Below are 56,170 nucleotides of genomic sequence, written 5' to 3' on the forward strand. Positions count from 1 at the left end.
GGGGGGGGGGGGGGGGGGGGGGGAGAGGGGGGGGGGGGGGGAGGGGGGCGGCGCGAGAGGGCGACGGTCTCCAGCGCGTGGGGGTCTTTGGGTGGGTGTTCTTGTGACGCCGCGCCCCTCCCCGCCCCCCCGCCGCCGATCACCACCAGTCGTTCCCGTGCAGCGCTCATGTTCATGTGAACACGCTACGGGGGCAGGGCATTTCAGTCCTCGTCGCCGCCCTTGCGCGTGCCGCCGCCGGGAACGGGAGGAGCCGCCGGCAGCGGGCCGAGCGCGCTCGTCGCGGGCGCGTGGGCCGGGCGGCGCGGCAGCCGGGGCCGGACCAGCCGCAGCCAGGCCAGCACGATCAGGGCGGCCACCGCGGCGAACGGCAGCACCGCGCCGATCACCACCGCCAGCCAGCGCAGCATGGTCACGAACGCGTCCCAGCCGCCCGCGAGCGCGTCCACGAACCCGGGGCTCTCGTCCTCGGCGGCCGTCTTCACCGGGGTCTCCGACAGGGAGAGGGTGATCGTGGCCAGGCTCGTGCGGTCCTTCAGCGACGCCTGCTGGGCGAGCAGCGCCTCCAGGTCGGCCTCCCGGCTGCTCAACTCGCCCTCCAGCTCCACCACGTCGCTGAGCTTGGTGGCCTGGTCCATCAGCTCACGGACCCGGACCACGCTCGCGCGCTGCGACCTGATGCGGCTGTCTACGTCGACGACCTGGTCCGTGACGTCCTCGGCCTTCGCGGTGCGGTCGAGCAGCTTGCCCGCGCCCTGGAGGTCGGCGAGGACCTCGTCGTACTTCTCGACCGGCACGCGCAGCACGACCCGGGTGCGCTCGCGGCCCTTCTCGTCCCGCGTGGTCGTCTCGTCGCCGACGTAGCCGCCCGCGTTCTCGGTGGTGGTGCGGGCCTCGTCGAGGGCCTTCGGCACGTCCTTGACCTGCACGGTCAGTGAGGCGGTGCGGATGATGCTGCTGGTGAGCCGGGGCGCCCGGGCCTGCTGGGCGCCGCCCGCGCCCTTCTCACCGCCCGGCGCGGAGCCCTTGGCGTCGCTCTGCGCGGCGGGTTTGTCGCCCGCCGCCTTGCTGGAGGAGTCGCTGCCGCCCGCGCTGCATCCGGTCAGCGCGAGCGTCGCGGCGAGCAGGACTGCGGCCAGGGCCGGTACGGGTCGTACGGGATGCGGTGAGCGCATGTGCTGAACCCCCGAGGGTGGTGACGTCTGACGCTTCTTCGACGCCCGAAGGGGTCGGGACGTTGGACCCGCACGGTCCCGATGCGGTCACGGTCGGGACTCGTCCCGGACACCGGGCCGCCGACGGTCTGTCAGCGGGGTCTGAGAGGCTGGTGACATGCGCGAACAGGAGAGCCGCACGGGTGCGGGGCAGGTCGTCGTCATCGGGGCCGGGATCGCCGGGCTGGCCGCGGCGCACCGGCTGCTCGGGCGCGGTGCGCGGGTGACCGTGCTGGAGGCGTCGGACCGGGTCGGCGGCAAGCTGCTGCCGGGCGAGATCGCCGGCACGCGCGTGGACCTCGGCGCCGAGTCCCTGCTGGCCCGCAGGCCGGAGGCGGTGGCCCTCGCGCGCGAGGTGGGCCTCGACGAGCGCCTCCGGCCGCCGGCCACCGCCACCGCCTCCATCTGGACGCGCGGTGCCCTGCGCCCCATGCCCAAGGGCCATGTCATGGGCGTCCCCGGGACCGCCGCCGCCCTGGCCGGCGTGCTGTCCGACGAGGGCCTCGCCCGCATCGAGCGCGACGCCGACCTGCCCCGCACGGAGGTCGGCGACGACGTGGCGGTCGGGGAGTACGTGGCGGCGCGGCTCGGCCGGGAGGTCGTCGACCGCCTGGTGGAACCCCTGCTCGGCGGTGTCTACGCGGGCGACGCGTACCGCATCTCGATGCGCTCGGCGGTCCCGCAGCTCTACCAGGCCGCGCTGACGCACGACTCGCTCACCGAGGCGGTCCGCGAGATCCAGGCCAGGGCCGCCGCGGCGCAGCAGACCGGCCCCGTGTTCATGGGCATCGAGGGCGGCGTGGGCAGCCTGCCGCTCGCGGTGGCCGCGTCGGTGCGGGCCCGGGGCGGCGAGATCGTCACCGGGGCCGCGGTCACCGAGCTGCGCCGTGAGGGCGGCGGGACCTGGCGCGTCGTCGCCGGTGACCGCGTGCTGCGCGCGGACGCCGTGATCGTCGCCGTGCCCGCCCCGGCCGCCGCCGCACTGCTGCGGGCCGAGGCGCCGGCCGCCGCGACCGAACTCGCCGCCGTGGAGTACGCGTCCATGGCCCTGATCACCCTCGCCTACCGCCGGGAGGAGGCGGCCCTGCCCGAGGGCAGCGGCTTCCTCGTGCCGCCGGTCGACGGGCGCACCATCAAGGCGTCGACGTTCGCCTCCCGGAAGTGGGGCTGGATCGCGGACGACAACCCCGAGCTGCTGGTCCTGCGCACCTCGGTCGGGCGGTACGGCGAGACGGAGATCCTCGGGCGCGAGGACGCCGACCTGGTGGACCTCTCCCGCCACGACCTGCGCGAGGCCACCGGCCTCGACGCCGAGCCGGTCGAGACGCGTGTCACCCGCTGGACCGACGGCCTGCCGCAGTACCCCGTCGGCCACCACGCGCGCGTGGCCCGTGTCCGCGAGCACGTCGCCAAGCTGCCGGGTCTCGCCCTGTGCGGCGCGCAGTTCGACGGGGTCGGCATCCCGGCGTGCATCGCGAGCGCGTACGCGGCGGTGGACCAGCTGGAAGGCGACCTGAGGGGTGTGCAGGAGCTCACCGCCAACCCGGTGCAGAGTCTGCACGGCGGAGCGGGAGAATAGGGGACATGAGCGACGACGCCCCCACCACCGAGCCCGGCAGGATCCCCAACAAGGGCAAGCTGGCCAAGGACCTCAACGAGGTCATCCGCTACACGCTGTGGTCCGTCTTCAAGCTGAAGGACGTGCTGCCCGCCGAGCGGGCGGGTTACGCCGACGAGGTCCAGGAGCTGTTCGACCAGCTCGCCGCGAAGGACGTGACGATCCGCGGCACGTACGACCTCTCGGGCCTGCGCGCCGACGCCGACCTCATGATCTGGTGGCACGCGGAGACCGCGGACCAGCTGCAGGAGGCGTACAACCTCTTCCGCCGCACGAGGCTCGGCCGCGCGCTCGAGCCGGTCTGGTCGAACATGGCGCTGCACCGCCCCGCCGAGTTCAACCGCTCGCACATCCCCGCGTTCCTCGCCGACGAGACGCCGCGCAACTACGTCAGCGTGTACCCCTTCGTGCGCTCCTACGACTGGTACCTGCTGCCCGACGAGGACCGCCGCCGCATGCTCGCCGACCACGGCAAGATGGCGCGGGGCTTCCCGGACGTGCGCGCCAACACGGTCGCCTCGTTCTCCCTCGGCGACTACGAGTGGATCCTGGCCTTCGAGGCCGACGAACTGCACCGCATCGTCGACCTCATGCGCCACCTGCGCGGCTCCGAGGCCCGCCGCCACGTCCGCGAGGAAATCCCGTTCTACACGGGCCGCCGCAAGGACATCGCGGAACTGATCGCGGACCTGGCCTGAGCGGAAGCCGCCGGTGGTGGCCCGCGGGCCGGCGTCAGCCTCTGGCGGTCTTGCCCTTCAGGGTGTCCTTGAGGGGGGTCTGGTGGGCTCGGGCGGTGGTTGAGGGCTTGGGCTCGGTGTGCGGGGCGCAGGAGGCGCGCCGGTCCGGCGTGCGGCCGTCCAGCAGGTAGGCGTCGAGGTAGCCGTTGACGCACTTGTTGGGGCCGCCGGCGATGCCGTGCGTGCCCGCGTCCCGCTCGGTCACCAGGACCGAGCCGGACAGCCGCCGCTGCATCTCCAGGGCGCCGTCGTACGGTGTCGCAGCGTCCCGCTCCGCGGCCAGGATCAGCGTCGTCGGCAGCTCACCGGGCCCGGTCCGCACGTCCAGCGGCTGCTGCCGGGGCGCCGGCCAGTAGGCGCACGGCAGGTTCATCCACGCGTTGTCCCAGGTCTCGAACGGCGCCACGCGCGCGAGCCGCGTGTTGTCGCGGTCCCAGACCTTGAAGTCGGTCGGCCAGGCGGAGTCGTTGCACTCGACGGCCGTGTAGACCGCGTTGGAGTTCTCCGCCTCGGCCGCCGCCTCCGTGGCCGGCCCCGCCTGCTCGACGAGCGGCTTCGGGTCGCCCTTCAGATACGCCGACAGCGCCTGGGCGCGCCGCGGCCAGTAGTCGTCGTAGTAGCCGGCCGACAGGAACGCGGCCTGGAGTTCCGCGGGACCCACCTTGCCCCCGGCCGGCTGGGCGGCCAGCTGCGCGCTCGCCTTGGCGTAGTTGTGCTGGACGGTCGCCACGGTCGTGCCCAGCCCGTACACGTCGTCGTGCCGGGCGATCCACTGCCGGAAGTCCGTCCAGCGGCTCTCGAACGCGGCCGACTGGTCGAGGTTGTTGCGGTACCAGATCTGCTCGGGCGCCGGGTTCACCGCCGAGTCGAACACCATCCGCCGCACGTGCGAGGGGAACAGCGTCGCGTACAGGGCCCCGAAGTAGGTGCCGTACGACGCCCCCATGAACGTCAGCTTCTGCTCGCCCAGCGCCGCCCTCAGCACGTCCAGGTCACGCGCGTTGTTGAGGGAGTTGAAGTGCCGCAGCCCGCTGCCCGACCGCTTGGCGCAGCCCTGCGCGTAGGCCTTCGCCTGCGCGATGCGCTCTTTCTTGTACGACTCCGACGGGTGCGTGGGCGCCTGCGACGGCGCCTTGTAGAACCGCCCCGGGTCCTCGCAGGACAGCGGCGCGGACAGGCCGACGCCGCGCGGGGAGTAGCCGACCAGGTCGTAGGCGGAGGCGATGCGCTTCCACTCCGGGAGCAGGCCGACGAGCGGGAAGTACCGGCCGTCGCCGCCCGGGCCGCCGGGGTTGTAGACCAGCGCGCCCTGCCGCCGCACCCGCACCTTGCTGTTGTGCGGGTCCTTGTGCGTGGCGGCCACCCGCGTGACGGTCAGCTTGATCTGCTTGCCGGCGGGGTGGGCGTAGTCGAGAGGGACGGACACCGTGCCGCACTGCATGGCGCCGGGCATGTCCTTGACGTCGGAGCACTTCCCGAAGGCGATGCCGGCCGCCCGGGCCCGCGCGGCCGCCACTGCCGTGCCCCGCAGCTCGGCCGCGCCGGGGGCAGCCGCCGCACCCGCCGCACCCGGCGCGGCCGGTGCGCTCCCGGCCGGGGCCAGCGCCAGGGCGGTCAGGAGCAAGGATCCGGCGGCCGAGTAGAGGGCGGCAGCTCTCATGACGTATCCCTTCGGTGCATGGCAGCGACAAAAGGGATGTTTCGTTCGGTGTATGGAGAAGGCAAGCACCAAGAGGAGGTGTCGGCGCCAATGCCCCCTATGCGCCCCCGATGTGCGGTTCGCGCCAGGGCTGGTCGCGGTGTGCGAAGGCCGCGCGCAGGTCCGGTTCGCCGATCGCGCGGACGCCTCGTACGGCCACGGTGGTGAGGTACGTACGGTCGTCGCCGCTCGTGGCGCGCCGGGTCAGGGCGCCCAGCAGCCGCTGCCCGGCGGGAGAGGCCCAGCGCGAGTACGGGTGGACCTCGACCCGCGCTATGGCCAGGCAGCTCAGGGTCAGCGCGAGCGGCAGCGCGAACCAGAGGGCGACCAGGGCGCGCGGCATGTCCGGCTGGGCGGGCACCAGCAGCGCGGTCGCACCCAGGGCGAGCACCGCGAGCGCGGCGAGCCGCACCTGGCGCACGCCGGCCGCGACGGTGGTGCGGGCGCCTGCGGGCACGGCCAGTCCCGCGTCGACGAGCCGGTCGGCGAGACCGGCGACGGCGTCCGCGGAGGCTGCGGCCGCCCGTACGGGGGCGATGCGGCTCTGCCCCTCGGGCCCGATGGCCCCGATGACCGACCGCTCCATGTCGTCCCGGCCGCGCGGGTCGACCACCGTGGCCCAGCCGGTGTGGGCGAGCAGCAGCCGCCGCTGTCTGGCCATCGAGATCATGGTCAGGTCGGCGACCCGGCCGGGCCCGCCGGACAGGAAGGCGGCCTCGTAGAGGGTCAGCTCATGACGCCTGGCGTCTCCTCGGACGTCCGCGTCGCCGGCCGCCGCGCGTACGGCGGCCAGGCACAGGCGTGTGCACGCGGTGCCGGCCGCGGCCCAGGCCAGCAGCAGGAGAAGGACCCAGAACATGCCGCGTTTCTATGCCAGATGCTCTGGGGAACGCCATGCCCTGTTCACAATACGGACAAGGCGTCGCCGGTATGTGACGTTCCGTTTGGTCCGCCCGTCACGGCGGCGGGCTGGAGGCGGGCGGCGGGAGCGGGTAGGTCGGGGACGGCGACGCCGTGACGGGCGTGGCCGGGCTCGGGTCCGCCGCCGGGCCGGGCGGGGCCGGGGAGCCGGTGAGCGGGGGTGTGCTCGCCGAGGCCATGTCCTGGGCGAGCGCGTTCCAGTCCACGTACCCCGTGGCCTCCAGGACCTTGATGTGGTCCAGCACGGTCGTGTTGGCGTCGTCGGCGAGCGAGCGCACCTGCGCGTTGCGGGTGGTCGCGCGGACCTGGGCGACGAGGGAGAACACCTTGCCGTGCGCCAGCCGCGCGATGTTCACGAACTGGCGGTCGTAGTCCGTGCCCTGGGCCGCGTTCAGGGTGGCGAGCCACTGCCGCTGCTGGGCGTTGGGCTCGTTGGGCAGCCGGAGCCCGAGCTTGGCGGCCACGTCCCGCACCCGCTGGTCGAGGAAGGTGTGCCCCTCCACCAGGTGCTGCCCCGCCGTGCGTACGGCCTCGGTGGTGCCCTTCTGCTCGGCCTCCTGCCCGGCGGGCAGCTCCCACAGCCCGGCCAGCCGGACCCGGGTGACGAAGTCGCGGTCGAGGTCGGACAGCGGACCGTACCGGGTCGGCACGGTGTGGGCGCTCAGCGTGCCGGCCGCGGTGCCCGTGCCGGTGCCCGATCGGTCGGCGTAGGACCAGATCGGGAAGATCAGCGCGAGCAGGGTGGCCATCAGGCCGATGACGATGACGCCGGTGCCGCTGACTATGCCTCGGCCCTTGAGGGGTGGTCGGGGTCGCATGGTGCCTCCTGTACGGCACCGCATATTACTGCGGGGTTCGAGCGCCCCCTCAGCGGTGCAGCAGCACCCGCCGGGCCACCCGCGCCACCCGCTGCGACCTCGGTCGGGGACCCGACCGCTCCAGCCACCACGCCCTGAGCTCCCGCCGGACGCGGCCCTCCTCGAGGTGTCCGTCGAGCAGCAGATGCCCGGCGAAGTCCAGGGCGTCCCTGCGGTAGCCGCCCGTCATCGGGTGCCCGTGGGCGTAGGCGAGGAAGGCGGTCCGGTACGTCCCGCCGAGGATCTCCGGCAGTTCGGGCGCCACCTTGGCCACGACGTCCGCCCGCTTCCCGGCGAGTGCCCGCGCCTGCATCCCCAGCCGCACCCGGTCGAACCCCTCCGGCACGGGAGTCCCGGCGACGAGCGCGGACAGCAGCGCGGTCTGGGCGAGCGCGAGGCGCTGGCGGGCGGCGTGGGTGGCGGAGGAGGGGGCGGCCCGGGCGCCGGTGCCGGCCACCGCCTCCCGCTCGTCCCGCCGGGCCCGCCCCTTCTCGACGGCCACCCGGATCGCCTTCAACTCCCCTTCCAACTCGGCCGGTTCGGGGAAGTTCTCGTCCCGCTCCAGCAGCACGCCAGGCGGTGAGACCCGGGAGGCGAGGTCGGTGAGGATGTCGAGGACCGGCTGCGGGACCGGGTGGGCGTGGCTGTCGTGCCAGACGCCGTCGCGCGCGAAGCCGCCCGCGACATGGACGTAGGCGATGGCCTCCAGGGGAAGCTCGGCGAGCGCCTTCGCCGGGTCCTCGCCGCGGTTGACGTGGTTGGTGTGCAGGTTGGCCACGTCGATCAGGAGCCGTACGCCGGTCCGGTCGGCGAGCTCGTACAGGAACTGCCCCTCGGTCATCTCCTCGCCCGGCCAGGAGATCAGGGCGGCGATGTTCTCGACGGCGAGCGGCACCGGCAGCGCGTCCTGCGCGATGCGGACGTTCTCGCACAGCACGTCGAGGGCGTCCCGGGTGCGCGGCACGGGCAGCAGGTGCCCGGCCTCCAGGAGCGGGGAGGCGGTCAGCGGGCCGCCCGCCCGTACGAACGCGATGTGCTCGGTGACCAGCGGCGATCCCAGTGCCTCGGCCCGCTCGGCGAGCGCGGCGAGCCGTCCGGCGTCCGGACGGTCGGCGCCGCCGAGGCCGAGCGAGACGCCGTGCGGGACGACGGTGACGCCGCGGGCGCGCAGCCGCCGCAGCGACGCGGGCAGGTGCCCGGGGCACACGTTCTCGGACACGGCCTCGACCCAGTCGATGCCCGGCATGCGCTCCACGGCGTCGGCGATCTCCGGCCGCCACCCGATGCCCGTTCCCAGTCGCTCCATGTCCGTCCCCCTCCTCGGCCGTGTCCCGGTCCTCGCGTCCGCGGCGATGCGTCTCCTCCGTCACGTCGTCCTTGACGTGACGGAGGTATGGCCCCGCTGTCCGGGCCCGAATCCCTGCCCGCCCACCTTCAGAGCAAGATTTGAGGTTCGCGGCTCACTCCAGCAGGCCCTGCGGGTCCGCCGGATCGGGCCGGTCCGTGTTGACCGTGCCGGGTGCGCCCGGGGAGGGGCGCGAGGTCGTCCTGATGTCGCCGCCGCCCTCCGCGGCCGGCGCCGAGGGCGCCACCTGGCCGGGGACCGGCGCGGGCGGGCCGGTCGGGCTGGCGGTGGTGCCGGAGACCGCGTCGTTGGCGATGGCGTCGAAGTCGACCCTGCCGGTCTTCTCCAGGATCGTGATGTGGTCGAGCACCGTCTGGTTGGCGTCCGAGGCCAGCTGCCGTACGAGGGAGTTGCGGGTGGTGTTCCGGACGGTGCCGATGGCCGGGAAGATCTTGCCGTGCGCGGAGCGCAGCAGGTTGACGAAGGTGTACTCGTACGCCGTGCCCGTCGCCGCGTCCATCTGCCGCAGCCAGCCCTGCTGTTGCTCGTTCGGCTGGTTCGGCAGGGGGACGCCGAGCCGGGCCGCGACGATGCGCACCCGCTTGTCCAGGTCGGTGTGGCCGACGACGAGGTGGTCGCCGGCCTCCCTGATCGCCCGGCTGGGGGCGCGCTCGATCGCCTGCTGCCCGGCGGGCAGCTCCCACAGCCCGGCCAGCCGCACCCGCACGATCAGATCGCGGTCGGCGGCGGTCAGCGGGCCCCACTCGGTGTTCACGGTCCCCGCCGCCACGTTCGCCTGTCCGGTGCCGAGCCGGTCGGCGTACTGCCACACGGGGAACACCAGCACACCGAGGGTGGCGACGAGGGCCGCGCCGAGCAGGGCCGAGCCGTTGATCCGCATGCTCAAGGAGACCTCCCGGGGGGAACCGACTGGTGCCGGGAGATACGCGCGGGGCGCACCCGTCGTTCAAACAACGGGTAAAGAATCACATCGTTCGGCAAAGCCTCCTGGTCAGCGGAGTGCCGGGTGGTCGGCCACCACGGTGCAGGAGCCCGGGGCGATCTCCGTGAAGCCCGCGTCGCGCACCAACGGCAGCCCACTGGACGTCAGTTCGTCCCAGCGCGCCGGGTCGGCGGTGCGCACGGCGAGCGCGAAGCCGCTGTCGCGCCAGGCGGCCCGGTCCTCGTCCGGCAGGTCCCACCAGGCCAGTTGGGCGGCGTGGCCCGCCTGGGCCATCGCCTTGCCCGCGGACATGTCCAGGCCCGGGTTGAGCCACAGGACCGGGAGGGCCGGGTCCGGCGCGGCCGGCGGCTCCGGGTCGTCGAGATCGGTGCCGGACACCTGCAGTTTCGCCAGATCCTTGGGCCAGCCGTCGAGCGGCACGGGCGGGAACACCCGCACCTCGGCCGACTTCCCGCTCTCCGTGATGCCGGGCAGGGCCTCGGCCCGCCGCCACTCGGCGCCGCGGGCGCGCCGCACCACCTTGCGGATCCGGGCGTCCTGCCAGTCCCGCACCGCCTCGGCCCACTCGCCGTCCCCGAGGGACCGCTCGTCGCTGAGCATCACGAGCACGGCGCGGGCGGCGGTCTCCAGCGCGTCGGTGCGGGCGGGCGGCGACGCCTTCTCGATGCGCACGACGAGGGGCAGCACGAACTGCGGTGCCCGGTCCCGCTCGCCGGGCTCGGAACGGAACGGGCTGTCGGCGGAGGACGTCGCTTCATGGTTCACACCGGCCAACTTTAAGGGGGCGCCGGACGGTGCCCCTTTGGGAGGATGCCCGCATGCGACGCGATCTTCGGCTGGACGGCGTCGGCCGCCGCTACGGGCTGCGCGGCCCTTGGGTGCTGCGCGGCGTCGACCTCGCCCTGGCACCGGGCACGCTGACCCGCGTCGAGGGGGCGAACGGCACCGGCAAGTCCACACTGCTGCGGCTCCTGGCCGGCATCGACGCCCCCACCGAGGGCCGGATCACCGGCCGCCCCCGCACCGCCTACGTCCCCGAACGGTTCCCGTCGGCCCTCCCGTTCACCGCGCACGGCTATCTCGCCCACCTCGGCACGATCCACGGTCTGTCCCGCGCGACCGCGCTCCGCGCCGCCGGCGAGTGGCTGGAGCGGTTCGGCGCCGCCGGCTACGCCAGCACCCCCATGGCGCGGTTGTCCAAGGGCAGCAGCCAGAAGGTCGCCGTGGCGCAGGCGCTGCTCGCCGAGCCGGAGCTGCTCGTCCTCGACGAGGCCTGGACGGGCCTGGACACCGCCGCCCGCGGCGAACTGGAGCGCGCGGTCGCGGAGCGCACGGCGGCGGGCGGGGCCGTCGTGTTCGTGGACCACGACCCGGGCCGCCTCGCGGGAGCGCCGGACACGACGTGCACGGTGCGCGACGGTGCCCTGGAGTGCCGTACGCGGGAGGTCGCCGCGGCGGACGACGGTCCGCGGGTCGTGGTCGACGCGCAGGGCCCGCCGGGCGCCCGGCCGCCCACCGGTGCTTCGGATGCCGTCGTCGCGGCGGAGGAGACCGCGCCGGGCCGCTTCCGCCTCACCGTCCCCGCGTCCCACTCGGACGTCGTGCTGCGCACCCTGCTGACGGCCCGCCCGCCGTGGCACGTGAGGGCGGTGCGCCCCCTCGACCAGGACAGCCACGACAAGGTCCACCACGACACCGGCAGCAGCGACACCGGCAGCCACGAGAAGGACAGCCACCGATGACCGCCCTCCTGCGCTACCAGGCCGCCCTCCTTCTGCGCTCGCAGCGCTGGCTGCCGCCGGTCATCCTCTACGCGGCCTTCCTCGGCATCGGGCTCCAGGGCGGGCAGCCGGTGCTCGACTCGCTCGGCTACGCGGCCGCCGCCCTGCTGCCGGTCGCGGCCTGGCTGGTGCGGATCTGCGTCACGGTCGAGCCGCCCGCGGCCCGCGCCTGCGTGGCCGCCGCCTCCGGATCCGGGCGGGCCCATCTGGCCCGGCTGCTGGTGGCGTTCGCCGCGGCCGCCCTGCTCGGCACGGTGGCGACCGTCTTCGTGGCGCTGATCAGCGACCCGGTGAGCACCGACCGCCACACCCGGGTGCCGCTGCTCCCGGCGGGTGCGGCCGGGCTGCTCGCCGCGCTGGCCTGCGCCCTGCTCGGCACGGCCGTCGGCGCGCTCACCAACTGGCCGGTGCTGCGCTCGCCCGGCCGCGCGGTCCCGGCGACGCTGCTGGCGGCCCTGCTGTCGGTGGTGGCGACGGGCTCGCCCGCGCAGGCGGCGGTCAGCGGCCTGGTCACCGGCTCGCAGTCGGGCACCGTCCCGGTGCCCCTGCTCCCGGCGGCCGGGGCCGCCGTCCTCGCGGCGGCGGCGACCGCGGCGGCCTGCGCGCTCTCGTCCCGCCGCGGCACGTGATCCCCCGGTACGACTCGGGCGATGCGGTGTCAGCCGGTCACCGGTGGCCTCCTGCGGCCCCGATCAGCTCGGACACCTTCACGAACCGGAAGCCCTTGGCGCGCAGCTCGGGCACGACCGTGCGGACGGCCTGCTCGGTGACCGGAGCCGCGCTGCGCGTGCAGTGCATGACGACGACCGAGCCCGGGCGCACCCCGTCGAGCACCTGCCGCGCCACCGCGCCGGCGTCCGTCGCGAACGCGTCCCCGCTCACCACGTCCCACTGCACGGGGGTGACACCGGTCGGGGCCAGCGCCTGCAGCGTCCGCCGGTCGTAACACCCGCCAGGGAAGCGGAAGTACGGCATCGCGTCCGGCACCCCCGCCTTGCGGAACGCCGTGTACGCCCGCTCCACGTCCGTCCTCATCCGGTCCGGGGACATGGTCGGCAGGCCGTAGCAGTTCGCGGTGAAGGCGTAGTGGCTGTAGGAGTGGTTGGCCACCTCGAACAGCGGGTCGCGGCCGATGGAGCGCGCCTCGCTCGGATACTCGTCGGCCCACCGGCCGGTCATGAACAGGGTCGCCGGCACCTTCAGCGCCCGCAGTGTGGCGATCAGCTGCGGATTGTCGAAGCGCTCACCGGCCGCGGCCCGCGGCCCCTCGTCCGCGGTCATGTCGGCGTCGAAGGTGAGCGCGACCGTCCTGCCCCGCGTGCGCGGGCCGTTCGTGAAGACGCGGGCGAGTCCTGCCGGGCCGGGCGCGAGGGTCGGCGGCCGGGACGGGGCGGCGGAGGTGGCGGAGGGTGCCGGGCGGGCGGCGTGGGGCGCCTCGGGGGCGCCGCAGGCGGTGAGGACGGCGCCGGCCGCGCAGGCGAGTGCGCAGGCCGCGGCCACTTGTCGTACTTGAATGATCACCGTACGAACATAAGCGTGCAAAACGGGCAAATGGTGGACCGGCGCGCTCAGCGGCCGTAGCGCCCGGTCAGGTGTCCGGAGGCGAGGGCGTGGCCGGTCAGCGCGCGCTTCACGGCGTCGGCGGAGGCGCCGGACGCGAGGTGGAGGACGCGGTCGGCGGCGTACGCGGAGAAGACGTAGCGGTGCCGTTGGCCCTTGGGCGGGCAGGGGCCCCCGTAGCCGTTCTTCCGGAAGCCGTTGCGGCCCTGCTCCGCGCCCCGCGGGACCTGCCCGGTCGTCCAACCGCCCTGGGACGGGGGCGCGTTCCACACCACCCAGTGGACGAAGGTGCCGTGCGGGGCGTCGGGGTCCTCGACGAGGACGGCGAGCCCCTTCGAGCCGGACGGCAGCCCGGAGAACGACAGCGGGGGCGAGACGTTCCCGCCGTCGCAGGTGTAGCGGCGCGGGATCGTGCCGCCGTCGGCGAAGGCCGGACTGGAGACGGTGATCCGCTGCGAGGCGCTGGGTGGGGGGGCGGACGTGTCACCGCCGTCGCCCCCGCACCCCGAAATCAGCCCCACCGCCGCCGAGGCGGCGACGATCACGAGCCTGCGTCGCATGGACGGAACGCTAGCCGCGCCCCCGCACGGCCGCTACCCGCGCCACGGCCCGGTGACCGCGAACGTCGTGCCGGGCGTGTAGCAGTTGACGTACATCGTGGAGCCGTCGGGGGAGAAGGTGACGCCGGCGAACTCGCCCCACTCGGGGGCGTCCGGGGTGCCGATGTTCTGGCGTCCGCGGGCCATCGCGTACACCTCGCCCTTCCGGGTGACGCCGAAGACGTGCTGGGCGCCGTTGCCGTCCTCGCAGACCATGAGGCCGCCGCTGGGGGCCAGGCAGATGTTGTCGGGTGACTCGCCGGGCAGCTGCAGATCCGTGTCCGGGCCGAAGACGATGACCAGGGTGAGCCGGCGCGCGGCGGGGTCGTAGCGCCAGATCTGGCCGTAGTGGTCGGCCGCCGAACCGTCGGCGGCGCGCGCGAAGGACGACACGAAGTACACGCACCGCCCGCCCCAGTAGCAGCCCTCCAGCTTCTGCGCGTGCGTGATGCCCTTCGGCCCGAAGTCCTGCAGCCGCACCGGCGTCTCGGCCGCGAGCGGGTCCGGTACGTCGGCCCACTCGACGCCGCCGAACTCCGCTCCCGGCTCCTGGACGGTCGACAGATCGGGTACGCCCGGCACGCGCATCGCCTGCAGCCGGCCGCCCGCGCGCAGTGAACCGACGCCTCCGCGCGGCCGGTCGGGCAGGAAGCGGTAGAAGAGGCCGAAGGGCTTGAGGAACGCGTCCTCGGTCTCGTAGACGATCCCGCGCCCGGGGTCGATCGCGATCGCCTCGTGCTGGAAGCGGCCCATCGCGGTCAGCGGGACGGCGCCGGTGCGGTGCGGGTCGGCCGGGTCGACCTCGAAGACGAAGCCGTGGTCCTTGGTGTAGCCGCTGGTGCCGGCCTTGTCCTCGGTCTCCTCGCAGGTGAGCCAGGTGCCCCAAGGAGTGGGCCCGCCCGCGCAGTTGACGGCCGTGCCGGCGATGGCGACCCGCTCGGACAGGACATTGCCGTGCCGGTCCAGGGTCAGGGCCGTGCAACCGCCCTTGCCCGCCGGGTCGTAGGTGAGGCCCTCGACCGTCGGGACGGCGAACGTCGCCGTGGGGCGGTTCTCGTGGTTGCGGACCAGGTGGACGCGGCCGTGCCGGGCGGGCAGGGCGGTCATGCCGTCGTGGTTGGAGGGGACGGTGCCCTCGCCGGAGCGCAGCCGGTCGCCCTCACGGGAGAGGACCTTGTAGCGGAAGCCCTTCGGGAGGTCGAGGAGGCCGTCCGGGTCGGGGACCAGGGGGCCGTAACCGGTGTGGCCGAGACCTTGCGCGGCCGCGGTCCCGGCGAAGAGTTCGGAGAGGGCTCCGGTGAAGGCGATGCCCGCTCCCAAGGCACCGGAGCGGGCGAGGATCTGACGTCGTGTCGCAGACATACGGGGACAACCCTCCTGCTGGCGGACAGGAACTGTGACCCCGCTGTGTCTATCACCCGGCGTGCGGCTCCGGAACCACGCGCGTAGCACGTGTCACTCGCCGAGCTCCCGTGGCGGCTGCTGGTCGTGCGGGGGTTCGAGCGAGTGCTCGTGCGGGGCTTCGTGCGCCTTCTCCAGGAAACGCAGCAGCTCCACCGGGAAGGGCAGGACCAGCGTCGAGTTCTTCTCGGCCGCGACCGCCGTCACCGTCTGGAGCAGCCGCAGTTGGAGCGCGGCGGGGGTGTCGGCCATCTGCTGCGCGGCCTCGGCGAGCTTCTTGGAGGCCTGGAGCTCGGCGTCCGCGTTGATGATGCGGGCCCGGCGGTCGCGGTCGGCCTCGGCCTGCCGGGCCATGGAGCGCTTCATGCTCTCCGGCAGGGAGACGTCCTTGATCTCGACGCGGTCGATCTGCACGCCCCAGCCGATGGCCGGGCTGTCGATCATCAGCTCCAGCCCCTGGTTGAGCTTCTCGCGGTTGGAGAGCAGGTCGTCGAGGTCGCTCTTGCCGATGATCGAGCGCAGGGACGTCTGCGCCATCTGGGAGACGGCGAACTTGTAGTCCTCGACGTTCACCAGCGCGGCCGCCGCGTCGACGACCTTGAAGTAGACGACGGCGTCCACGCGCACGGTCACGTTGTCCCGGGTGATGCCCTCCTGGGCCGGGATCGGCAGCGTCACGATCTGCATGTTGACCTTGCTCATGCGCTCCGCGACCGGAAGGATCATGGTGAAGCCGGGCGCGCGCGCCTCACCCGCCAGCCGCCCGAGCCGGAACACGACCCCGCGCTCGTACTGCTTGACGACCCGTGCCGCGGCCGCGAAGTAGACGATTCCCACGGAACAGGCGGCCACGCCCGCCGTCACCAGCTCAGGGACCATGGCGACCTTCTTCGTCAGAGGTCTTGAACGTCTGCTTCTGCAACGATATGCCCGGTTGCCGGTCCCGGGCCACGACGGGCTCCGGGACCGGCGACCGGGGTCCTCAGCTCACGGCGCCGTCACCCGCGCCGGCTCGGCGGGGGCCGTCACCCGCACCGGTTCGGTGCCGGCCGCGCTGTGCCGCTCGGCCCAGTTCTCCAGCGCCGTACGGCAGGCGTGGTCCAGGTGGTGCAGGCCGGACAGGTCCAGCTCCACCGGGCGGTCCTGGGGCAGCGCCTCCAGGCTGTCGAGGATCTTCGGCAGCCGCAGGAAGGTCGCGTTGCCCGAGAGGTACGCCTGCACGGGTCCCGCGCCCTTGTCGACGATCTCCAGCTTGAGGTGCGAGGCCTCCCAGGCCGTCTTGACGACGGACAGCGCCAGGCCGATCAGGACGCCCTCGAACATGCTGACCGCGACGATCGACACGGCCGTCACCATCAGGATCAGCGCCTCGCCGCGGTGCTCGCGCCACAGCGTCACGAGCCCGCGTACGGGGATCAGCTTGGCGCCGGAGTAGACCAGGACGCCCGCGAGTGCGGGGATCGGGATGTAGGCGAGGACGCCCGGCAGCAACGCCGCGAACAGCAGCAGCCACACGCCGTGCAGCACGCGGGACGCCTTGGTGCGGGCGCCCGCCTGGACGTTGGCCGCGCTGCGCACGATCACCGCGGTCATCGGCAGCGCGCCGAGCACACCGCACAGCGCGTTGCCCGCGCCCTGCGCGACCAGCTCCTTGTTGTACTGGGTGCGCGGACCGTCGTGCAGCCGGTCCACCGCCGCCGCGCTGAACAGCGACTCGGCGGAGGCGATCAGCGTGAAGGCGACGATCGTGCCGAGCAGGCCGACGCCGGCGAGCTCGCCGAAGGCGCTTGCCGGGGGCGGCTGGACGGAGCCCAGCAGGCCCTTCACCTCCACCGTCGCGATCCGCAGCGGGAGCACCGTCGCGACGACGGTGGCGAGGCCGACCGCGGCGAGCGGCCCGGGGACCGCGCGCAGCCGCTTCGGCATCCTCTTCCACAGCACCAGGACGGCGATGGTGCCCGCGCCCACGAGGAGCGAGGTGAGGGCCCGGGTGTGCCCGAGGGTGCCGACGAGCGCCCCCGGGAGCCGGGCTATCTTCTCCAGGCCGGCGGCGGGCGCCTCGGCGTCCGCCATCGAGTAGAGCTGCCCGGCGATCAGGACGAGGCCGATGCCGGCGAGCATGCCCTCGACGACCGAGACCGAGATGGCCCGGAACCAGCGCCCCAGCTTCAGGACGCCCATGAGGATCTGCAGCACGCCGGTGGCGAGCACGATCACGCCGAGGGCGGCGAGCCCGAACTCCCGCACGGCCTCCAGCACCAGCACGGTCAGGCCGGCCGCGGGTCCGGAGACCTGCAGGCTGCTGCCGCGCATGAGGCCGGTGACGATGCCGCCCACGATGCCGGTGACCAGGCCCAGTTCGGCCGGGACACCGGAGGCGACGGCCACGCCCACGCACAGCGGGAGCGCGACCAGGAAGACGACCAGGGATGCGGCGAAGTCCTGCCGCAGGTGGGGGAACTTGGTCATCATCGCGTCCCTCACAGGGCCTTGAAGGCGTCGGTCTGCGGGTCGTGCGTCAGCACGGCGCCGGTGTGGACCTCGTAGAACCAGGCGTGCAGGGACAGTTGACCGTCCTTGACCCGCTTCTCGATGTACGGGTACGAGCGCAGCCGCAGCAGCTGGGTCAGGACGTGGCTCTGCACGCCCTCGGTGACGGCCGGGTCCTCGACGGTGCCGGACGGGCGCGGGGTGGCGTGCGTCAGCCAGTCGCGCACGGCCGGCACGGCGGTCAGGTCGTCGCCGCGCACCAGGGCGCCGACGGCGCCGCAGTGCGAGTGCCCGCAGACGACGATGTCCCGCACGCCGAGCACCTCCACCGCGTACTCGACGGTGCACGCCTCGCTGGTGGGGTGCTCGGAGGCGTACGGCGGGACGATGTTGCCCGCGGTGCGCAGCTCGAAGAGCTCGCCCGGGCGGGCGCCGGTGATCAGGGCCGGGACGACCCGGGAATCGGAGCAGGTGATGAACAGCACCTGGGGGGACTGGCCTTCGGCGAGTCCGGCGAACTCCTCAGGGCGCTGTCCGAACAGACGGGCGTTGTCGATGAGGGGCTGCATGTGTGTGACTCCTCCTGGCGCGCCGCTGCGGCGCGTCGGTGTGGGCAGGACAGAGGTGGGGGGAACTGCTCTGCTGTCAGCAGCGGAAGACCTGAAGTGCTGCCGGGGTGTGGGCCGTCGAGGATCTCGACGTGCCGGGTGCCCGGATCGCGGCGGGCCGATGGGCGGCCGCCGGGCCCTGGGCGGGCTGCCCGCGCTCGGGTCCCTCGGGTGCGAAGTCCGCGACGCGGGTCCTCTCGCGGGTGCGCAGGGGGCCGGTCGGGCCTCCTGAGGGATCGCAGTGGCGGTGTGTGACCGTCTCGCCGCGCTGGGCGGCGCCGGACAGGGTGATTCCGGTCTGGGCCTTGGCCTCGACATGACGGGCCGTGTGCGCGGATGCGAAGGAAGTGGTGGGAGCGAAGAACGGAAGGGCGACCAGAACGGCGAGGAGGAGCGCCAGCGTGCTCCGGCCCGCGGTACAGCGGAACATGCGCCCCCTTCAGGTGGTTCACACCGTTTGTACGCACCAACTACAGCTCAGCCATTGATCAATGGAAGGTCTGCTGCGAGTCAACGGCAGGTCAAGAAACAGGTTAACCCTGCAACGTTCTTTGCAGGGTTAACTTTACGTTTCCAGCTGAAGAGAGCCTGAAATGCGCTGCTGGGGTGGCGGGAACTAGTCGCTCTCGGTGAGCCCCTTGGCGTCCCGCGCCAGCGCGGTGAGCCGGGAGATCGCCCGGAAGTACTTCTTGCGGTAGCCGCCGTTCAGCATCTCCTCGCTGAACAGCCGGTCGAAGGGCAACCCCGAGGCCAGGACCGGCACTTCACGGTCGTAGAGCCGGTCGGCGAGCACGACGAGCCTGAGGGCCGTCGACTGGTCGGGGACGGGCTGCACATCGGTGAGGCAGACCGCCTTCACGCCGTCGGTCAGGGCGCCGTACCGGCTGGGGTGGACCGTGGCGAGGTGGTCGAGGAGCTGCGGGAAGCCGTCGAGCGAGGCGCCCGCGGTGGCGTACGCCGTCCTCGTCACCTGCTCCTTGGAGAACGGGGCCGGCGCCTCGGGCAGCCCGCGGTGGCGGTAGTCCTCGCCGTCGATGCGCAGGGTGCGGAAGCGGGCGGACAGGCCCTGGATCTCGCGCAGGAAGTCGGCCGCCGCGAAACGGCCCTCGCCGAGCTTGCCGGGCAGGGTGTTGGAGGTGGCGGCGAGCGCCACGCCGGCGTCGACGAGCTTGCCGAGCAGGGTCGACACCAGGACCGTGTCACCGGGGTCGTCGAGCTCGAACTCGTCGATGCACAGCAGCCGGTGGCCGGAGAGGGTCTGGACGGTCTGCTGGAAGCCCAGGGCGCCCACCAGGTTGGTGAGTTCGACGAACGTGCCGAACGCCTTCAGCGCGGGCTCCGCCGGGGTGGCGTGCCAGAGGGAGGCGAGCAGGTGGGTCTTGCCGACGCCGTAGCCGCCGTCGAGGTAGACGCCGCGCGGGCCGGCCGGGGCCTTGGCCGCCTTCGCCCGGCCGAAGCCGAGGAAGCCGCGCCTGCCGCCGCCGACGGCGTGCGCCCCGCCGAGCCCGCCCGCGAACGTCTCGAGGACCTGGACGGCCTCGGTCTGGCTGGGCTGGTTCGGGTCGGGGATGTAGGTGCCGAAGCGCACCGAGTCGAAGCGGGGTGGCGGCACCATCTCGGCGACCAGGCGGTCGGCGGGGACGTGCGGCATGCGGGCGCACAGGGACAGCGGCGCCGCGTCCGCTATCGGGCTGCGGTCGGTGGCGGAAGGGGAGGACGACACGGTTCACCATGCTAAGCGGCGTGCCACACTGCACGACATGCGACGCCTGTTCCCTGTGACCGACGAGACAGCGCCGAACACTCCAGGTGAGGGCGAATGGAGCCTTGCCGAGCTCGCCGCCGCCTACGCCTATCCCGTGCCGACCGCGGGCGGCGGGCCCGTGCCCTGGCTGCGGGCGAACATGGTCTCCACACTCGACGGAGCCGCCCAGCACGACGGGCGCTCGCAGCCGATCTCCAGCGCGACCGACATGCGGATCTTCGGCACGCTGCGCCAGCTCGCGGACGTGGTGATCGTCGGTGCCGAAACGGTCCGGCAGGAGGGGTACCGGCCCGCGCGCTCGCGTGCGGAGTTCGCAGATGCGCGCCGGGCCGCAGGCCAGGGCCCGGCGCCGGCGATCGCGGTGGTCAGCGCCGGCCTCGACCTGGACTTCTCCCTCCCCCTGTTCGCCTCGCCGCTGGTGCCGACCCTGGTGCTCACCGGGGCGGCGGCACCCCCGGACCGCGTCGCCGCCGCCGAGAAGGCCGGTGCCGAGGTGGTGGTCGCCGGTGACGGCGTGGGCGTGGAGCCCGCCCGGCTGGTCCGGGCACTGGCCGAGCGGGGGCACACCCGGCTGCTGACCGAGGGCGGCCCGCGGCTGCTCGGCCAGCTGGTGGCCGCCGGTGTGCTGGACGAGCTGTGTCTCGCCGTGTCGCCGACGCTCACCGCCGGTGCCGCGCAGCGCATCGCGGGCGGGCCCTCGGTCGCGGTTCCGCAGCGCTTCGAACTCGCGTCGGTTCTCGAGGAGGAGGGGTTTCTCTTCACGCGCTACCGCCGGGCCTGATATTCGGTCAGCGGTACCCCCGGTCCCGAAAACGGCGGAATCAACCGTTCCGCTTGGCGCCGGGCGGGCACACTGAATTTCGCAGTCCCCGTGACATCACGGGGCAGGATGGTTTCCGCAGAAGGGGCGCCCGGTGTTCACAAGCGTATTGATGATCGAGAAGGCACTGACGTCCGCCGACGTGGAGTTCGTCACCGGTCTGCACGGCGACGAGAGCGTCTTCTTCCACGTGCTGCTCCAGCCCCGCGGCGACCAGGCGGACCGCCTGCTGCGGGCGATCGACGACGTGGCGCTCGGTGAGCTGGACGAGGCGACGAAGGAGCGCGAGGTCCCCGAGGGGGAGGCCGCGAAGGACTTCGGGACACGAGCCCTGGAGGTGTCCCTGCAGGCACTCGAGGCGGCCGGCAGCGAGGCCGAGGGCCGGCTGATCGAGGACCACCCGCTGGACGCGCTCAAGGCGCTGGTCGACGAGGTCGAGGCGGACGAGGTCATCGTGCTCACCGATCCGCACTACGTGGAGGAGTTCTTCCACCGGGACTGGGCGTCGCGGGCGCGGCACAAGGTGGGGGTGCCGGTGCTGAAGCTGTTCTCGCACAGCAAGGCGTGACGCTGCCGCTCGGCTCGGCCGGGGCCGCCGTGGAGCTTGCGGTGCGTCGTTCGGCCGCGGGTACGACGTGGCCGGTCGCGCAGTTCCCCGCGCCTCTGTGGGTTGCAGGCCCCCGGGAGGGCACGGCAGGCCCCCGCAAGGGAATGGCAGGCCCCCGGACCGCATAGGCTGGGCGGCCGAACGTTCCGCCGTACGCAGCACGCACAGGAGAGACACATGGCACCCGGCCTTCCCCCCGCCATGGACCGACCGCACTTCATCGGCATCGGCGGCGCCGGAATGTCGGGCATCGCGAAGATCCTCGCGCAGCGCGGGGCGAAGGTGGCGGGCAGCGACGCGAAGGAGTCCGCGACCGCCGAGGCGCTGCGGGCCCTGGGCGCGACGGTGCACATCGGGCACGCGGCGGAGCACCTCGCCGACGACGCGAGCTGCGTCGTCGTGTCGTCGGCGATCCGCAAGGACAACCCCGAGCTGGCCCGCGCGGCCGAACTGGGCGTCCCGGTGGTCCACCGCTCCGACGCCCTGGCCGCGCTGATGGACGGACTGCGCCCGATCGCGGTCGCCGGCACCCACGGCAAGACCACGACGACCTCGATGCTGGCGGTGTCGCTGAGCGCGCTCGGCCTGGACCCGTCGTACGCGATCGGCGGCGACCTGGACGCGCCCGGCTCCAACGCCCTGCACGGCGAGGGCGAGATCTTCGTCGCCGAGGCGGACGAGTCGGACCGCAGCTTCCACAAGTACGCGCCCGAGGTCGCGATCGTCCTCAACGTCGAGCTCGACCACCACGCCAACTACGCCTCGATGGACGAGATCTACGAGTCCTTCGAGACGTTCGCCGGCCGGATCGTCCCCGGCGGCACGCTGGTGATCAACGCCGACCACGAGGGCGCGCGCGAGCTGACCCGGCGGCTGGCCGGCGCCGTGCGGACGGTGACGTACGGCGATGCCGAGGACGCCGACGTACGCGTGCTGTCCGTCGTCCCGCAGGGTCTGAAGAGCGAGGTGACGGTCCTCCTGGAGGGGCAGGAGCTCACCTTCACGGTCTCGGTGCCCGGCCGCCACTACGCGCACAACGCGGTGGCCGCGCTGGCCGCGGGCGTCGCGCTGGGCGTCCCGGCCGCGGAGCTGGCGCCCGCCCTGGCCGCGTACACCGGCGTCAAGCGCCGCCTGCAGCTGAAGGGCGAGGCCGCCGGGGTCCAGGTGATCGACTCCTACGCCCACCACCCCACCGAGATGACGGCCGACCTGGAGGCGATGCGGGCCGCGGCGGGTGGGTCCCGGATCCTCGTCGTCTTCCAGCCGCACCTGTTCTCCCGCACCCAGGAGCTCGGCACCGAGATGGGCCAGGCGCTGGCCCTCGCGGACGCGTCCGTCGTCCTCGACATCTACCCGGCCCGCGAGGACCCGATCCCCGGTGTCACCAGCGACCTGATCATCGAGGCGGCGCGGGCCGCGGGCGCGGACGTGACGCCGGTCCACGACAAGGCGGACGTGCCGTCCGTGGTCGCGGGAATGGCGCGGCCCCGTGATCTCGTTCTCACCATGGGCGCGGGCGACGTCACCGACCTCGGACCGCGCATCCTGGACCGTCTTTCGCAGTGAGGGGCTGAGGCTCATGTCGTACGACGTAGAAAAGCCGGACGAGCAGTGGCGCGCGGAGCTGACCCCCTCCGAGTACGCGGTGCTGCGCCAGGCCGCCACGGAGCCCGCCTTCACCGGTGAGTACACCAACACCAAGACGGAGGGCGTCTACTCCTGCCGTGCCTGCGGGGCCGAACTGTTCACCTCCGGTACCAAGTTCGACTCCCACTGCGGCTGGCCGTCCTTCTTCGACCCGAAGGACACCGACGCGGTGGAGCTCATCGAGGACCGCTCGCACGGCATGGTGCGCACGGAGGTGCGGTGCGCCCGCTGCGGGTCGCATCTCGGGCACGTCTTCGAGGGCGAGGGGTACGGGACGCCGACCGACCAGCGGTACTGCATCAACAGCATCTCGCTGCGGCTGACCGAGGACGCGGGCTGACGCGGACCGGCGCGGGGCTTCACAGCACCTTCCGCTGCACCAGTGCCGACAGCACGAGTGCTCCCGGCAGGAGCGGCAGCCAGACCGTCAGGACGCGGTAGCCGATGACGGCCGTCGTCGCGATGTCCATGGGCGTCCCGAGGGCGTTCATGGCGAGGACGACGGCCGCGTCCACGGGGCCGATGCCGCCTGGTGCGGGCACGGCCCCGACCGCCGTGCTCGCCGCCAGGAAGGCGAAGGTGACCTGCACCCAGCTCAGGGGTGAGCCGAGCGCCGCCCCGACCGCGAAGATCACGCTCGCCTGAAGGACCGGCGCCGCGGCCGCCCCGCCCCACAGCGCGAGGACCCGGGCGGGGCGGGTGTGCAGCAGGCGTACGTCGGTGAGCGCGCAGCGCAGGGCGTCGAGGAGCGGGCGGCGCAGCGGGGGCACGGTCGCCAAGAGCAGGGCCGAGAGGCCGAGACCGAGGGTCGCGCCGCCGGCGATCAGGAGCAGGGTCCAGCCCTCCGGCACCAGGGTGCCCGTCAGCAGCACGTCGGGGAACGCCACCAGGAAGACGAGCAGGACCAGCGTCTTCGCGATCGGTCTGACCACCGAGTACAGGGCCAGCGAGGCGGTGGCGCGGGGCAGGGGGATGCCGCGGTTCTGCAGGAAGCGCAGCGTGACGGCGTGGGCGCCGAGGCTGGCCGGAAGCGCGTGGTTGGCGGCGCCGGCGGCGAACTGCGACGCGATCAGCAGGCCCGTCGGCAGTCGCTCCGGCAGGGCACCCTGGCGGACGCAGGCCGCCGTCAGCCAGCCCAGGCAGGTGAAGAGCAGGGCGAGCAGCAGCCACCAGGGGTCGGCGGAGGCGAGGCGGGCGGAGCCGTCGTACACGGTCCGCCAGTCGATCGCGACCCAGACGCCGATCAGCAGCAGGGGTACCAGCACCAGCGCCCGGCGCAGCAGCCGGGTGGCGGAGGGGAAGCGTGGGGGAGGGACGGTGGCGGGGCCCGCGGCGGGGAGGGGTCCGCGGACGTCTTCGAGCGGGAGCAGGGTCACGGCGCACGTCGTCCTTTCACGTCGGCCCGGGCGACGGGGTGCGGCGCATGGCAGCAGGGGACGGCGGAACCGTTCCCGCCCGGCGTGACGGCCTGGTGTCCGGGAGCCGAAGGGGCGCGGGCGGGCGGACGACGCGGCAGCCTTCCCGTTTGTGCCCCGCGCGGCGGTCCGTGAATCATTCATCCAGCGAAGTGTTGACTTCCGGATGAACAAGCCAGCACCATCCTTGGGTGAGCTCCGAGCACGTCTACGCGGGCGCGGCCCTGTCCTCCGTCTCCTCCGAGCTGGACGAGGCGGTCCACCGGTGCCTGGTCGCCGGCTTCGAGGGCACGACGTCCTTCCCCGACACGCTCAAGCGGCTCGTCGACCGCGGCCTGGGCGGCGTCATCCTGTTCACCCGCAACGTCCGGGACGCGGAGCAGGTCCGCGAACTCACCGACGCCCTGCGGGCGATCCGCCCCGATCTGCTGGTGGCCATCGACAACGAGGGCGGCGGCATCGGGCACCTCGTCGGCGCGGGCGCCCCCGGCGTCCCCGGCTCCTACGCCCTCGGCGTCGCCGACGACCCGGACCTGACCGCCCGCTGCGCCGACGCGCTCGCCGGTCACCTGGCCACGCTCGGCATCAGCGTCACCTACGCCCCCGTCGCCGACCTCCAGCAGCGGCCGGACAACCCCATCGTGCGCACCCGCTCCTTCGGCACCGACCCCGGCCTCGCCGCCCGCCATCTGCGCGCCTGGATAGGCGCCACCGAGGCGCGCGGCATCGCCTCCTGCGCCAAGCACTTCCCCGGCCACGGCGGCACCGCGACCGACAGCCACTACGACCTGCCGGTCGACCCGCGGCCGTACGACGCGCTGCGCGTCGACCTCGAACCCTTCCGCGCGGCGGTCGCCGCGGGCGTGCCGATGCTGATGAGCGCGCACGTCGTCTTCCCGGCGCTGGACCCCAACCGCCCCGCCACCCTCAGCCGCCGCATCCTGGGCGACCTGCTCCGCCTCGACCTCGGCTTCGACGGCGTGCTGGTCAGCGACGCCCTGGAGATGAAGGCGATAGCCGACCACTACGGCGAGGCGGCCGGCGCCCGGATCGCGCTGGCCGCGGGCGCAGACCAGGTCGTCGTCTCCGTACCGGACCTGGAGGTCACGCTGGCCTGCCGCGACGCGGTGCTCGACGCCGTGGACTCCGGCCGGCTGGCCGAGGAGCGGGTGCGGGAGGCGGCGGAGCGGGTGCGGCGGCTCGCCGAGCGGTACGCGGCCCCCGCCGCCGGGCCGGTGCCCGCCTGGGACACCGGGGCCGGAGCCGAGGCGGCCCGGCGCGCCGTGCGCAGCCGTCCCGTGCCGCCGGCCGCCCGCGGCGTGCACATCGTCGACCTCTTCCCACCGCCCCACCCCACCCTGAACTGGGGCGGCGAGGACCTGCTCACCGAACTGCGCGCGCTCGACCCGACGGCGTGCGGCACCGCGGTCGGTGGGGAGCCGGCCGACCCGGGCACCCTGGTCGACGGCATCCTCCACATGTCCGCCGACGCCCCCCTGGTCGTGGCCACCTGTGACGCCGGTCTGCACCCCTGGCAGGCCCGCTTCCGGGACGCGCTGCTGGCCCGGCGGCCGGAGGCGGTGCGGGTGGACACCGGGCTGCCGGAGGGCGGGGACCTGTGCTCGTACGGCCGCGGACGGGTCAATCTGCGGGCCCTGGCCGAGGTGCTGACCGGCGCCTGAGCCGTGCGAGGGGTGGAATCCAGGAGTGGAGTACACGACCGACATGCCCGGCGATCCGGACGAGAGCGCGGGCGCGCCTGCGCCGCCCCTGGTGGTCGGCCTCGACGCCGGCGGCACCCGCACCCGCGCAGTGCTGGCCGCCGCGGTGGACGGCCGGGTCCTCGGTGAGGGGGCGGCCGGGCCGGGCAATGCCCTCACCGTGCCCCTGCCGCAGCTCACCGCGCACCTCGCCGAGGCCCTCGCCCGGGCGGTGCCCGAGACCGCGCGGGGCCGGGTCGCCGCCGTGGCGGGCGGTTTCGCGGGTGCGACAGGCGCCGCGGAGGACGAGCCCGGGCATCTGAACGCCCGGGCCGCGCTGCACGACGCGCTGCGGCGGATCGGGGTGCCCGACTGCCCGGTCGCCGTCGGCAGCGACATCGAGGCCGCCTTCGCCTCCGCCCCCGGCACCCCGGCCGACGGCCTCGCCCTCGTCGCCGGCACGGGCGCCGTCGCGACGCGCATCGCCGGCCGCCGCTGCACGGCCACGGTCGACGGCGACGGCTGGCTCCTCGGCGACGACGGCAGCGGCTTCTGGATCGGCCGCAGGGCGGTGCGGGCCGCGCTGCGGATGGCGGACGGCAGGGGCCCGGCGACCGTGCTGGCCGAGGCGGTGGGCCGGACCCTGGGCCTGCTCGCGGAGGTCCTGCCGGACGGGGCGTCCGGCTGGTCGCGCGCCGGCCGCGAGGGCTACCGCATGCACCTGCTCCCCGTCGTCATGGCCGAGCCCCCGATCCGGCTGGCGCGCCTCGCCCCGCTGGTGGCCGGGGCGGCCCGGGAGAAGGACGCGGTGGCACGGGCGATCCTCGACGAGGCCGCCGACCGGCTGACCGACACCGTCAGGGCGCTGCAGCCGCGGACGGGTGAGCGGGTGGTGGCCACCGGTGGTCTGCTCGGTCCTGAGGGGCCCCTGACCGCGGGTCTGACGGATCGCCTGCGGCCGCTCGGCCTGACGCTGGACTGGGTGGCAGACGGCTGTGCCGGCGCGGTGGCGCTGGCGCGGTTCGCGTGCGGAGATGGTGGGTGAGCGGGTGGTGGCCACCGGTGGTCTGCTCGGTCCTGAGGGGCCCCTGACCGCGGGCCTGACGGATCGCCTGCGGCCGCTCGGCCTGACGCTGGACGGGGTGGCAGACGGCTGTGCCGGCGCGCGGTTCGCGTGCGGAAAGCGTGGGTGGGTGGGTGTCCCGCGGTCACTTCCGCCGGCGCGACTTCACCGCGTGGCGCGGCGTGATGTGGTCGGTCAGCGCCAGGGAGGCGCTGGCCCGCTGGTAGGAGAGCTGGGCGACGCGGACGTAGAGACAGTCGACGAGCATCAGGACCGAGTGGCGGCCGCCGATGCTGCCCGTGCGGAAGCTGGTCTCCGAGGCGGCCGACAGGAGGCGGATGTCGGCGGCCCTGGCCAGCGGTGAGCGCGGGTCCGTGGTGAGCGCGATGGTGGTCGCGCCCCGCTCCCTGGCCGTCTCCAGCGGTTCGAGGGTCTCGCGGGTCGCGCCGGAGTGCGAGATGCCGATGGCCACGTCCGCCGGGGTGAGCAGCGCCGCGGAGGTCGCCGCCCCGTGCACCTCGGTCCAGCCGCGCACCTGGCAGCCGATGCGGAACAGCCGCGTCTCGGTCTCCTGCGCCACGGCGCCGCTGCCGCCGACGCCGTAGACGTCGATGCGCCGGGCCTTGGCGAGGGCCTGGGAGGCGCGTTCGAGGGCGTCGAGGTCGATGCGGTCGATGGTCTGCTGGATTGCGCGCAGGTCCGCGACGCCGATGACCTGGACCACCCGCTCCAGGCCGTCGTCGGGGGAGATGTCGGTGTCGATCTCGGTGGAGCCCCAGTCGGAGACCTCGCCGCGGCCGCGCTCCTGGGCCAGTTCGATCAGCAGGTGCTGGTAGGACTCGAGGCCGATGGCGCGGCAGAACCGGGTCACCGTGGCCTGCGAGGTGCCCGTGCGCCGGCCCAGTTCGGCGGCCGAGCAGCGGGTCACGGCGGCGGGGTCGTCCAGGATCAGTTCACCGACCTTCCGCAGGGACCCGGCCAGCCGGGGCAGCTCGGTGCGGATCAGTGCGGTGACGTCCGTGGGGGGCATGGGGAGAAGGTACCAGCCACCGTTCGGGGCAAGGTTTGAATACCAGGACCAGTCCGGCGGGCACGCTCCGTGCACCACACGTACATCACACGTGCATTCCTTGCGCATTGCTCGCCGTCCGAAGCGTGTGGTTTATTGATTCAGCTGTTGAGGCTCATCTGGGGTGGTTCAATCCACCGGTGAGGAGTGCCGCGTGACCGTCGACTCCGTCAGCGCCGAGGGCTTCGCGCAGGAGGGCCTGGCCGCCTTGCGGGACATCGCCGGGTCGGCACGCGAGGAGGTGGCGGCCGCCGCCGGACTCGTCGCCGACTGCATCCGCGCGGACGGCGTGATCCAGGCCTTCGGCACCGGCCACTCGCAGGCCCTCGTCCTCGAACTCGCCGGCCGCGCGGGCGGGCTCGTCCCCACCAACCGCCTCAGCATCGCCGACCTCGTCCTCTACGGCGGCGACGACCCGAGCGCCCTCGACGACCCGCTCCTGGAGCGCACCGAAGGCGTGGCCGAGCGGCTCTACGGCCTCGCGGGACCGGGCCCCCAGGACCTCTTCGTGATCATCTCCAACTCCGGCGTCAACAACGTCGTCGTGGAGATGGCGCTGCACGCCAAGGAGCAGGGTCACCGCCTCCTCGCCATCACCTCCCTCGCGCACACCCGCGCCGTCCCGGCCGGCCACCCGAGCGGGCGGAAGCTCGCCGACATCGCCGACGTCGTCCTCGACAACCGGGCCCCGCGCGGCGACGCCCTCCTCGGCCTGCCCGGCGGCGGCTCCGTCTGCGCCCTGTCCACGCTCACCGGCGTGATGCTGGTCCAGATGACCGTCGCCGAGGCCGCGCGCCTCCTCCTCGACTCCGGCGAGCGCCCGCCCGTCTACGTCTCCGCCAACGTCCCCGGCGGCTTCGAGGGCAACCTCGAACTGGAGCGGCGCTACGCCGGGCGCATCCGGCGCACGGCGAGCTGACGGCGCTCCCGGCCCGGACCGGCCCGGCGTGACGGCCGGGCCGCCCGATCCGCATTGTGGTGTGGGTCACAGCGGGTCTAGTGTGAAGGCGCTTGGAGGGCCAGCCCGGGCGAGCCGAACGGCGGCACGCGTCCGGGCCTGCTCCGGGTGAGGAAGTGATCTCGTTGTCCGTCGCCTGGGACGACATCGGCGGGCTCGTCGATGCTCATGAACGGTTCCTGGCCGGTGCGCGCGTCGAGGCGGATGTGCGGGGCCCGGTGCTGGAGTCCTGGAAGCGCTGCCGGTCCGTGGGCCTCCAGCCGCATCAGCTGCTGCTGCCCTACGAGGCCGGGCTGAGCCTGGACGAGCGGTTCCTGCGCGCGGCCGAACCGGTTCTGGCGGAGCTGCTGGACTCCCTCGCGGAGATGGGCACGGTGCTCGCGGTGTGCGACGGGCGGGGCCGGGTGATCCAGCGGCTCGGCGGCGAGAAGGGGCTGTGCGACCGCCTCGACGCGGTGCACTTCGCCCCGGGCTTCGACGCCTCGGAGGAGGTGGCCGGCACCAACGGCGTCGGCACCGCGCTCGCCCAGCGCGGACCCGTCTACGTCGTCGGCCGCGAGCACTTCGCCGACTGCCTGCAGCCCTTCGCGTGCGCCGGCTCGCCCGTGCGCAATCCGCTGAGCGGACGCGTCGAGGCCGTCCTCGACCTCACCTGCCTGCGCGACGACGGCGATCCCGCCATGCTGCGGCTGGTCCGCGCGGCCGCCCAGGACATCGAGAGCCGGCTGCTGGAGCAGGCCACCGAACGGGAACGTGCGCTCCTCGCCGCCTACCGCGCGGCCGGAGTCGCGGCGGGCGGCGCACCGCGGCGGCCGGACCACCTCGTGCCGGGCCACGGCGCCGACGGCCTCGGCCGGATCGACCTCGCCGTGCTGCGGGAGAAGGCCGAGGAACTGATCGCCTCGCCGCACCGCACCCTCGACGAGGTGCTCCTGTCGGGCGGCCGCGTCGCCACCCTGCTGCGGCGCCAGGTCCTCGGCGCGGCGGGGGAGACCGGCGCCGCGGTGGAGGCGCGCATCGTCGGCGGACCCCGGCTGACCGGACTCGGCCTGCCGGTCACGCCACCGCCGGAGACCGACGGCGCGGCGAAGGCGCCGGCAGCGGACGGGGCGCGAGGTGCCGTACCCCCGCTGTCCCGGCCGGTGGAGACGGCCGGCGACATCGCCGACGCCGACGCCGACGCCGGAGCAGACGGTTCGGCGAGGGCGGCGAGGGCGGCGAGGCCGGCGGCGGGCGGATCGCGCACACACCCGGCCGGCGCGCGAGGCGCCGTACCCCCGTCGTCGCGGCCGGTCGAGACCGTCGGCGACATCCTCGACGGCGCCGAGAGCCGGCTGCTGCTCCTCGGCGAGCCCGGGGTCGGGCGGCTGGCCGTCCTCGCGCGCCGACGGCTGGAGTTCCTGCACGAGGCCGGCACCCGGATCGGCACCACCCTCGACGTCACCCGCACCGCGGAGGAGCTGGCCGAGGTGATGGTGCCGCGGTTCGCCGACTTCGTCGCCGTCGACCTGCCCGACGCGGTGCTGCGCGGCGAGGAACCCGAGGAGCTCGGCGGCCTCGACGCGCTGCGCCGGGTGGCCATCCGCGCCGTCCGCAGACAGCCGCACAACCTCTACGACGTCGGCGACACCGTCGCCTACGTGCCGTCCACCCCGCAGGCGCGCTGTCTGGAGACCAGGCAGTCCGTCATGGAACCCGTCCTGGCCGAGGCGGGCGGCTGGTTCGCGCAGGACCCCAAGCGGCTGGAACGCGTGCTCGCGGCGGGCGTCCACTCCCTGATCACCGTGCCGCTGCGGGCCCGCGGCACCACCCTCGGCGTGGTCAGCTGCTACCGCTCCGTGCGGCCCGCCTCCTTCGAGGACGACGACCTCTCCCTCGCCCAGGAGTTGGTCGGCCGGGCGGCGATCTGCATCGACAACGCCCGCCGCTACACCCGCGAGCACAACACCGCCCTGGCCCTCCAGCGCAGCCTGCTGCCCAAGGGCCGCCCGGAGCAGAGCGCGGTCGAGGTCGCCTGCCGCTACCTGCCCGCGCAGGCCGGCGTCGGCGGCGACTGGTTCGACGTCATCCCGCTGTCCGGCGCCCGCGTCGCGCTCGTCGTCGGGGACGTCGTCGGCCACGGCCTGCACGCCGCCGCCACGATGGGCCGGCTGCGCACCGCCGTGCAGAACTTCTGCTCGCTCGACCTGTCCCCCGACGACCTCCTCACCCACCTCGACGACCTCGTCGGGCGCCTCGACCGCGGCGAGGGCTGGGCGGTGGAGAGCACCCAGGCCGACTCCGGCATCGTCGGCGCGACCTGCCTCTACGCCGTCTACGACCCCGTCTCGCGGCGCTGCACCCTCACCTGCGCCGGGCATCCGACGCCCGCGGTCGTCGCGCCGGACGGCACGGTCGAGTTCGTCGACCTGCCCTCCGGACAGCTCCTGGGCCTGGGCGGCATGCCCTTCGAGACCGTCGAGCTGGAACTGGCCGAGGGCAGCCAACTGGTGCTCTACACCGACGGGTTGGTGGAGGACCGGCACCGCGACATCGACTCCGGCCTGGACCGGCTGCGCACCGTGCTGGCCGCCGCCGGCCGGGCGCCGGAGGACACCTGCGAGGCGGTCCTCGACGCGCTGCTGCCGGTCCGGCCGGGCGACGACGTGGCCCTGCTGGTCGCCCGCACCCACGTCCTCGGCCCGGACCGGATCGCCGAGTGGGAGCTGCCCAGCGACCCGGCCGTCGTCTCCCGCGCCCGCTCCGCGGTCACCCGGCAGCTCGCCGCATGGGGCCTGGACGACCTGGCCTTCACCACCGAACTCGTCGCGAGCGAGCTCGTCACCAACGCCATCCGGCACGCCACCGGCCCCGTCCAGCTCCGCCTCCTGCGCGACCGCGCCCTGATCTGCGAGGTCTCCGACGGCAGCAGCACCTCACCGCGCCTGCGCCGCGCCCGCACCGAGGACGAGGGCGGCCGCGGCCTGTTCCTGGTCGCCCGCCTCACCGAGCGCTGGGGCACGCGCTACACGCCGTACGGCAAGGTGATCTGGACGGAGCAGCCGCTGCCGTGACGGACGGCCGCCGCGGTCACCAACCGGTCAGCAGCAGGTGGTTGACCAGGATCGCGAGCACGGCCTGAGCGGCCAGCCAGGCGCGGGGCGTCGGCAGCAGCGCGCAGCTCGGGAGCAGCCAGAACGCGAACGGCAGCCAGATGCGTTCCGTCTCCGCCTTGCTCATGCCCGACAGGTCGGCGAGGAGCACGGCGAGCAGGGCGGCGGCCACGAGGACGGCCAGGCGGAAGGGCTGTCGGTCGCTGCGGGGCACGCGAGCGCGGCGCAGACCCGCCGCCGTCGCGGGCCCCACGACGAACACCGTGCAGGCGAGGTTCGCCCACACCCAGTAGCCGTACGGCCGTACGCCGCCCGCCCCTTGGTGGTAGCGGGTGACCAGCAGGCGGTACGCCTCCCACCAGTCGAAGCCCAGCGCGGTGAACACGGCCGGTACGACAGCGAGTCCGGCCAGGACGAAGGGCAGGGGGCGGGTGCGGTGGGAGCCCAGGAGGAGGACGGCGGCGGCGAGCACGGCGATCAGCGTGAGGCCGTAGGAGAGGTAGAGGGCGAGGCCGAACAGCAGGCCCGACGCGAAGCCGGCCGGGCGGGCGTGGTGTCCCGTCACCGCCAGCGCGAGGAACGCCAGTGCCCAGGCGGCGACCGCGGTGAAGTACGCGTCCGCCGACGCGCCCATCCACACCGCGCCCGGGGCCAGCACCAGGAAGGGGGCGGCGCGGCGGGCGAGCCGTTCGCCGGCCAGCGTGCGAACGGCGACCAGGACCGCGGCCGTCGCCGTGGTGCCGGCCGTGATGACGAAGGCGCCCGCCCAGGCGCCTCCACCCAGCCCGATCCGGTCGAGGAGGACGAAGGTGACGGTGGCGCCCGCCGGGTGCCCGGCCACGTGGGCGGGCCAGTTGCCGGGGGAGTCGATGAGGATGTGGTGGGTGAAGTCCCGCAGGGCGGCCGGGATGTCGTGGAAGCGGCCGATGACCTGGAGGTACTCGTTGCGGGTGGTGAGCCGGCCGGCGACGCCGACATGCCGGCCGTCGACGAGCGCGAGGGACCACGTCCACGCCATGGCGGTGCCCCAGACCGCGCACAGCAGCGGGCGCCAGGGCAGGCGGGCGGCGAGGGAGGGACCGTGGGCGACGACGGCCGCCGCGACCGCGATCGCCGCCGGGGTGCCCGGGCCGAGGTGCGGGTCCCAGCTCGCCAGGAGTGGCGGCCAGGCGACGCGGAGGGAGCCGTCGCGGTGCTGGATGCCGGTGCCGACGATCGCGGCCGCGACGACGAGCAGGGCGGCGGCGCCGGCGGCGTACAGGTCTCGGCGGAGGTCGCGGTTCACGGTCCGAACGCTAGGCTCCGGGGCCGCGTTCGCGCGGCTGACGTGCGCGGACGTCAGAGTTTCGTCATGGTTCGAAGACCCCTTCACCGGGTGGTCGCGGCCTACGGTCGGGACATGAGACGGACTCCCTTCTCGCCCTCCTTCTGGCGCAGCCCCCTGCGGGGCCCATGGTTCACCTCGGTGCTGGGCGTCGTCCTGCTCGGCGGCATCACGGTGCTGTTCGTGACCGGGCTGCTGTCCTACGCCGCCTACAACCCGGACCTGTCGCAGGTGAACGACAAGACGCCGGGCAAGGGGCTCCTCGGCTTCTACCTCTTCGCCTGGCCGACCGACCCGCACTGGCTGTACCGGCTCACCCAGGGCGTCCACGTCACCCTCGGGATCACGCTGATCCCCGTCCTGCTGGCCAAGCTGTGGTCGGTGGTGCCCAAGCTGTTCACGCTGCCGCCGGCGCGGTCGCTCGCGCACGCGCTGGAGCGGCTCTCGCTGCTGCTGCTGGTCGGCGGCGGGCTGTTCGAGTTCGTCACCGGCGTGCTCAACGTCCAGCTCGACTACCTCTTCCCGGGCTCCTTCTACCCCCTGCACTTCTACGGCGCCTGGGTGTTCTTCGGAGCGTTCGTCGCGCACGCCGTGCTGAAGATGCCGGTCGCCTGGCGCAATCTGAGCCGGATGCGGGAGGGGGAGCGGACCGGGGTGCGGATCGAGGAGCGGCCCGAGGAGCCGGCCGGGCTGGTGGCCCCCGACCCCGATCCGCCCACGGTCTCCCGGCGCGGTGCGCTCGGGCTGGTCGGGGGCGGCTCGCTGCTGCTGTTCGGCACCACGGTCGGGCAGGACGTCGACGGGCTGCGGTGGAGTGCCGTGCTCGCGCCGCACGGCGCCGATCCCGGGAGCGGGCCCGGCGGCTTCCAGATCAACAAGACGGCGGCGTACGCGGGCATCACCGCGGCCGACGTGAGCGAGGAGAACTGGCGTCTGACGGTCACGGGACGCACCGGCACGGTCCGGCTCGGCCGTGCCGACCTGCTGCGACTCCGGCTGCACAGCTCGGCGTTGCCCATCGCGTGCGTGGAGGGCTGGTCGACCTCGGACCAGTGGTGGCGCGGCGTACGGCTGCGGGACCTGGCGGCGCTGGTGGGCCACGAGGGCAATCCGCCGGACGTGTTCGTGGAGTCGCTGCAACGCCACGGTGCCTTCCGCCGGGCCGCCCTGCGCGCCAACCAGGTGGCCGACCCGCGCTCCCTGCTCGCCCTGTTCGTCAACGGCGAGCAACTGACCCCCGACCACGGCCATCCGGCCCGCGTCATCGTCCCCGCGGCACCCGGCGTCCTGAACACCAAGTGGGTGGCCCGTCTGACCTTCGGAGACCTGCCATGACCCGCCTCCGCCCGACCCTCCCGCTCGGCAGCCCGCTCCAAATCCTGCTGCTGGCCTGCTCGTTCGCCCTGTCGACGTACGCGGGGGTGCGCCTGCTGGAGGGGGACTGGTTCCAGGTGGCCCTGTGGGTCGTCGGAGCGGCGCTGCTGCACGACCTGGTCCTGCTGCCCCTGTACGCGGCGGCGGACCACGCCCTCGTACGGGCGGCCGGGCGGCGCCGCCGGGGGGTGCCCTACGTCCGCGTCCCGGCCGCCCTCTCCCTGCTCCTCCTGCTGGTCTGGTTCCCCCTGATCACCGGACAGGTGGCGGACCGCTACCACGCCGCCACCGCCCTGCCCGCGGACCGCTTCCTGACACGCTGGCTGCTGCTGACGGCGCTGCTGTTCGGGGGATCGGCGGTGGTGTTCGCGGCACGGTCGGTGTGGTCGGCGCGTTCGCGGAGGGTGGGGGAGGGGCGGGCGCGGTCGGTGTGGTGAGGGGGTGCGGCCCGTGCGTTCACGGGGGTGCGGCCCGTGCGTTGAGGAGGGGTGCGGCGTGCGTCGGCCGGTCACCCCGTGGTGTGGCTCCGCGGGGCGGTGGCGTTCGCTGTGCGGTCGGCGCGTTGGCGGAGGCGCGGGCGCGGTCTGCGCGTTGAGGGGCGGGGCGTGCGCTGAGCGGGCGGTGGTCAACCGGGTGCAGTCGCGCGGGCCGGCGGCGGTGTTCGCCGTGCGGTCGCGGACGGTGGCGGAGAGGGGACGCGCGACCCGTGCGTTGAGGAGGGGGTGCGGCGTGCGTCGGCCGGTCACCCGTGGTGTGGCTCCGCGGGGCGGTGGCGTTCGCGCCGCGGCCCGTTCGCGGGGGCGCGGTCTGCGCGTTGAGGGGGCGCGGCGGGTGCGCTGAGGGGTAGCGCGGCCGGTGTGCTGCGGGGCGGTGTGGCGGTTTCCGCGTCGGTCAGGCCCGGTGGGGCTGTGTGTTCGTGCGGAGGGACACGAAGTGACGGCCCCCGGTCGTCCATCGGTCCGCCGCCCGCCAGCCCGTCCGGTGTGCGTGCCGCAGCAGGGCACGGGTGCCGATGCGGGCCCAGGGGAAGGGGCGGCCGACGGCTCCCCGGGTGTCCATGACGTGGACCTGGACGCGTTCGTCGATGTCCGGGTCGGGAGCCGTCTCGGCGATCAGCAGGCCGCCGGGGACGAGGAGTTGGGACATACGGGCGAGCAGCGCCTCCGGGTCGCCGCCGATGCCCACGTTGCCGTCCATCAGGAGGGCCGTGCCCCAACGGCCCTCGGCGGGCAGCGGGTCGAAGACCGAGCGGTGCAGGGCCTGGCCGCCGAGGCCGAGCGTGCGCGCCACCGCCGCCTCGCTCACGTCGATGCCCAGCGCCGGCCGCCCGCGTGCGGCCAGCGCGGCGACGAGCCGGCCCGGGCCGCAGCCCACGTCCAGAACCGTGTCCTCGCAGCGCCGTACGACCTCCAGGTCCACCGCGTCGGCGTCGGCGCACCAGCGCTCGACCTCGAGCAGCAGCAGCCAGCCGTCGTCGCGGCGCAGGAACAGGGGGCCCTGCCCGGTGCGCAGGGCGTGGGAGTACGGGTCCGCGGACCACGTGCCGCCGTCCGGGGGCGCGGACGGCTGCCGCCCGATCCTGGTCGTCGCCGTCCCGTGCGCCGCGCTCATCGGCCCGCCGCCGCGAGCCGCGTCAGCCGCGCCGCGAACCGGCCGCCGGGTGCCTCGCCCGCGACCACGTGCGCGTCGTGCGCCGTGTCGACGTCCCGCAGCCGCGGCAGGTCACGGACCCGCAGGCCCGCCAGGCGCGCCCGCTGGGCGGCGCCCGTGCCGGACGTCGACATCGGGACGCCCCGCAGCAGGGCGGGGTCCGGGTCGGCCAGGCCCAGCGCCCAGAACCCGCCGTCCTCGGCCGGCCCGAAGTACGCGTCGCAGTCGCCGAAGTCCACCGTCAGCAGCTCCGGCGTCACCTGGGGCGTGTCCATGCCGATGAGCAGGGACGGGCCCGTGCAGTGCGCGAAGGCGGCGGCCAGCCGTTCGTCGAGGCCGCCCGGACACTGCCGTACGACGTCGAAGCCCGGTGGAAGCCACGGACCCGGCGAGCCCTGGAGCACCAGGACCCGGCGGCGGGCCGGCGTGCGCGCGACGACCTCCAGGGTGTCCGCGAGGGCCGCCTCCGCGAGCGCGGCCGCCTCGTGCGGGGTGAAGGGCGGGGTCAGACGGGTCTTCACGTGCCCGGGCCGTGGCTCCTTCGCGATGACCAGGAGTGTGGTCACCGGCCCGCCCCCTCGAACGCCGGCAGGCCCGTGCGCGGCACCGGCGGCTCGGCCAGCACCCGGCTCATGTCCCGCACCGCCTGCCAGGTGCCGCGCCAGGTGCCGGTCACCTTGGAGGCGCCCGTCCGCGGGAGGTAGGGGACGTCGTACTCGGCGACGCGCCAGCCCGCGTCGGCGGCGCGCACGACCATCTGCAGCGGGTAGCCGCTGCGGCGGTCGGTGAGACCGAGGGAGAGCAGCGGCTCGCGGCGGGCGGCCCGCAGCGGCCCGAGGTCGTGCAGACGCAGGCCGGTGCGGCGGCGCAGCAGCCGGGCGAGGGCGAGATTGCCGGCGCGGGCGTGCGCCGGCCAGGCGCCGCGGGCCTGCGGGCGGCGGCGGCCGAGCACCAGGTCGGCCTCGCCGGCCAGGATCCGGTCCACGAACGGCACCAGGTCCGCCGGGTCGAGCGAGGCGTCGCAGTCGCAGAAGCAGACGACGTCCGCGGTGGCGGCGGTCAGGCCCGCGTGGCAGGCGGCGCCGAAGCCGCGCCGGGCCTCCTGCACCACCCGCGCGCCCAGACCGCGGGCGATGTCCGCCGAGCCGTCGGTGGAGCCGTTGTCCACGACGAGCGCGCGCCAGCCGGGCGGAATCCGTTCCAGCACCCGCGGCAGCGCCTCGGCCTCGTCCAGGCAGGGCAGCACGACGTCCACGGACGCCGCGGCCACCGGGACTCTCTCGTCTTCGTCGGAAGGGGTCGTCACGTCCCTCACCCTACGGACGAGAAGCGGACATTCCGGACAGGGGCTCCTTACGAAACACGGACGTCAGGGGCGGGCGGCCGCGCTCGCGCGCACGCGGTGCGAGGCTGGCTCCATGGAGCAGCAGCAGGACGCACAGACCGGGGCCCGGGTGCTCGTCGTCGACGACGATCCCACGGTCGCCGAGGTGGTCACGGGGTACCTCGACCGGGCCGGATACGTCGTCGACCGGGCCGGCGACGGCCCCGGCGCGCTCGCCCGGGCCGCCGCCCACTGGCCCGACCTCGTCGTCCTGGACCTGATGCTGCCCGGCATGGACGGCCTTGAGGTCTGCCGCCGGATGCGGGGGCGGGGGCCCGTCCCGGTCATCATGCTCACCGCGCGCGGCGACGAGGACGACCGCATCCTCGGTCTGGAGGTCGGCGCCGACGACTACGTCACCAAGCCCTTCAGCCCCCGCGAACTCGTCCTGCGCGTCGAGTCCGTCCTGCGCCGCACCCGCCCGGCCCGCCCCGTGCGGCTGCTGGGCGCCGCCGGACTCTCGGTGGACCCGGAGGCCCGCCGCGCTCTCAAGGACGGCACCGAACTCGCCCTCACCATCCGCGAGTTCGACCTCCTAGCGTTCTTCCTCGGGCACCCCGGGCGGGTGTTCAGCCGTGAGGATCTGATGCGCGAGGTGTGGGGCTGGGACTTCGGCGACCTGTCCACCGTCACCGTCCATGTGCGGAGGCTGCGCGGCAAGGTCGAGGACGACCCGGGCAGGCCCCGCCTCATCCAGACCGTCTGGGGCGTCGGCTACCGCTTCGACGGCTCGCACGAGGAGGCGTGACCATGCGCGACAACCTCCTCATCGCCCTCTTCGCCTTCCTCGGCGCCGCCGCGGCCGGGCTGCTCGGCGCCTGCGTGCTGCTGCTGATCCGGCGCCGCTCGCTCGCCCTGCACCTCGGCGTGGTCGCCGCCGTCGCCGTCACCGCCATGTTCGCGGGCACCCTCGCGGTCGCGCAGGCCATGTTCCTGTCCGCGCACGACCTGAAGGTCGTGACGACCGTCGTCGCGATGGCCGCGGTGGTCTCCCTCGCCACCGCCCTGCTGCTCGGCCGCTGGGTCGCCGCGCGCAGCCGCGACCTCACGCTCGCCGCCCGCTCCTTCGGCGAGGGCGGCGGCTTCACCTCGCCCGACGGCCCCGCCACCGCCGAACTCGCGGCCCTCAGCCGCGAGTTGGAGGCCACCAGCGCCAAGCTCGCCGAGTCCCGGGAACGCGAGCGCGCCCTGGAGACCTCGCGCCGCGAACTCGTCGCCTGGATCTCCCACGACCTGCGCACCCCCCTCGCCGGACTGCGCGCCATGTCCGAGGCCCTGGAGGACGGCGTCGCCACCGACCCCGACCGCTACCTCAAGCAGATCCGCACCGAGGTCGAGCGCCTCAACGGCATGGTCGGCGACCTCTTCGAACTCTCCCGCATCCACGCGGGAACGCTGGCCCTGAGCCCGAGCAGGATGTCCCTCTACGACCTCGTCGGCGACGCGCTCGCGGGCGCCGACCCGCTGGCGCGCGAGCACGGCGTACGGCTGGTCGGCGGCCGGGTCGAGCCCGTGCCGGTCGAGGTGGACGGCAAGGAGATGAGCCGCGTGCTCGGCAACCTGCTGGTCAACGCGATCCGGCGGACCCCGGCCGACGGCACCGTCGCGGTGGCCGCCGAGCGCTCGCCCGACGGCGTCGTGCTGACCGTCACGGACGGCTGCGGCGGCATTCCCGACGAGGACCTGCCCCGCGTCTTCGACACCGGCTGGCGCGGCACGCACGCCCGGACTCCCCCCGCAGGGGCGGGACTCGGCCTGGCCATCGTGCGCGGCATCGTGGAGGCCCACCAGGGCCGCGCCACCGTCCGCAACATTCCCGGCGGCTGCTGCTTCGAGGTGGTGCTGCCCGCCGCCGCTTCGTAACGCGGGCAGCACCACCGGTCCGGCAGGGGCCGTCTACGCCCCGCGCAGCCCCGCACGCGCGAACTCCCGCATGCCCTCGTCGAAGCCGACCTCGGGCTTCCAGCCCACCTCGGCCCGCAGCCGCGCCGAGTCCGCGGTGATGTGCCGTACGTCGCCCAGGCGGTACTCCCCGGTGACGACCGGCTCCGGGCCGCCGTACGCCGCGGACAGCGCGCGGGCCATCTCGCCGACGGTGTGCACCTCGCCGCTGCCGGTGTTGTAGGCACTCAGCGCGCCCTCGGGCGAACTCGCCTCCAGGGCGGCCACGTTGGCCGCGGCCACGTCCCGCACGTGCACGAAGTCCCGCCGCTGGCAGCCGTCCTCGAAGACGCGCGGCGCCTCGCCCCGGGCCAGCGCCGAACGGAAGAAGGAGGCGACGCCGGCGTACGGGGTGTCGCGCGGCATCCCCGGCCCGTACACGTTGTGGTAGCGCAGCGACACCGCGCGGCCGCCGGCCGCCCGCGCCCACGCCGCCGCCAGGTGCTCCTGGGCGAGCTTGGTCGTCGCGTACACGTTCCGCGGATCGGCGGGTGCGTCCTCCGCGACCAGGCCGGGCGTAAGAGCCGCCCCGCACACCGGGCACGGCGGCTCGAAGCGCCCCGCGTCCAGCTCGGCGACGGCGCGCGGGCCGGGCCGTACGGCTCCGTGCCGGGCGCAGGTGTAGCGCCCCTCGCCGTAGACCACCATCGACCCGGCCAGGACCAGCCGGCGTACGCCCGCCTCCGTCATGGCGGTGAGCAGGACGGCGGTGCCCAGGTCGTTGCGCGAGACGTACTCGGCGGCGTCCGCGAAGCCGGTGCCCAGGCCCACCATCGCCGCCTGGTGGCACACGGCGTCCACGCCCGCCAGCGCCTCCCGGACGACGACGGGGTTGCGGACGTCCGACGCCGGGTCCGCCCGGACGTCGAGGACGACGGGCTCGTGCCCGCGCTCCCGGAGTGCCGTCACGACATGGGACCCGATGAACCCGGCACCGCCGGTGACCAGTACGCGCATACGGCCACGCTAGGGCCGGGTACGGCCGGAACGGGCGGGCCCCGCCCGGCACGTCACCGGTCCGTAAGACCCGCCGCGCCGTCCAGCGGCAGCGACAGGGTGAACACCGTCGAGCCCGGGGCGCTGCTCAGCCGGATCGTGCCGCCGTGGGCCGCGGCCAAAGCGTCGGCGACCGGCAGGCCGAGGCCGCTGCCGCCGCGGTCGCGGCTGCGGGCCTTGTCGACGCGGTAGAAGCGGTCGAAGACGCGGTCGCGGTCGGCGGCCGGGATGCCGGGGCCCTCGTCCGCGATCCGCACCACGGCGGCGTCCCCCGCGCGCGCGACCTCCACGGTCACGCGCGTACCGGCCGGGGTGTGGACGGCGGCGTTGGTGAGCAGGTTGTCCAGGATCTGCCGGATGCGGTGCGGGTCCATGCGCAGCCGCAGCGCGGCCGGACCCGCGGTGAGGGTCAGCGGATGCTCCGGCCGGCTCGCCCGGAAGGCGGCGGCCGCCTCCCCGGCCAGCTCCACCAGGTCCGCCTCCTGCGGCCTGAGCGGCGTGGCCGGCTCCGCCGCGTCCAGGCGGGCGAGCAGCAGCAGGTCGTCCAGGAGCACCCCCATGCGGGCGGCCTCGGCACGCAGCCGGGCCAGGTGCTTGTCGCGCTCCTCGGGGGCGTTGGCGGCGGCGTACTGGAAGAGGTCCGCGTAGCCCCGCACCGACATCAGCGGCGTGCGCAGCTCGTGCGAGGCGTCGGCGACGAAGCGGCGCAGGCGCTGCTCGGCCTCGGCGCGGACGGCGAGCGAGTCGTCGATGTGCTCCAGCATCGTGTTGAAGGCCGTGCGCAGCTCCTCCACCTCCGGGCCGCCGCCCCGCTCGTCGGCGCGCAGCGGCAGCCGCGCCGCCGACTCCGTCAGGTCGTGCGAGGCGATGCCGTGCGCGGTGTGCGCCATGTCGCTCAGCGGGTTCAGGCCCCGGCGCAGCATCCGCCGGCCGAACACCACCAGCGCCAGCAGCGCGAGCCCGAAGGCGACCACCTGGACCCCGATCAGCCGCCGCACCGTGTCGGCGATGGCGTCCGTCGGCGCACCGCTGACCAGCACCACCCCCGGCTCCACCTCGCAGGCGCGCAGCCGGTACTCGCCCTCGCCCGCCAGGTGCGCGGTGCGCAGCACCTCGGTGTCCGCGGCGGGCTGCGCCCGGGCCAGGGAGGTGAGCGGGGCGATGTCCGCGGGCAGGTCGCCGGCCTCCTCCGGCTTGCGCAGCACGGCGGTGCCGTCCTTCACGTCGTACACCGCGTAGTACCAGCGGTAGTACTTCTTGCCCTGGAGCGTGCCGTTCTGCGCGATGCTCTTGGACTGGGCGACCTGGGCGAGGCCGAGCTGGGTGTCGAGCTGGTTCGACAGGTAGTCGCGCATGTACGTCGTCAGGGCCGTGCCGACGACCGCGAACACCACCAGCGCGAGCGCCCCGAGGCCCAGCGCCAGCCGGGTGCCCAGGCGCAGGTGCCGGTACGCGCGGCGCAGCCGGCGGATCACTCGCTCGCCTGCCGGATGACGTAGCCGAAGCCGCGCACCGTCTGGATCAGCGGCTCGCCCGTGTCGTCGAGCTTGCGGCGCAGCCGGCTGACGACCAGCTCCACGACGTTCGAGCGGCCCCCGAAGCCGTACTCCCACACATGGTCGAGGATCTGCGCCTTGGTCATCACGGTCGGCGACTTGCGCATCAGGAACCGCAGCACCTCGTACTCGGTGGGGGTGAGCGTCAGCAGCCGGTCGCCGCGGCGCACCTCACGGGTGTCCTCGTCCATCGACAGGTCCGCCACCCGCAGCACGGAGCGCTGGAAGGCCGGCCCGGCGCTGCGCCGCAGCACCGTGCGCAGCCGCGCCATCAGCTCCTCCACCGCGAACGGCTTGACCAGGTAGTCGTCGCCGCCCCGGGTCAGCCCCGCCACCCGGTCGGCCACCCCGTCCCGCGCGGTCAGGAACACCACCGGCACCATCGTCCCGGACCGCCGCAGCCGGTCGAGCACGCCGAAGCCGTCCACGTCCGGCAGCATCAGGTCGAGCACCACGATGTCCGGGTGGAACTCGCCGGCCAGCCTCAGCGCGTCCTCGCCGCAGTTCGCCGTGACCGCGTCCCAGCCCTCGTAGCGCGCGACCGTCGCGACGAGGTCGGCGATGGGCGGGTCGTCGTCGACGACGAGGAGGCGTACTTTTTCCACCCGCTCATAGTGCGTCACGGGGCCGGCGAGGCCATGTCGCGGAGCTCACAGCCGGGACATCGACAGGGACTTGTAAGTGGTCCGACAGCTTTCCGACAGCTTCCGGCGGCGAAGCTCGGTAACCCAGGACCCGATCAAGGAGCTGCCGACCCGTGACGACCGTCCAATCACCCCCTGCGCCCCCCACGGCGATACGCCCCAGGGTGGTGGCCCGCACGGGCCTCTACGCCGTGCTGGCCGTCAATGCGGCCGTGGTCGCCTACTTCTTCGCCCAGGCGGGCTTCGCCTCCAACGCGCTGATCGTCATGGGCCGCCTCTTCGGCCTCTACGGCGCCCTCGTGATGGCCTTCCAGCTGGTGCTGGTGGCCCGGCTGCCGTGGCTCGACCGCCGCATCGGCATGGACCGGCTGACCTCCTGGCACCGCTGGACCGGCTTCGCGCTGCTGTGGACGCTGCTCGCGCACGCCGTCTTCATCACCTTCGGCTACGCCGACGGCGCGGGCGTCGGCCCGGTCGGCGAGCTGGTCGACCTCGCGGAGACGACCGAGGGCGTGCTGCGCGCGGTCGTCGCGCTCGGCCTGATCCTCGCCGTCGGCGCGGTCTCGGCGCGCTACGCCCGCCGCCGTCTCGCCTACGAGACCTGGCACTTCCTCCACCTCTACACCTACGTCGCCGTGGTGCTCGCCTTCACGCACCAGGTCGCCGTCGGCACCACCTTCACCTCGTCGGGCGCCGCGAAGGCGTACTGGTACGGCGTGTGGGCGGTGGCGCTGGGCGCGGTCGTCCTCGGACGCGTCGCGCTGCCGCTGTGGCGCAACACCCGCCACCAGTTCCGTGTCTCGGCGGTCGTGCCCGAGTCCGACACCGTCGTCTCGGTCCACATCACCGGGCGCGACCTGGACAAACTGCCCGCGCGGGCCGGTCAGTTCTTCCTGTGGCGGTTCCTGACCCGCGACCGCTGGTGGCAGGCCAACCCCTTCTCCCTCTCCGCCGCCCCCGACGGCCGCAGCCTGCGCCTCACCGCGAAGGCGGCCGGCGCGGGCAGCGCCGCCCTGCGCCAGGTGCGGCCCGGCACGCGCGTCTTCGCCGAGGGCCCCTACGGCGCCTTCACCGCCCTGCACCGCACCCGGAGCGAGTCCCTGCTCATCGCGGGCGGCGTCGGCGTCACCCCGATCCGCGCCCTGCTGGAGGACCTGGAGGGTCACGCGGTCGTCATCTACCGCGTCGCCGGGGAACGCGACGCCGTGCTCCTCGACGAACTGCGCGAACTCGCTGTGGCGAAGGGCGCCGAGCTGCACCTGGTCACCGGCCCGCCCGTGCCCGACCGGCTGGCGCCGCGCGAACTGGCGCGGCTGGTGCCGGACGTCGCCGACCGGGACGTCTTCCTGTGCGGGCCGCCGCCGATGATGACCGCGGTGCTGCGCACGCTGGGCGACCTCGGCGTGCCCCGGCAGCAGATCCACTTCGAGCGCTTCAGCCTGGCGGGTTGAGGGAGACGGGGAATCCATCATGAAGCGAGCCATACCTGTCGTCGTCCTCAGCATCGCGGGCCTGGTCCCGGTCTGGCGCTACGAGCCGTCACCCGGCGGCACGACGTCCACCGCGGAGCCGTCCACGGCACCGCCGGCCTCCTCGTCCCCGGGCACGTCCTCGGGCACGGTCGTCAAGGGGACGACCATCAGGACGGAGAAGGGCCCGGTGCAGGTGCAGGTCACCTTCGAGGGGGATCGGATCGGTGCGGTGCGGATGCTGCGGCAGCCGGATCATCCGCAGACGGCGGCGGCGGTGCCGAAGCTGGTCGCGGAGACGCTGAAGGCGCAGAGCGCGGACGTCGCGACGGTGTCCGGGGCGACGATCACGAGCGAGGCGTACAGGAAGTCCCTCCAGGCGGCGATCGACGGGCACGCCACGCAGGACGCGAGCGCGTCGCCCTCCGCCGCGGCCTCCGGGACGGTGTCCGGCCCGACGGTGAAGACCTCCAAGGGCCCGGTGCAGGTGCAGGTCACCTTCGAGGGGGATCGGATCGGTGCGGTGCGGATGCTGCGGCAGCCGGATCATCCGCAGACGGCGGCGGCGGTGCCGAAGCTGGTCGCGGAGACGCTGAAGGCGCAGAGCGCGGACGTCGCGACGGTGTCCGGGGCGACCATCACGAGCGACGCCTACAAGACGTCGCTGCAGGCCGCCCTCGACGCGAAGGGCGCCTGAGATGCGGCGGGTTGAGCATGTCATGGGGTTCCCCGTCTCACTGCGGGTCGACGACGAGGGCGTACCGGAGGAGGCCGCCGACGCGGTCTTCGAGTGGCTGCGCGAGGCCGACGCCCGGTTCAGCCCCTTCCGGCCCGACAGCGAGGTGTCGCGCCACGACCGCGGCGAGCTGGCGCGGTACGAGCTGAGCGAGGACCTGGTCGAGGTCCTCGAACTGTGCGAGCACTACAGGCTCGCCACGGGAGGCGCCTTCGACGTGCGCCTCCCGGGCCGCGGGCTGGACCCGTGCGCGGTGGTGAAGGGCTGGTCGGTGCAGCGGGCCGCGGAGCTGCTGCGGTCCGCCGGGGCACGGAGGTTCGTCCTCAACGCCGGCGGTGACGTGGTCGTCTCCGGCGGCCCCTGGCGGGTCGGCGTACGGCACCCCGAGCGCGCCGACCGGCTCTGCACCGTGCTGGAGCTGACCGACGGCGCGGTCGCCACCTCCGCCCGCTACGAGCGCGGCGACCACATCCTCGACGCCCGCACGGGCCGCCCGGCGACCGGCCTGCTCAGCATGACGGTCCTGGCCCCCACCCTGACGGAGGCCGACTCCGTGGCGACGGCCGCCTTCGCGCTGGGCGTCGAGGGCGTGGAGTGGGCGGCCTCGCTGCCCGGGTGCGAGGTGTTCGCGGTGGACGAGGGGGAGCGGGTGCTGCGGACGGAGGGCTTTCCGGGAGCCGGTCGGTCCCCGGCCGCAGCGTGACCGCTCGCGCTCGCTGACCAACCTCACCCGGTGACCATCGAGTTGACGCTGTGGACTTCCGTAGCCCACCGGGGACAGGAGATCACGCGCCCCGGCCGCAGGGATGCTCGCGCCGCCGTGGGGGCATCGTCGGTACCACCCCGCTACCGCCCAGCATCAGGGAGCTCACAGGCAGGTCGCCGCCGGGCTGGAAGGGCGCCGAGGGGGCCGCGCGGGACGAGGGTTCAGTCCATGCCGGGGTGGTTATATTCCTGGGCAGGGAATCCGGGCGCGGTACAGGGGGACGTATGCGCGATGCCGCGATCGTGTTCGTGCACGGGCTGTTCTCGTCGTCCGCCACCTGGGCCGAGCTCCAGGAGCAGTTATCCGCAACTCCTGGAATTGCACAGGAATTCGATTTACTCTCCTTCGACTACGCGACTCCGCGTGCCTCGTGGAACCCGCTGCGGAAGATGCCGAACATCGACACCGTCGCCGAGAGCTTCAAGAGCTATCTGGCCGATCAACCGAGCTCCCACGCCCGCCTGGTGATCGTCACGCACAGTCAGGGCGGACTCGTGGTGCAGCGGTTCCTGTCACGCATGCTGGCCGAGGGCCGGGGCTGGGAACTCGCCCGTATTCGACGGGTGGTCATGTTCGCCTGCCCCAACAACGGTTCGGAGCTGTTCCTGCTCCTGCGCCGTGGTCTCATGGGCGTCACGCGGAACACCCAGGAGCGGGAACTCAGGCCCCTGCAGGCCTCGGTCCAGGAGACCCAGCGGCGGGTGATGACGGGTGTCGTCCACGCCCAGTACCTCTCCAGGGATCGGTGCCCGATTCCCGTCGTGTCCTATGCGGGCGAGAGCGACAACGTCGTGTCGCCCTCTTCGGCAGTGAGTGTTTTTCCCGACTCCGCCGTCATGCCCGGTGACCACTTCTCCGTCATCAAACCCCGTGGGGACGGGCGGCTGTTGCGTGCTCTGCAGGGAAATCTGGAAAAGGCCTTGAATGAAGCCTTTCCGGAGAAGGAGGCTGTGGTTGAAGCGCCCCCGCAGGCGCAGAGCGATGCGAGCGGGGACTATTTCCTTCCGGACCATCACATGTTCGGCCCCGTGGCGATGCCCACGAGTCGATATGCGACGACACAGTTCTTCGTGCACGGTGGACCATTGGAGCAGTTGTCGGACATCGACGTCATCGTGTCCTCGGAGAACGTCTATTTCCAGCCGTCACAGCTCTACAAGTTCACGACGTCTGGCAGTCTCCGTCGGGCCGGCGCGGTGAAGGGGGCCGGCGGGGAGATCCTCGACGACGTGGTGGGAGACGGTCTCAAGGAGTGGGTGCGGACCCACGGCCGTTACGGACTCCCCCTTCCCCAGGGGACGGTGGCGCCGACCACGTCGGGTGCACTCGCCGAAAAGAACGTCTCGCGGATCTACCATGCGGCCGTTGTCACCCCGGTCGACGGGACGGGGGACTACACGGTTTCCGCGCACGCCATCACCCGGGCGACGCACAACGTCTTCCAGCTGGCCCGCAAGGAGCGTCACGAACTGGGCCTGTCACTGGCCTCGGTCTGCCTGCCGCTTCTCGGGTCCGGCCGGGGCGGCATGACCTCGGAGCGCAGCTTCGACCTCATCTGGGACGCCCTGATGCAGGAGCTGTCCAACGACAGTTCGTGGAGCATCCACTTCGCGGCCCGGCGCGAGCAGACCTTCGAGTTGCTCAAGGAACGTCTGAAGGCGAAGAAGGAGGAGAACGAGGCTCGCTGGGGAGGCGACGTCGCCTGACGACGGTCGTATGCGGTGCTGCCGCGTAGGCACCGCTGTACCGTGACTCCATGGAAGGCGCCGGTACTGCTGACGGGGGCGCGGGCCGGGAGGCCGACCCGGACGATGGACCGCTGTGCCTGAAGCACATTCACGACGGCTGCCTCGCCAAGCAGCTCAGGGTTTTCCACGCCGACTGCCGTTTCTGCCCGTCACGTACCACGGAGGCCGTCCGGCTGGCCGATGTCGGCGATGCAGTGTGGCGGGCGACCTTCCGGCGGAGCCCAGGGGGGCGTATCGGCGCTGTTCCGCAGTGGGGTCACGCCTCGGACGTGCTGGAGAAGTCGCTCGATCCCGCTCGGGTCGTCAAGGAGGAGTGCGGTGATGTCTTCGACTCCCGCGTGCTGGGAGCCGTCGAGGACTGGGTCGACCGACGCTACTGGAGCGACCCGGACGGCTTCGTGCCCCGGGGCCTGATGCGGGACAGCTGGGCGAACTTCTGCCGGACGGTGATCGAGCGGGATCTGCACCTACCGGACGACGAGACCTCACGCGGGTCGGACCGGGATGGACTGAACGTCCTCATGCGCCGAATCGCCGGGATAGTGCAGAAGTCCGGGCTGATCAGCACCTGCCGCCCCGGCGACCTGATCTGGCGTGGCCGGATGCGTGCCGGGGCGACACCCTCGCCGCACTACCAGGCTGCCGACATCGGCTGCGCACCGACCGACCGCGCGTCGGAGAACCGTATGAGCCGTGCGGGTGTCCCACTGTTCTACGGATCGGGTGACGTCGCGACGGCGGTGGCGGAGCTCGCCGCTCGAGACGAGCGTCCGTACGCCGCCGTGGTCGCGTTCGAACCGTGCAGGCCGATCAAGATGTTCGACCTCGTGCGCATCCCGGAGCCGCCGAGCCTGTTCGACCTGGAGAACGCGGCGCGTCGCGAGGCTCTGCTCTTCCTGAAGGACTTCGCCGAGGACCTGAGCCGACCCGTCCTCTACGACGGCAGCCCGCACCGCGAGTACCGGCCCACCCAGTATCTGACCGACTACCTGCGTCAGTCCCCCCTCCTCGGCGTCGAGGGAATCCGCTTCCGCTCCGCCCACGACGACGATGGCGTGAACTACGCCCTCTTCGTCGGCGCCGGCGAGTGCGTGGAGCCCGGCACTCCCGATGGCATCGGCACCCTGCGCCTGCTGAAGGGGACCGAGCAGATCGTGCCACGCGGCCGCTGAACTGCCGTAACGCAAACGGTCTAGACTCTCCCCTCAACGGCCCGCGCGACCGAGGCCACCGTGCGGACGGCCTCTGCCAGACCCGAAGGGTATTCGGCGCTTTGATACGAATAGATTCAGTCACCAAGCGGTATCCCGACGGGACGGTCGCGGTCGACAACCTCTCCCTGGAGATCCCCGACCGGTCGATCACCGTTTTCGTCGGTCCGTCCGGCTGCGGGAAGACGACGACCCTGCGCATGATCAACCGGATGATCGAGCCGAGCGAGGGCAGGATCCTGCTCGACGGCAAGGACATCACGCAGCAGCCGGTCAACACGCTGCGCCGGTCGATGGGTTACGTCATCCAGAACGCGGGGCTCTTCCAGCACCGCACGATCGTGGACAACATCGCCACGGTGCCCCGGCTGCTCGGCTGGAGCAAGGAGAAGGCGCGCGGACGGGCGCGCGAGCTGATGGAGCGGGTCGGGCTCGACGGGGCGCTCGCCAAGCGCTACCCGTACCAGCTCTCCGGCGGCCAGCAGCAGCGCGTCGGTGTCGCGCGGGCGCTCGCCGCGGACCCGCCGGTGCTGCTGATGGACGAGCCGTTCTCGGCCGTCGACCCCGTGGTGCGCAAGGGCCTGCAGGACGAACTGCTGCGGATCCAGGACGAGTTGGGCAAGACCATCGTCTTCGTCACCCATGACATCGACGAGGCCGTCAAGATCGGCACGATGGTCGCGGTGATGCGCACCGGCGGTCACCTGGCCCAGTTCGCGCCGCCCGCCGAGCTGCTGTCGAACCCCGCGGACGGCTTCGTCGAGGACTTCCTCGGCGCGGACCGCGGCATCCGGCGGCTCTCCTTCTTCTCCACCGCCGACCTCGACCTGCTCACCGGCCCGATCGTCGCGGTCGACGCCACCGCCGAGCAGATCGCCGAGCGCGGCACGGACGAGGTGCCCTACCTGCTCGTCACCGACGTGGAGGGCAAGCCGCTCGGCTGGAGCGAGCCGGGCGAGCTCACCGCGGGCTCCGTCGATCCCGCGCGGCTGCTGCCGTACGGGCGGCCCTTCGTGCACGGCAGGGAGTCGCTGCGCGCGGCGCTCGACGGCGCCGTCCTCTCGCCCACCGGATGGGCCGTCGCGGTCGGCGCCGACGGCCGGGTCACCGGCGTCGTCTCGCAGCAGACCATCGGCGAGGCGATCCGCACCGCCCACGCCGCGGGCCGCAGCGACGAGAAGGTCGCGGGATGAGCGGCGGCCTGTTCGACATACCGAGCGACCTGCAGAACACGTACTGGGGTCTGGTCGGCATGCATCTGCGGCTGGCCCTGGTGCCGGTCGTGGGCGGACTGCTGCTGGCGCTGCCGATCTCCCAGCTGTGCGTGCTGATGCGCTGGCTGTACCCGCCCGTGCTGTGGGTGACGACGATCCTCTACGCGATCCCGTCGCTGGCCTTCTTCGTCGTCCTCATCGACTACACCGGCCAGTCCGAGCTGACCGTGATGATCCCGCTGGGCATCTACAGCCTGGTGGTGTTCGTCCCGGCGATCGTGGACGGCGTGCGGTCGGTGCCGCAGGAGACGCTCGACGCGGCCACCGCGATGGGCCTCGGGCCCGTACGCCGCTACTTCCAGGTGCAGTTGCCCATCGCCGCGCCCGCCATCATCGCCGGCCTGCGGGTGGCGACGGTCTCCAGCATCTCGCTGGTCAGCGTCGGCATGCTGATCGGCAACCAGGGCGGGCTCGGCAACCTGCTCAACGACGGCATGATCTACCATCAGCCGCGTCTGGTCTGGCTGTCGGTGATCGGCACGGCGGTCCTCGCCATCCTCGCGGACGCCTTCCTGGTGCTCGTGCGGGTCCTGGTGACGCCCTGGATGCCGCGCGGCAACCGCAAGCCCCGTCCCGTCGACGAGCCCGAGCCCGAACCCCGGCCCGAACCGGCCGCCGCCGCACTGGAGGACTCCGTCCGATGAACGTCCTCCACTTCGTCAACGCCTTCTTCAGCGACAACGCCCACTGGCACGGCTATGACGGCATCCCGACCCGGATGCGCGAGCACATCCAGTACTCGCTGATCGCCCTCGCCATCGCCGCCGCCATCGGCCTTCCGGTCGGCCTGCTCACCGGGCACACCGGACGCGGCGGCAACAGCGTCGCCTTCGTCGCCACCGCCGGACGCGCGCTGCCCAGCTTCGGCCTGCTGGTGCTGATGTTCGTGCTGCTCGGGCTCGGCCAGACCCCGGTGATGATCCCGCTGGTGGTGCTCGCCGTTCCGCCGATCCTGGTCACCACCTACGAGGCGGTGCGCTCCGTCGACCCGTCCCCGGTGGACGCCGCACGGGGCATGGGCATGGCCGAGCCGCGCATCCTGTTCCAGGTCGAACTCCCGGTAGCGCTCCCGCTGATCCTCAGCGGGCTGCGCTCGGCGGCCATCCAGATCGTCTCGACGGCCACCATAGCCGCGTACGTCTCGCTCGGCGGCCTCGGCCGGTACATCGTCGACGGCCTCTACCAGCGCAACTACGAGAAGGTGGTGGGCGGCGCGACCCTGGTGGCCGTGCTGGCCCTGGTGACGCTGGGCTTCTTCTGGCTGGTGGCCCGGTTCACGGTGTCACCCGGCGTGCGCCGCAGCGCCTGACCCCCCGAAGACCGCGGGCCCGGGACGGATCCTCCATCCGCCCCGGGCCCGCTCTCGTACGCGAGTACGCGAGGCCCCGACTCACGCCTCGGTGCGGGCCAGGGCCTGTTCCAGTACGACGAGCAGGGCGTCGCGCACCGAGCCGCGCTCGCGGGCGTCGAAGACCAGCACCGGGACGCGCTCGGCGACGTCGAGCGCCCAGCGCACCTCGTCCAGGCCGTGCTCGACCTTCCCGTCGAAGGCGTTGACGGCGACGGCGAACGGGATCTGGCGGTGCTCGAAGTAGTCGACGGCGGCGTAGCAGTCGTCGAGGCGGCGCGTGTCCACGATGACGAGGCCGCCGACGGCGCCCTCCACGATGTCGTCCCACATGAACCCGAACCGCTCCTGGCCGGGCGTGCCGAACAGGTACAGCTTGAGCGTCGGGTCGATGGTGATGCAGCCGAAGTCCATCGCCACGGTGGTCGTGGTCTTGCGCGGGGTGTGGCTGAGGTCGTCGACGCCGGCCGCGACCTCCGTGATGGCGGCCTCGGTCGTCAGCGGCTCGATCTCCGAGATGGAGCCGACGGCGGTGGTCTTGCCCACGCCGAAGCCGCCCGCGATCACCAGCTTGACCGGCAGCGGCGGTCTGACGGCAGTCACCTCGGCGGCCGCCGCGGGGGCGGCCGGTTCAGTCCGCGTCACGGATTACCCCTCGGGAGTCGGGGATGGCACGCAGGGCGTCGATCACCCTGCGCAGGACGGTGGCGTCGTGCGTGACGCCGGAGTCGGGGACGTGCACCGTCAGCAGCCCGGCGGCCCGCAGGTCCTCCGCGAGCACCCGGACGACGTTCAGGTGCAGCCGCAGCCGGGCCGCGAGCTCCGCGATGGACTGCGGCTGACGGCAGGCGGCGATGATGTCGTACTGCTCGAAGGAGAGCTCGTCGAGCACGGTGAGACCCTCGGCGGTCGCCACCACCTGGGTCTCGACCGGTACCGGCCGGCCGGACGCGGTCGGCGCGACCCGGCCGGCGGTGACCAGGAACGGCCGTACGGCCGAAGCGGGGCCGACCGGGTCCGGACCCGGTGGTGGGGAGCCGTCCGCCATGAGGTCGTCGTCCGTCCCTCGGTCAGAGGGCTGTCGGGGAGCCGACGCTGTTCTTCAGCGCCAGCACCAGCTGCGGGCTGAGCGCGCTGCCGGCCCGGTTGGCGAACAGGGTCATCTCGTAGGCGATGTTGCCCAGCTTGGCCTCCTTGTCGGTGACGACGCCGAGCACGGCGCCGCTGCCGATCGCGGAGACCAGGACATGGCCGCCCTCCAGGTCGATGATGACCTTGTTGAGGCCGCCGAGGCCGTAGTTGCCGGAGGCGCCCGCGGCCAGGCTGGTGATGCCGGAGACGATCGCGGCCAGCCGCTCGGAGTCGGCGTGCTCGCGTAGTTCGGACACGGCGATCAGCAGTCCGTCGGAGGACACCGCGATGGCGTCCACGACCCCCGCGGTCTCCGTGGCGAAACGGTTGAGCAACCAGGTGAAGTCGGCTGCGGCGGCCTGCAGTTCGGCCGGCGTGGTGGCTCGCCCGTCGGGAGCGTCACCTGTCGTCGTGCTCACTGCTCGGCTCCTTCCGGGAGGTGGTTCTGGTCGTGCGGGTCTGTGGTCGCGGGCCGGTCGTCGGCGTCGCTGTCGCGGTGCGCCCGCTCCACGGCCGCCTCGAACTCCTCGAGCGCGGCCCGCACGGCGTCCGCGTCGGCGGGCCGAGGGGCCTGCCGCGCCGCCTGCTGGGCGGCGGTGTCGGTGGTCGTGCGGAGGGTGGCACCCCGGACGCGGCGGCGCAGCGGGCGGGGGGAGCCGTCGCCGGCCGGGGTGGACTGCGCTGTCGCGCCCGGCCGTGTCCCGGACGACGATACCGGTTCGGCAAGCCCGCCAGAACGTCCGGGCGTTGAATCATCGGACCGAGTGTGGGTCACGCCGGAGCCGGCCTCCGGCTCCGCGTCCTCCCGGCGGGGCACACGGCGGGGGAGCGGCCGCGGCCGCCCGCCGTCCGCACCGGCCCCCTCACCGAGCGCGGTCGCGGGCCGGGGCCCGGACAACGCACCACCGACTGCGTCCGCGCTACCGCCTCCAGGCTCATCGCCCGCCCCCGTCCAGGAGGAACCGGCCCGCGCGGCGCCCGCCCCCGGCCGGTCGGCACCGGCCCGCGCGGCACCGGTGCCCACCGCGTCGGCCGTGGCCGCGAGGCCGGCCGTGCCCGCGGCAGGGGTGCTCGGCCATGCGGAGTCCGCCGGCCCGGACGGGCGTTCCGGGGCGCCGCCGGCCGCGAGGCGCTTGCCGCCCGCCGTGCCGCCGGAGGCGCCCGCCGCGACGGGGCTCATGGTCAGCAGCAGCGACGACGGCACCGTCACCTCGGCCGTCAGGCCGCCGCCCGGGGTACGGGACAGTTCGACCGAGACGTCCCAGCGGCGCGCCAGGGTGCCCACCACGAACAGGCCGAGCACCTTCGTCGGCACCAGGTCCAGCCGCTCGCGGCGGATCAGGCGGGCGTTCTCCTCGGCCAGGCGCTCGGCGCTCATGCCGAGACCGTGGTCGGAGATCACGATGGTGGCGCCGCCGGAGCGCGCGGCGTCCACGCCGTAGGCGTCGCGGACGTAGACCTCGACCGGGCTGCCCGCGGGCGAGAACGCGACGGCGTTCTCCAGGAGTTCGGCCACCATCAGCGTCAGGTCGCCGATGATGTCGGGCTCCACCATGACCTCGGTGTGCGCGTGCAGCCGCACCCGCTGGAAGCCCTCGATCTGGCCGAGCCCGGCACGCACGACGTTGGTGAGCGCGGTCGGGCCGGAGTCGAGGACCGTCTCCCGGATGCCGGCCAGCAGCATCAGGCTGTCGGCGTTGCGGCGCAGCCGGACCGCGATGTGGTCGATGGAGTAGAGGCGTTCGAGCAGCGCGGGGTCGGTCTCGCCGCGTTCCACCGCGTCGATCAGGGCGAGCTGGCGGGTGGTGAGGTTGCTGACGCGGCGGCCGACGTTGCCGAACATCTCGGCGACGTTGCGGCGGCTGAGCACCTGCCGCTCCAGCAGGCCGATAGCGGTGGTCTGCACCCGGTTGAACACCTCGGCCAGCTCGCCGATCTCGTCGCGGGCGGTGACCGGCATCTCGCGCAGCTTCGGCGGGCTGTCGTCCCCGGTGTCGTCGTCGGCCACCCGGGCCAGTTCGCGCCCGGCCACGTCGGCGACCTCGCGGGCGGCGCCGGTCAGGGCCTGCACCGGCCGGACCACCGAGCGGCGCACCAGGACCGAGAAGGCGAGCCACAGGACGAAGCCGAGCAGAGCGGCTGCCAGCAGCAGGCCCGCGCGCCACCAGGCGTCCTTGGAGGCGCTGTCCGCGCCGTCGGCGATCTGGTCGATGAGTGACGAGGTGATCCTCAGCCGGCTCTCCGCCTGCTGCGGATAGGCGGGGTAGTCGTCCAGCGCGTCCTGGAACGCGGCGCGGATCTCGGCCGGCGTGCTCGCCTGGAGGGTGCTCGGGGCGACCTGGAGCTCGGCGTACGCCTCGGCGATGTCCTGGTGGGCGGCGGTGTGCTCGATGGCGGAGAGCTGCTCGGCCTGCCGCTCGGTGGCGAACCGGGCGAAGCGGTCGGCCTGGGTGGTGTAGATCTGGTAGGCGCCGACGGCGGTGGTGAACTCGATCTGCGCGTTCGTGTCACCGGTCGTCGCGGAGAACACACCGGTCTCGAACGAGCCGTGCGCGGCGTCGGCACGCAGCAGCGAGTCCAGCAGGTTGCCGGTGAAGGTGGCCGCGAGCTCCGCGTTGCGGTCCAGGCCCAGGCCCGCGATCACGGTCCTGGCGGCGTTGTCGTAGGCGGGGTCGATGTTGCTCGCGGGCAGATAGCTCTGCTCGACGGTGCCGCGCAGGCTGGTGAGGCCCTCGACCTCCTTCAGCGCCTGCGTCTCGCCGCCCGGCAGCGTGTCGCCGAAGGTGTCGCGCACCTTCGCGACCTGGGCGTCGACGGACTTCTGGGCCTTGCGGTAGTCGGAGAGCGTGGACTTCACACCGCGTCCTCCGGCCTCGTAGCGCACGGAGAGCAGGATCGCCAGCTGGTGCTCGGCCTCGACCTTGTTGACCAGCGAGGACACCTGTTCGCTGTTGCGTACGAGGTCCGCCGCGGACGCCGCGTCCCGCGCCTGGCCCACCTGGTCGGCGATCAGGTAGGCGAGCAGGGCCGCCACGACGGCCAGCGGGATGCCGACCAGGAGGTTGAGCTTGCGCCGGAAGGGCCAGCGGTCGGCGAACCCACGTATGCCACCCCTCGGTGGCGTCGGGGCCGGCCGGGCCGGCGCGTCCACCTCTGTCGTGGACACCGGGCCTCCTTCATGGGGTCTCATCGCGCGCGACCACGCCGATGATGACTGATTCTGATCGTTGAGAAAAGGTGCAGGACGGCACCCCAGCGACCCCCGTTGCCGCTGTGCCGGGCGCCAACTTCCGTGAGACTACCGCCTCTTTGAACGATCAAGAGCGTAGCCCTAAGTCAAGAATCCGTTACAAAGAGCCTCCGGTTCCCTGCCGGTCTGTTCACGCTGCATTCACAACTGATCACGCATTGAGGCCAATTGGTGACCCGGCTGGTCTTGACTGAGTAAGAACAGGCTGGATTGGATCAGTTCCAGAGTTTGTTTCTCATCAAGCCCCCGAGTCCGGAACGGGAATCGTGACTTCCAACGCCCCACGCAGCAGGTCCATCAAGAGCTACCCCGCGGCGGCCGTCGCGCTTGCCGCGACCACGGCCCTGCTGGCGGGATGTGGCTCCTCCTCCGACGGCAGCAAGTCCTCCGACCCGCTCCAGGGCGGGAAGTCCGACGGCAAGACGGTCGTCGTCGGAT

53 protein-coding genes (1 of these 53 cut by a window edge) are annotated in these 56,170 nt (G+C 73.5%); 25 read left to right on the forward strand and 28 right to left on the reverse strand.

The genetic code is table 11. The features are described 5' to 3' along the window. Positions 1-203 precede the first annotated feature (203 nt). Positions 204-1,175, reverse strand: a complete 972-nt coding sequence (locus tag ACFU97_RS16770) for a DUF4349 domain-containing protein (protein ID WP_384256600.1) — start codon at positions 1,173-1,175, stop codon at positions 204-206. A 157-nt stretch (positions 1,176-1,332) separates the two neighbouring features. On the opposite strand from ACFU97_RS16770, the gene hemG reads away from it, so the two are divergent. Together hemG and hemQ are read left to right on the forward strand one after the other, a co-directional pair. After that, complete coding sequence (gene hemG, locus ACFU97_RS16775; RefSeq protein WP_384256603.1) at positions 1,333-2,793, forward strand: protoporphyrinogen oxidase; 1,461 nt, start codon at positions 1,333-1,335, stop codon at positions 2,791-2,793. A gap of 5 nt (positions 2,794-2,798) precedes the next feature. Further along, positions 2,799-3,530 carry a hydrogen peroxide-dependent heme synthase gene (gene hemQ, locus ACFU97_RS16780; RefSeq protein WP_384256606.1) on the forward strand — a complete coding sequence of 244 codons (732 nt, stop codon included), beginning with the start codon at positions 2,799-2,801 and terminating at the stop codon, positions 3,528-3,530. Positions 3,531-3,564: 34 nt separating this feature from the next. Here the strand turns inward: hemQ and ACFU97_RS16785 are convergent, their stop codons facing one another. The 6 genes from ACFU97_RS16785 to ACFU97_RS16810 form a co-directional block, all read right to left on the reverse strand. Next, complete coding sequence (locus tag ACFU97_RS16785) at positions 3,565-5,229, reverse strand: alpha/beta hydrolase (RefSeq protein WP_384256608.1); 1,665 nt, start codon at positions 5,227-5,229, stop codon at positions 3,565-3,567. Between the two features lie 97 nt (positions 5,230-5,326). Then, positions 5,327-6,127 (reverse strand): TIGR04222 domain-containing membrane protein, encoded by an 801-nt coding sequence (locus tag ACFU97_RS16790; RefSeq protein WP_384256610.1) that lies wholly within the window; start codon positions 6,125-6,127, stop codon positions 5,327-5,329. 97 nt (positions 6,128-6,224) lie between these two features. Then, a complete protein-coding gene (locus tag ACFU97_RS16795; protein WP_384256613.1) occupies positions 6,225-7,007 on the reverse strand; it encodes a DUF4142 domain-containing protein in 783 nt (260 codons plus the stop codon). 49 nt (positions 7,008-7,056) lie between these two features. Further along, positions 7,057-8,352: a DUF692 domain-containing protein gene (locus ACFU97_RS16800; protein WP_384256615.1), complete on the reverse strand. Its 1,296-nt coding sequence runs from the start codon at positions 8,350-8,352 to the stop codon at positions 7,057-7,059. Between the two features lie 154 nt (positions 8,353-8,506). Then, positions 8,507-9,292 (reverse strand): DUF4142 domain-containing protein, encoded by a 786-nt coding sequence (locus ACFU97_RS16805; RefSeq protein WP_384257037.1) that lies wholly within the window; start codon positions 9,290-9,292, stop codon positions 8,507-8,509. Between the two features lie 111 nt (positions 9,293-9,403). Then, positions 9,404-10,120, reverse strand: a complete 717-nt coding sequence (locus ACFU97_RS16810) for an aminoacyl-tRNA hydrolase (protein ID WP_384256618.1) — start codon at positions 10,118-10,120, stop codon at positions 9,404-9,406. Between the two features lie 53 nt (positions 10,121-10,173). On the opposite strand from ACFU97_RS16810, the gene ACFU97_RS16815 reads away from it, so the two are divergent. Continuing rightward, positions 10,174-11,097, forward strand: a complete 924-nt coding sequence (locus ACFU97_RS16815; protein WP_384256620.1) for an ATP-binding cassette domain-containing protein — start codon at positions 10,174-10,176, stop codon at positions 11,095-11,097. Beyond that, positions 11,094-11,765: an ABC transporter gene (locus ACFU97_RS16820; RefSeq protein WP_384256622.1), complete on the forward strand. Its 672-nt coding sequence runs from the start codon at positions 11,094-11,096 to the stop codon at positions 11,763-11,765. Before ACFU97_RS16815 ends, ACFU97_RS16820 begins: the two co-directional genes overlap by 4 nt. A gap of 37 nt (positions 11,766-11,802) precedes the next feature. Here ACFU97_RS16820 and ACFU97_RS16825 read toward each other — a convergent pair whose 3' ends face one another. The 8 genes from ACFU97_RS16825 to zapE form a co-directional block, all read right to left on the reverse strand. Beyond that, positions 11,803-12,657: a polysaccharide deacetylase family protein gene (locus ACFU97_RS16825; protein ID WP_384256625.1), complete on the reverse strand. Its 855-nt coding sequence runs from the start codon at positions 12,655-12,657 to the stop codon at positions 11,803-11,805. A 47-nt stretch (positions 12,658-12,704) separates the two neighbouring features. Next, the gene (locus tag ACFU97_RS16830; protein WP_384256627.1) at positions 12,705-13,256 is read right to left on the reverse strand and encodes a YbhB/YbcL family Raf kinase inhibitor-like protein; all 552 of its coding nucleotides are present in this window, start codon (positions 13,254-13,256) and stop codon (positions 12,705-12,707) included. Positions 13,257-13,289: 33 nt separating this feature from the next. Next, positions 13,290-14,657 (reverse strand): alkaline phosphatase PhoX, encoded by a 1,368-nt coding sequence (locus ACFU97_RS16835; RefSeq protein WP_384256631.1) that lies wholly within the window; start codon positions 14,655-14,657, stop codon positions 13,290-13,292. A gap of 93 nt (positions 14,658-14,750) precedes the next feature. Beyond that, positions 14,751-15,575: a slipin family protein gene (locus tag ACFU97_RS16840; protein ID WP_384256633.1), complete on the reverse strand. Its 825-nt coding sequence runs from the start codon at positions 15,573-15,575 to the stop codon at positions 14,751-14,753. A gap of 108 nt (positions 15,576-15,683) precedes the next feature. Beyond that, positions 15,684-17,168, reverse strand: coding sequence for a SulP family inorganic anion transporter (locus tag ACFU97_RS16845; RefSeq protein WP_384256635.1), 1,485 nt, complete (start codon positions 17,166-17,168; stop codon positions 15,684-15,686). Between the two features lie 8 nt (positions 17,169-17,176). After that, positions 17,177-17,755: a carbonic anhydrase gene (locus ACFU97_RS16850; protein ID WP_384256638.1), complete on the reverse strand. Its 579-nt coding sequence runs from the start codon at positions 17,753-17,755 to the stop codon at positions 17,177-17,179. A gap of 76 nt (positions 17,756-17,831) precedes the next feature. Next, the gene (locus tag ACFU97_RS16855; protein WP_384256640.1) at positions 17,832-18,224 is read right to left on the reverse strand and encodes a hypothetical protein; all 393 of its coding nucleotides are present in this window, start codon (positions 18,222-18,224) and stop codon (positions 17,832-17,834) included. Positions 18,225-18,410: 186 nt separating this feature from the next. Then, positions 18,411-19,517, reverse strand: coding sequence for a cell division protein ZapE (gene zapE, locus ACFU97_RS16860; RefSeq protein WP_384256643.1), 1,107 nt, complete (start codon positions 19,515-19,517; stop codon positions 18,411-18,413). 37 nt (positions 19,518-19,554) lie between these two features. Between zapE and ACFU97_RS16865 the strand changes: the two genes are divergently transcribed. The 4 genes from ACFU97_RS16865 to msrB all read left to right on the forward strand — a co-directional run bounded on the left by ACFU97_RS16865 (position 19,555) and on the right by msrB (position 22,973). After that, positions 19,555-20,340: a pyrimidine reductase family protein gene (locus ACFU97_RS16865; protein WP_384256645.1), complete on the forward strand. Its 786-nt coding sequence runs from the start codon at positions 19,555-19,557 to the stop codon at positions 20,338-20,340. A gap of 151 nt (positions 20,341-20,491) precedes the next feature. Next, positions 20,492-20,947 (forward strand): indole-3-glycerol phosphate synthase, encoded by a 456-nt coding sequence (locus ACFU97_RS16870; RefSeq protein ID WP_384256647.1) that lies wholly within the window; start codon positions 20,492-20,494, stop codon positions 20,945-20,947. 216 nt (positions 20,948-21,163) lie between these two features. Continuing rightward, entirely contained in the window at positions 21,164-22,552 is a 1,389-nt protein-coding gene (gene murC / locus ACFU97_RS16875; protein ID WP_384256650.1) for a UDP-N-acetylmuramate--L-alanine ligase, read from the forward strand. A gap of 13 nt (positions 22,553-22,565) precedes the next feature. Next, a complete protein-coding gene (gene msrB, locus ACFU97_RS16880) occupies positions 22,566-22,973 on the forward strand; it encodes a peptide-methionine (R)-S-oxide reductase MsrB (protein WP_384256652.1) in 408 nt (135 codons plus the stop codon). A 19-nt stretch (positions 22,974-22,992) separates the two neighbouring features. Here msrB and ACFU97_RS16885 read toward each other — a convergent pair whose 3' ends face one another. Then, entirely contained in the window at positions 22,993-24,009 is a 1,017-nt protein-coding gene (locus ACFU97_RS16885; protein ID WP_384256654.1) for a YbhN family protein, read from the reverse strand. Positions 24,010-24,239: 230 nt separating this feature from the next. Between ACFU97_RS16885 and ACFU97_RS16890 the strand changes: the two genes are divergently transcribed. Both ACFU97_RS16890 and ACFU97_RS16895 read left to right on the forward strand, forming a co-directional pair. Continuing rightward, positions 24,240-25,730, forward strand: coding sequence for a glycoside hydrolase family 3 N-terminal domain-containing protein (locus ACFU97_RS16890; RefSeq protein ID WP_384256656.1), 1,491 nt, complete (start codon positions 24,240-24,242; stop codon positions 25,728-25,730). A 43-nt stretch (positions 25,731-25,773) separates the two neighbouring features. Next, on the forward strand, positions 25,774-26,793 hold the full coding sequence (locus tag ACFU97_RS16895; protein ID WP_384257039.1) for an N-acetylglucosamine kinase: 1,020 nt from the start codon (positions 25,774-25,776) through the stop codon (positions 26,791-26,793). A gap of 163 nt (positions 26,794-26,956) precedes the next feature. On the opposite strand, the gene ACFU97_RS16900 is transcribed toward ACFU97_RS16895, so the two are convergent. Next, positions 26,957-27,841, reverse strand: coding sequence for a MurR/RpiR family transcriptional regulator (locus ACFU97_RS16900; RefSeq protein ID WP_384256659.1), 885 nt, complete (start codon positions 27,839-27,841; stop codon positions 26,957-26,959). A 193-nt stretch (positions 27,842-28,034) separates the two neighbouring features. Between ACFU97_RS16900 and ACFU97_RS16905 the strand changes: the two genes are divergently transcribed. Together ACFU97_RS16905 and ACFU97_RS16910 are read left to right on the forward strand one after the other, a co-directional pair. Then, entirely contained in the window at positions 28,035-28,799 is a 765-nt protein-coding gene (locus tag ACFU97_RS16905) for a sugar isomerase domain-containing protein (RefSeq protein WP_384256661.1), read from the forward strand. A 155-nt stretch (positions 28,800-28,954) separates the two neighbouring features. Next, positions 28,955-31,891 (forward strand): SpoIIE family protein phosphatase, encoded by a 2,937-nt coding sequence (locus ACFU97_RS16910; RefSeq protein ID WP_384256663.1) that lies wholly within the window; start codon positions 28,955-28,957, stop codon positions 31,889-31,891. A gap of 16 nt (positions 31,892-31,907) precedes the next feature. On the opposite strand, the gene ACFU97_RS16915 is transcribed toward ACFU97_RS16910, so the two are convergent. Then, positions 31,908-33,215 (reverse strand): hypothetical protein, encoded by a 1,308-nt coding sequence (locus ACFU97_RS16915; protein ID WP_384256666.1) that lies wholly within the window; start codon positions 33,213-33,215, stop codon positions 31,908-31,910. A gap of 114 nt (positions 33,216-33,329) precedes the next feature. Here ACFU97_RS16915 and ACFU97_RS16920 point away from each other — a divergent pair, with 114 nt between their 5' ends. Next, on the forward strand, positions 33,330-34,589 hold the full coding sequence (locus tag ACFU97_RS16920) for a molybdopterin-dependent oxidoreductase (RefSeq protein WP_384256668.1): 1,260 nt from the start codon (positions 33,330-33,332) through the stop codon (positions 34,587-34,589). After that, complete coding sequence (locus ACFU97_RS16925) at positions 34,586-35,065, forward strand: hypothetical protein (protein ID WP_384256670.1); 480 nt, start codon at positions 34,586-34,588, stop codon at positions 35,063-35,065. Before ACFU97_RS16920 ends, ACFU97_RS16925 begins: the two co-directional genes overlap by 4 nt. Before the next feature lie 454 nt (positions 35,066-35,519). On the opposite strand, the gene ACFU97_RS16930 is transcribed toward ACFU97_RS16925, so the two are convergent. From ACFU97_RS16930 to ACFU97_RS16940, 3 genes are read right to left on the reverse strand one after another with little or no spacing between them, the layout of a single operon-like run. Next, complete coding sequence (locus tag ACFU97_RS16930; protein ID WP_384256673.1) at positions 35,520-36,239, reverse strand: class I SAM-dependent methyltransferase; 720 nt, start codon at positions 36,237-36,239, stop codon at positions 35,520-35,522. Then, the gene (locus ACFU97_RS16935; RefSeq protein WP_384256675.1) at positions 36,236-36,844 is read right to left on the reverse strand and encodes a DUF2064 domain-containing protein; all 609 of its coding nucleotides are present in this window, start codon (positions 36,842-36,844) and stop codon (positions 36,236-36,238) included. Before ACFU97_RS16935 ends, ACFU97_RS16930 begins: the two co-directional genes overlap by 4 nt. Beyond that, positions 36,841-37,584, reverse strand: coding sequence for a glycosyltransferase family 2 protein (locus ACFU97_RS16940; protein ID WP_384256677.1), 744 nt, complete (start codon positions 37,582-37,584; stop codon positions 36,841-36,843). Before ACFU97_RS16940 ends, ACFU97_RS16935 begins: the two co-directional genes overlap by 4 nt. A 112-nt stretch (positions 37,585-37,696) precedes the next feature. Here ACFU97_RS16940 and ACFU97_RS16945 point away from each other — a divergent pair, with 112 nt between their 5' ends. Together ACFU97_RS16945 and ACFU97_RS16950 are read left to right on the forward strand one after the other, a co-directional pair. Further along, positions 37,697-38,410, forward strand: coding sequence for a response regulator transcription factor (locus tag ACFU97_RS16945; protein ID WP_384256680.1), 714 nt, complete (start codon positions 37,697-37,699; stop codon positions 38,408-38,410). A gap of 2 nt (positions 38,411-38,412) precedes the next feature. Continuing rightward, a complete protein-coding gene (locus ACFU97_RS16950; RefSeq protein ID WP_384256682.1) occupies positions 38,413-39,525 on the forward strand; it encodes a sensor histidine kinase in 1,113 nt (370 codons plus the stop codon). Between the two features lie 33 nt (positions 39,526-39,558). Here ACFU97_RS16950 and ACFU97_RS16955 read toward each other — a convergent pair whose 3' ends face one another. The 3 genes from ACFU97_RS16955 to ACFU97_RS16965 are packed head-to-tail and all read right to left on the reverse strand — an operon-like array spanning position 39,559 to position 42,760. Continuing rightward, positions 39,559-40,560 carry an NAD-dependent epimerase/dehydratase family protein gene (locus ACFU97_RS16955; protein ID WP_384256684.1) on the reverse strand — a complete coding sequence of 334 codons (1,002 nt, stop codon included), beginning with the start codon at positions 40,558-40,560 and terminating at the stop codon, positions 39,559-39,561. A 53-nt stretch (positions 40,561-40,613) separates the two neighbouring features. Further along, positions 40,614-42,074: a sensor histidine kinase gene (locus ACFU97_RS16960; protein WP_384256687.1), complete on the reverse strand. Its 1,461-nt coding sequence runs from the start codon at positions 42,072-42,074 to the stop codon at positions 40,614-40,616. Then, the gene (locus ACFU97_RS16965) at positions 42,071-42,760 is read right to left on the reverse strand and encodes a response regulator transcription factor (RefSeq protein ID WP_384256689.1); all 690 of its coding nucleotides are present in this window, start codon (positions 42,758-42,760) and stop codon (positions 42,071-42,073) included. The genes ACFU97_RS16960 and ACFU97_RS16965 overlap by 4 nt, the downstream gene beginning before the upstream one ends. 152 nt (positions 42,761-42,912) lie before the next feature. On the opposite strand from ACFU97_RS16965, the gene ACFU97_RS16970 reads away from it, so the two are divergent. The 8 genes from ACFU97_RS16970 to ACFU97_RS17005 all read left to right on the forward strand — a co-directional run bounded on the left by ACFU97_RS16970 (position 42,913) and on the right by ACFU97_RS17005 (position 51,312). Continuing rightward, positions 42,913-44,250 (forward strand): ferric reductase-like transmembrane domain-containing protein, encoded by a 1,338-nt coding sequence (locus ACFU97_RS16970; RefSeq protein WP_384256691.1) that lies wholly within the window; start codon positions 42,913-42,915, stop codon positions 44,248-44,250. 19 nt (positions 44,251-44,269) lie between these two features. Then, the gene (locus ACFU97_RS16975; protein ID WP_384256693.1) at positions 44,270-44,965 is read left to right on the forward strand and encodes an FMN-binding protein; all 696 of its coding nucleotides are present in this window, start codon (positions 44,270-44,272) and stop codon (positions 44,963-44,965) included. Position 44,966: 1 nt separating this feature from the next. After that, positions 44,967-45,707 carry an FAD:protein FMN transferase gene (locus ACFU97_RS16980; protein ID WP_384256696.1) on the forward strand — a complete coding sequence of 247 codons (741 nt, stop codon included), beginning with the start codon at positions 44,967-44,969 and terminating at the stop codon, positions 45,705-45,707. A gap of 287 nt (positions 45,708-45,994) precedes the next feature. Further along, the gene (locus ACFU97_RS16985) at positions 45,995-47,476 is read left to right on the forward strand and encodes an alpha/beta fold hydrolase (RefSeq protein WP_384256698.1); all 1,482 of its coding nucleotides are present in this window, start codon (positions 45,995-45,997) and stop codon (positions 47,474-47,476) included. Between the two features lie 50 nt (positions 47,477-47,526). After that, positions 47,527-48,690, forward strand: coding sequence for an RES family NAD+ phosphorylase (locus ACFU97_RS16990; protein WP_384256701.1), 1,164 nt, complete (start codon positions 47,527-47,529; stop codon positions 48,688-48,690). Positions 48,691-48,791: 101 nt separating this feature from the next. Then, complete coding sequence (locus ACFU97_RS16995; RefSeq protein WP_384256703.1) at positions 48,792-49,922, forward strand: ABC transporter ATP-binding protein; 1,131 nt, start codon at positions 48,792-48,794, stop codon at positions 49,920-49,922. Further along, positions 49,919-50,647, forward strand: a complete 729-nt coding sequence (locus ACFU97_RS17000; protein WP_384256705.1) for an ABC transporter permease — start codon at positions 49,919-49,921, stop codon at positions 50,645-50,647. Before ACFU97_RS16995 ends, ACFU97_RS17000 begins: the two co-directional genes overlap by 4 nt. After that, on the forward strand, positions 50,644-51,312 hold the full coding sequence (locus ACFU97_RS17005) for an ABC transporter permease (RefSeq protein ID WP_384256707.1): 669 nt from the start codon (positions 50,644-50,646) through the stop codon (positions 51,310-51,312). Before ACFU97_RS17000 ends, ACFU97_RS17005 begins: the two co-directional genes overlap by 4 nt. Positions 51,313-51,393: 81 nt before the next feature. Here the strand turns inward: ACFU97_RS17005 and ACFU97_RS17010 are convergent, their stop codons facing one another. Genes ACFU97_RS17010 through ACFU97_RS17025 form a run of 4 tightly spaced genes read right to left on the reverse strand, consistent with a single transcriptional unit; the run spans position 51,394 to position 55,648 of the window. Further along, complete coding sequence (locus ACFU97_RS17010) at positions 51,394-51,996, reverse strand: ATP/GTP-binding protein (protein WP_384256709.1); 603 nt, start codon at positions 51,994-51,996, stop codon at positions 51,394-51,396. After that, a complete protein-coding gene (locus ACFU97_RS17015) occupies positions 51,983-52,399 on the reverse strand; it encodes a DUF742 domain-containing protein (RefSeq protein WP_384256711.1) in 417 nt (138 codons plus the stop codon). The genes ACFU97_RS17010 and ACFU97_RS17015 overlap by 14 nt, the downstream gene beginning before the upstream one ends. Positions 52,400-52,421: 22 nt before the next feature. After that, entirely contained in the window at positions 52,422-52,901 is a 480-nt protein-coding gene (locus ACFU97_RS17020; protein ID WP_384256714.1) for a roadblock/LC7 domain-containing protein, read from the reverse strand. Further along, entirely contained in the window at positions 52,898-55,648 is a 2,751-nt protein-coding gene (locus ACFU97_RS17025) for an ATP-binding protein (RefSeq protein WP_384256716.1), read from the reverse strand. Before ACFU97_RS17025 ends, ACFU97_RS17020 begins: the two co-directional genes overlap by 4 nt. Before the next feature lie 350 nt (positions 55,649-55,998). Here ACFU97_RS17025 and ACFU97_RS17030 point away from each other — a divergent pair, with 350 nt between their 5' ends. Beyond that, positions 55,999-56,170 carry the 5' portion of an ABC transporter substrate-binding protein gene (locus ACFU97_RS17030; protein ID WP_384256718.1) on the forward strand. 788 nt of this gene lie beyond the right edge of the window, so only the first 172 of its 960 coding nucleotides appear in the window; it begins with the start codon at positions 55,999-56,001; its stop codon lies beyond the right edge, outside the window.

The sequence above is a fragment of the Streptomyces sp. NPDC057616 genome (genome assembly GCF_042800575.1).
Classification (GTDB): Bacteria; Actinomycetota; Actinomycetes; order Streptomycetales; family Streptomycetaceae; genus Streptomyces.

Coding starts and splice junctions, on each gene's coding strand:
- ACFU97_RS16770 (WP_384256600.1), bottom strand. CDS start 1,175: ATGCGCTCACCGCATCCCGTACGACCCGTACCGGCCCTGGCCGCAGTC.
- hemG (WP_384256603.1), top strand. CDS start 1,333: ATGCGCGAACAGGAGAGCCGCACGGGTGCGGGGCAGGTCGTCGTCATC.
- hemQ (WP_384256606.1), top strand. CDS start 2,799: ATGAGCGACGACGCCCCCACCACCGAGCCCGGCAGGATCCCCAACAAG.
- ACFU97_RS16785 (WP_384256608.1), bottom strand. CDS start 5,229: ATGAGAGCTGCCGCCCTCTACTCGGCCGCCGGATCCTTGCTCCTGACC.
- ACFU97_RS16790 (WP_384256610.1), bottom strand. CDS start 6,127: ATGTTCTGGGTCCTTCTCCTGCTGCTGGCCTGGGCCGCGGCCGGCACC.
- ACFU97_RS16795 (WP_384256613.1), bottom strand. CDS start 7,007: ATGCGACCCCGACCACCCCTCAAGGGCCGAGGCATAGTCAGCGGCACC.
- ACFU97_RS16800 (WP_384256615.1), bottom strand. CDS start 8,352: ATGGAGCGACTGGGAACGGGCATCGGGTGGCGGCCGGAGATCGCCGAC.
- ACFU97_RS16805 (WP_384257037.1), bottom strand. CDS start 9,292: ATGCGGATCAACGGCTCGGCCCTGCTCGGCGCGGCCCTCGTCGCCACC.
- ACFU97_RS16815 (WP_384256620.1), top strand. CDS start 10,174: ATGCGACGCGATCTTCGGCTGGACGGCGTCGGCCGCCGCTACGGGCTG.
- ACFU97_RS16820 (WP_384256622.1), top strand. CDS start 11,094: ATGACCGCCCTCCTGCGCTACCAGGCCGCCCTCCTTCTGCGCTCGCAG.
- ACFU97_RS16830 (WP_384256627.1), bottom strand. CDS start 13,256: ATGCGACGCAGGCTCGTGATCGTCGCCGCCTCGGCGGCGGTGGGGCTG.
- ACFU97_RS16835 (WP_384256631.1), bottom strand. CDS start 14,657: ATGTCTGCGACACGACGTCAGATCCTCGCCCGCTCCGGTGCCTTGGGA.
- ACFU97_RS16840 (WP_384256633.1), bottom strand. CDS start 15,575: ATGGTCCCTGAGCTGGTGACGGCGGGCGTGGCCGCCTGTTCCGTGGGA.
- ACFU97_RS16845 (WP_384256635.1), bottom strand. CDS start 17,168: ATGATGACCAAGTTCCCCCACCTGCGGCAGGACTTCGCCGCATCCCTG.
- ACFU97_RS16850 (WP_384256638.1), bottom strand. CDS start 17,755: ATGCAGCCCCTCATCGACAACGCCCGTCTGTTCGGACAGCGCCCTGAG.
- ACFU97_RS16855 (WP_384256640.1), bottom strand. CDS start 18,224: ATGTTCCGCTGTACCGCGGGCCGGAGCACGCTGGCGCTCCTCCTCGCC.
- ACFU97_RS16865 (WP_384256645.1), top strand. CDS start 19,555: ATGCGACGCCTGTTCCCTGTGACCGACGAGACAGCGCCGAACACTCCA.
- ACFU97_RS16870 (WP_384256647.1), top strand. CDS start 20,492: ATGATCGAGAAGGCACTGACGTCCGCCGACGTGGAGTTCGTCACCGGT.
- murC (WP_384256650.1), top strand. CDS start 21,164: ATGGCACCCGGCCTTCCCCCCGCCATGGACCGACCGCACTTCATCGGC.
- msrB (WP_384256652.1), top strand. CDS start 22,566: ATGTCGTACGACGTAGAAAAGCCGGACGAGCAGTGGCGCGCGGAGCTG.
- ACFU97_RS16895 (WP_384257039.1), top strand. CDS start 25,774: ATGCCCGGCGATCCGGACGAGAGCGCGGGCGCGCCTGCGCCGCCCCTG.
- ACFU97_RS16900 (WP_384256659.1), bottom strand. CDS start 27,841: ATGCCCCCCACGGACGTCACCGCACTGATCCGCACCGAGCTGCCCCGG.
- ACFU97_RS16920 (WP_384256668.1), top strand. CDS start 33,330: ATGAGACGGACTCCCTTCTCGCCCTCCTTCTGGCGCAGCCCCCTGCGG.
- ACFU97_RS16925 (WP_384256670.1), top strand. CDS start 34,586: ATGACCCGCCTCCGCCCGACCCTCCCGCTCGGCAGCCCGCTCCAAATC.
- ACFU97_RS16930 (WP_384256673.1), bottom strand. CDS start 36,239: ATGAGCGCGGCGCACGGGACGGCGACGACCAGGATCGGGCGGCAGCCG.
- ACFU97_RS16945 (WP_384256680.1), top strand. CDS start 37,697: ATGGAGCAGCAGCAGGACGCACAGACCGGGGCCCGGGTGCTCGTCGTC.
- ACFU97_RS16950 (WP_384256682.1), top strand. CDS start 38,413: ATGCGCGACAACCTCCTCATCGCCCTCTTCGCCTTCCTCGGCGCCGCC.
- ACFU97_RS16955 (WP_384256684.1), bottom strand. CDS start 40,560: ATGCGCGTACTGGTCACCGGCGGTGCCGGGTTCATCGGGTCCCATGTC.
- ACFU97_RS16975 (WP_384256693.1), top strand. CDS start 44,270: ATGAAGCGAGCCATACCTGTCGTCGTCCTCAGCATCGCGGGCCTGGTC.
- ACFU97_RS16980 (WP_384256696.1), top strand. CDS start 44,967: ATGCGGCGGGTTGAGCATGTCATGGGGTTCCCCGTCTCACTGCGGGTC.
- ACFU97_RS16985 (WP_384256698.1), top strand. CDS start 45,995: ATGCGCGATGCCGCGATCGTGTTCGTGCACGGGCTGTTCTCGTCGTCC.
- ACFU97_RS16990 (WP_384256701.1), top strand. CDS start 47,527: ATGGAAGGCGCCGGTACTGCTGACGGGGGCGCGGGCCGGGAGGCCGAC.
- ACFU97_RS17000 (WP_384256705.1), top strand. CDS start 49,919: ATGAGCGGCGGCCTGTTCGACATACCGAGCGACCTGCAGAACACGTAC.
- ACFU97_RS17005 (WP_384256707.1), top strand. CDS start 50,644: ATGAACGTCCTCCACTTCGTCAACGCCTTCTTCAGCGACAACGCCCAC.
- ACFU97_RS17015 (WP_384256711.1), bottom strand. CDS start 52,399: ATGGCGGACGGCTCCCCACCACCGGGTCCGGACCCGGTCGGCCCCGCT.